This window comes from Acidimicrobiales bacterium (assembly GCA_041394265.1).
In the GTDB taxonomy this organism is placed as follows: domain Bacteria; phylum Actinomycetota; class Acidimicrobiia; order Acidimicrobiales; family SZUA-35; genus JBBQUN01.
This window is the reverse complement of the sequence record JAWKIO010000005.1, coordinates 4,016,695-4,074,365: the sequence shown is the minus strand read 5'-3', so window position 1 is coordinate 4,074,365 and position 57,671 is coordinate 4,016,695. Positions and strand designations below refer to the sequence as shown.

General features: G+C 67.0%; 50 protein-coding genes (2 of these 50 only partly in view). 25 read left to right on the top strand and 25 right to left on the bottom strand.

Annotated features, from left to right (window positions below; translation table 11 throughout):
* The 3 genes in view from R2733_19660 to R2733_19650 are tightly spaced (at most 51 nt apart) and all read left to right on the top strand, a layout consistent with a single transcriptional unit that may run on beyond the window.
* A protein-coding gene (locus R2733_19660) for a hypothetical protein (protein MEZ5378728.1) crosses the window boundary here: on the top strand, positions 1 to 636 show its end. It extends 942 nt beyond the left edge of the window; 636 of the gene's 1,578 nt are visible here — the last part of the coding sequence; the start codon falls outside the window, past its left edge; it ends in the stop codon at positions 634 to 636.
* Positions 543 to 1,739 (top strand): bifunctional diguanylate cyclase/phosphodiesterase, encoded by a 1,197-nt coding sequence (locus tag R2733_19655; GenBank protein ID MEZ5378727.1) that lies wholly within the window; start codon positions 543 to 545, stop codon positions 1,737 to 1,739. Before R2733_19660 ends, R2733_19655 begins: the two co-directional genes overlap by 94 nt.
* Before the next feature lie 51 nt (positions 1,740 to 1,790).
* Positions 1,791 to 2,765, top strand: coding sequence for a formylglycine-generating enzyme family protein (locus R2733_19650; protein MEZ5378726.1), 975 nt, complete (start codon positions 1,791 to 1,793; stop codon positions 2,763 to 2,765).
* Between the two features lie 23 nt (positions 2,766 to 2,788).
* Here R2733_19650 and R2733_19645 read toward each other — a convergent pair whose 3' ends face one another.
* The 3 genes from R2733_19645 to R2733_19635 all read right to left on the bottom strand — a co-directional run bounded on the left by R2733_19645 (position 2,789) and on the right by R2733_19635 (position 6,923).
* Positions 2,789 to 5,083 carry an arylsulfatase gene (locus R2733_19645; GenBank protein MEZ5378725.1) on the bottom strand — a complete coding sequence of 765 codons (2,295 nt, stop codon included), beginning with the start codon at positions 5,081 to 5,083 and terminating at the stop codon, positions 2,789 to 2,791.
* 70 nt (positions 5,084 to 5,153) lie between these two features.
* Positions 5,154 to 5,759 carry a TetR/AcrR family transcriptional regulator gene (locus R2733_19640; GenBank protein ID MEZ5378724.1) on the bottom strand — a complete coding sequence of 202 codons (606 nt, stop codon included), beginning with the start codon at positions 5,757 to 5,759 and terminating at the stop codon, positions 5,154 to 5,156.
* 6 nt (positions 5,760 to 5,765) lie between these two features.
* Entirely contained in the window at positions 5,766 to 6,923 is a 1,158-nt protein-coding gene (locus tag R2733_19635; protein ID MEZ5378723.1) for an amidohydrolase family protein, read from the bottom strand.
* Between the two features lie 263 nt (positions 6,924 to 7,186).
* Here R2733_19635 and R2733_19630 point away from each other — a divergent pair, with 263 nt between their 5' ends.
* Complete coding sequence (locus tag R2733_19630) at positions 7,187 to 8,110, top strand: TIGR03564 family F420-dependent LLM class oxidoreductase (protein ID MEZ5378722.1); 924 nt, start codon at positions 7,187 to 7,189, stop codon at positions 8,108 to 8,110.
* A gap of 210 nt (positions 8,111 to 8,320) precedes the next feature.
* Here the strand turns inward: R2733_19630 and R2733_19625 are convergent, their stop codons facing one another.
* On the bottom strand, positions 8,321 to 8,644 hold the full coding sequence (locus R2733_19625; protein ID MEZ5378721.1) for a hypothetical protein: 324 nt from the start codon (positions 8,642 to 8,644) through the stop codon (positions 8,321 to 8,323).
* Between the two features lie 187 nt (positions 8,645 to 8,831).
* On the opposite strand from R2733_19625, the gene R2733_19620 reads away from it, so the two are divergent.
* A complete protein-coding gene (locus tag R2733_19620; protein MEZ5378720.1) occupies positions 8,832 to 9,479 on the top strand; it encodes a hypothetical protein in 648 nt (215 codons plus the stop codon).
* A gap of 137 nt (positions 9,480 to 9,616) precedes the next feature.
* Here the strand turns inward: R2733_19620 and R2733_19615 are convergent, their stop codons facing one another.
* Entirely contained in the window at positions 9,617 to 10,228 is a 612-nt protein-coding gene (locus R2733_19615; protein MEZ5378719.1) for a hypothetical protein, read from the bottom strand.
* 163 nt (positions 10,229 to 10,391) lie between these two features.
* Here R2733_19615 and ppdK (R2733_19610) point away from each other — a divergent pair, with 163 nt between their 5' ends.
* The 7 genes from ppdK (R2733_19610) to R2733_19580 all read left to right on the top strand — a co-directional run bounded on the left by ppdK (R2733_19610) (position 10,392) and on the right by R2733_19580 (position 21,274).
* Positions 10,392 to 13,064 carry a pyruvate, phosphate dikinase gene (gene ppdK, locus R2733_19610; protein MEZ5378718.1) on the top strand — a complete coding sequence of 891 codons (2,673 nt, stop codon included), beginning with the start codon at positions 10,392 to 10,394 and terminating at the stop codon, positions 13,062 to 13,064.
* A 244-nt stretch (positions 13,065 to 13,308) separates the two neighbouring features.
* A complete protein-coding gene (locus R2733_19605) occupies positions 13,309 to 14,244 on the top strand; it encodes an NAD(P)-dependent oxidoreductase (protein MEZ5378717.1) in 936 nt (311 codons plus the stop codon).
* Positions 14,241 to 15,044: an N-acyl homoserine lactonase family protein gene (locus R2733_19600; GenBank protein ID MEZ5378716.1), complete on the top strand. Its 804-nt coding sequence runs from the start codon at positions 14,241 to 14,243 to the stop codon at positions 15,042 to 15,044. The genes R2733_19605 and R2733_19600 overlap by 4 nt, the downstream gene beginning before the upstream one ends.
* Positions 15,041 to 16,519, top strand: coding sequence for an FAD-dependent tricarballylate dehydrogenase TcuA (gene tcuA, locus R2733_19595; protein ID MEZ5378715.1), 1,479 nt, complete (start codon positions 15,041 to 15,043; stop codon positions 16,517 to 16,519). The genes R2733_19600 and tcuA overlap by 4 nt, the downstream gene beginning before the upstream one ends.
* Before the next feature lie 54 nt (positions 16,520 to 16,573).
* Positions 16,574 to 17,929: a sensor domain-containing diguanylate cyclase gene (locus R2733_19590; GenBank protein ID MEZ5378714.1), complete on the top strand. Its 1,356-nt coding sequence runs from the start codon at positions 16,574 to 16,576 to the stop codon at positions 17,927 to 17,929.
* A gap of 102 nt (positions 17,930 to 18,031) precedes the next feature.
* Positions 18,032 to 19,048, top strand: coding sequence for a branched-chain-amino-acid transaminase (gene ilvE, locus R2733_19585; protein MEZ5378713.1), 1,017 nt, complete (start codon positions 18,032 to 18,034; stop codon positions 19,046 to 19,048).
* A 27-nt stretch (positions 19,049 to 19,075) separates the two neighbouring features.
* A complete protein-coding gene (locus R2733_19580) occupies positions 19,076 to 21,274 on the top strand; it encodes a CHAT domain-containing protein (protein ID MEZ5378712.1) in 2,199 nt (732 codons plus the stop codon).
* Between the two features lie 27 nt (positions 21,275 to 21,301).
* On the opposite strand, the gene R2733_19575 is transcribed toward R2733_19580, so the two are convergent.
* The 8 genes from R2733_19575 to R2733_19540 all read right to left on the bottom strand — a co-directional run bounded on the left by R2733_19575 (position 21,302) and on the right by R2733_19540 (position 28,798).
* Positions 21,302 to 22,711 carry an MBL fold metallo-hydrolase gene (locus R2733_19575; GenBank protein ID MEZ5378711.1) on the bottom strand — a complete coding sequence of 470 codons (1,410 nt, stop codon included), beginning with the start codon at positions 22,709 to 22,711 and terminating at the stop codon, positions 21,302 to 21,304.
* A 51-nt stretch (positions 22,712 to 22,762) separates the two neighbouring features.
* Positions 22,763 to 23,023, bottom strand: coding sequence for a phosphopantetheine-binding protein (locus tag R2733_19570; protein MEZ5378710.1), 261 nt, complete (start codon positions 23,021 to 23,023; stop codon positions 22,763 to 22,765).
* Positions 23,020 to 24,237 carry a dihydrolipoamide acetyltransferase family protein gene (locus R2733_19565; GenBank protein MEZ5378709.1) on the bottom strand — a complete coding sequence of 406 codons (1,218 nt, stop codon included), beginning with the start codon at positions 24,235 to 24,237 and terminating at the stop codon, positions 23,020 to 23,022. The genes R2733_19570 and R2733_19565 overlap by 4 nt, the downstream gene beginning before the upstream one ends.
* Positions 24,230 to 25,219, bottom strand: a complete 990-nt coding sequence (locus R2733_19560; protein MEZ5378708.1) for an alpha-ketoacid dehydrogenase subunit beta — start codon at positions 25,217 to 25,219, stop codon at positions 24,230 to 24,232. Before R2733_19560 ends, R2733_19565 begins: the two co-directional genes overlap by 8 nt.
* Positions 25,216 to 26,181, bottom strand: coding sequence for a pyruvate dehydrogenase (acetyl-transferring) E1 component subunit alpha (pdhA, locus tag R2733_19555; protein ID MEZ5378707.1), 966 nt, complete (start codon positions 26,179 to 26,181; stop codon positions 25,216 to 25,218). The genes R2733_19560 and pdhA overlap by 4 nt, the downstream gene beginning before the upstream one ends.
* Positions 26,178 to 27,914: an acetate--CoA ligase gene (gene acsA / locus R2733_19550; protein ID MEZ5378706.1), complete on the bottom strand. Its 1,737-nt coding sequence runs from the start codon at positions 27,912 to 27,914 to the stop codon at positions 26,178 to 26,180. Before acsA ends, pdhA begins: the two co-directional genes overlap by 4 nt.
* Positions 27,904 to 28,269 carry a carboxymuconolactone decarboxylase family protein gene (locus tag R2733_19545; GenBank protein ID MEZ5378705.1) on the bottom strand — a complete coding sequence of 122 codons (366 nt, stop codon included), beginning with the start codon at positions 28,267 to 28,269 and terminating at the stop codon, positions 27,904 to 27,906. Before R2733_19545 ends, acsA begins: the two co-directional genes overlap by 11 nt.
* A gap of 91 nt (positions 28,270 to 28,360) precedes the next feature.
* Positions 28,361 to 28,798: a cyclic nucleotide-binding domain-containing protein gene (locus R2733_19540; protein MEZ5378704.1), complete on the bottom strand. Its 438-nt coding sequence runs from the start codon at positions 28,796 to 28,798 to the stop codon at positions 28,361 to 28,363.
* A 144-nt stretch (positions 28,799 to 28,942) separates the two neighbouring features.
* Between R2733_19540 and ppdK (R2733_19535) the strand changes: the two genes are divergently transcribed.
* The 4 genes from ppdK (R2733_19535) to R2733_19520 all read left to right on the top strand — a co-directional run bounded on the left by ppdK (R2733_19535) (position 28,943) and on the right by R2733_19520 (position 34,971).
* Positions 28,943 to 31,660, top strand: a complete 2,718-nt coding sequence (gene ppdK / locus R2733_19535) for a pyruvate, phosphate dikinase (protein MEZ5378703.1) — start codon at positions 28,943 to 28,945, stop codon at positions 31,658 to 31,660.
* Positions 31,661 to 31,757: 97 nt separating this feature from the next.
* Positions 31,758 to 32,369: a CDP-alcohol phosphatidyltransferase family protein gene (locus R2733_19530; GenBank protein MEZ5378702.1), complete on the top strand. Its 612-nt coding sequence runs from the start codon at positions 31,758 to 31,760 to the stop codon at positions 32,367 to 32,369.
* 45 nt (positions 32,370 to 32,414) lie between these two features.
* Positions 32,415 to 33,365: an ABC transporter ATP-binding protein gene (locus R2733_19525; GenBank protein ID MEZ5378701.1), complete on the top strand. Its 951-nt coding sequence runs from the start codon at positions 32,415 to 32,417 to the stop codon at positions 33,363 to 33,365.
* Positions 33,352 to 34,971 carry an ABC transporter permease subunit gene (locus R2733_19520; GenBank protein MEZ5378700.1) on the top strand — a complete coding sequence of 540 codons (1,620 nt, stop codon included), beginning with the start codon at positions 33,352 to 33,354 and terminating at the stop codon, positions 34,969 to 34,971. The genes R2733_19525 and R2733_19520 overlap by 14 nt, the downstream gene beginning before the upstream one ends.
* Before the next feature lie 39 nt (positions 34,972 to 35,010).
* Here R2733_19520 and R2733_19515 read toward each other — a convergent pair whose 3' ends face one another.
* Positions 35,011 to 35,811, bottom strand: coding sequence for an SDR family oxidoreductase (locus R2733_19515; GenBank protein ID MEZ5378699.1), 801 nt, complete (start codon positions 35,809 to 35,811; stop codon positions 35,011 to 35,013).
* A 139-nt stretch (positions 35,812 to 35,950) separates the two neighbouring features.
* Here R2733_19515 and R2733_19510 point away from each other — a divergent pair, with 139 nt between their 5' ends.
* The 3 genes from R2733_19510 to R2733_19500 all read left to right on the top strand — a co-directional run bounded on the left by R2733_19510 (position 35,951) and on the right by R2733_19500 (position 38,578).
* Positions 35,951 to 37,660, top strand: a complete 1,710-nt coding sequence (locus R2733_19510; GenBank protein ID MEZ5378698.1) for a wax ester/triacylglycerol synthase family O-acyltransferase — start codon at positions 35,951 to 35,953, stop codon at positions 37,658 to 37,660.
* Positions 37,661 to 37,731: 71 nt separating this feature from the next.
* Positions 37,732 to 38,208 (top strand): pyridoxamine 5'-phosphate oxidase family protein, encoded by a 477-nt coding sequence (locus tag R2733_19505; GenBank protein MEZ5378697.1) that lies wholly within the window; start codon positions 37,732 to 37,734, stop codon positions 38,206 to 38,208.
* A gap of 55 nt (positions 38,209 to 38,263) precedes the next feature.
* The gene (locus R2733_19500; protein ID MEZ5378696.1) at positions 38,264 to 38,578 is read left to right on the top strand and encodes a hypothetical protein; all 315 of its coding nucleotides are present in this window, start codon (positions 38,264 to 38,266) and stop codon (positions 38,576 to 38,578) included.
* A gap of 96 nt (positions 38,579 to 38,674) precedes the next feature.
* Here R2733_19500 and R2733_19495 read toward each other — a convergent pair whose 3' ends face one another.
* From R2733_19495 to R2733_19480, 4 genes are all read right to left on the bottom strand, one after another.
* Complete coding sequence (locus R2733_19495; protein MEZ5378695.1) at positions 38,675 to 38,830, bottom strand: hypothetical protein; 156 nt, start codon at positions 38,828 to 38,830, stop codon at positions 38,675 to 38,677.
* Positions 38,831 to 38,837: 7 nt separating this feature from the next.
* The gene (locus R2733_19490) at positions 38,838 to 40,304 is read right to left on the bottom strand and encodes an FAD-dependent oxidoreductase (GenBank protein MEZ5378694.1); all 1,467 of its coding nucleotides are present in this window, start codon (positions 40,302 to 40,304) and stop codon (positions 38,838 to 38,840) included.
* 99 nt (positions 40,305 to 40,403) lie between these two features.
* Positions 40,404 to 42,506 carry an MMPL family transporter gene (locus tag R2733_19485; protein MEZ5378693.1) on the bottom strand — a complete coding sequence of 701 codons (2,103 nt, stop codon included), beginning with the start codon at positions 42,504 to 42,506 and terminating at the stop codon, positions 40,404 to 40,406.
* Between the two features lie 114 nt (positions 42,507 to 42,620).
* Positions 42,621 to 42,950 (bottom strand): metalloregulator ArsR/SmtB family transcription factor, encoded by a 330-nt coding sequence (locus tag R2733_19480; protein MEZ5378692.1) that lies wholly within the window; start codon positions 42,948 to 42,950, stop codon positions 42,621 to 42,623.
* 99 nt (positions 42,951 to 43,049) lie between these two features.
* Here R2733_19480 and R2733_19475 point away from each other — a divergent pair, with 99 nt between their 5' ends.
* On the top strand, positions 43,050 to 43,406 hold the full coding sequence (locus R2733_19475; protein ID MEZ5378691.1) for a hypothetical protein: 357 nt from the start codon (positions 43,050 to 43,052) through the stop codon (positions 43,404 to 43,406).
* A 44-nt stretch (positions 43,407 to 43,450) separates the two neighbouring features.
* On the opposite strand, the gene R2733_19470 is transcribed toward R2733_19475, so the two are convergent.
* The 3 genes from R2733_19470 to R2733_19460 all read right to left on the bottom strand — a co-directional run bounded on the left by R2733_19470 (position 43,451) and on the right by R2733_19460 (position 46,602).
* Positions 43,451 to 44,077, bottom strand: a complete 627-nt coding sequence (locus R2733_19470; protein MEZ5378690.1) for a TetR family transcriptional regulator — start codon at positions 44,075 to 44,077, stop codon at positions 43,451 to 43,453.
* Between the two features lie 3 nt (positions 44,078 to 44,080).
* Positions 44,081 to 45,298, bottom strand: coding sequence for a cytochrome P450 (locus R2733_19465; protein ID MEZ5378689.1), 1,218 nt, complete (start codon positions 45,296 to 45,298; stop codon positions 44,081 to 44,083).
* Positions 45,299 to 45,432: 134 nt separating this feature from the next.
* Entirely contained in the window at positions 45,433 to 46,602 is a 1,170-nt protein-coding gene (locus R2733_19460; GenBank protein MEZ5378688.1) for a D-arabinono-1,4-lactone oxidase, read from the bottom strand.
* Between the two features lie 59 nt (positions 46,603 to 46,661).
* Between R2733_19460 and R2733_19455 the strand changes: the two genes are divergently transcribed.
* Together R2733_19455 and R2733_19450 are read left to right on the top strand one after the other, a co-directional pair.
* A complete protein-coding gene (locus R2733_19455; protein MEZ5378687.1) occupies positions 46,662 to 47,984 on the top strand; it encodes an MFS transporter in 1,323 nt (440 codons plus the stop codon).
* The gene (locus R2733_19450; GenBank protein ID MEZ5378686.1) at positions 47,977 to 48,492 is read left to right on the top strand and encodes an isoprenylcysteine carboxylmethyltransferase family protein; all 516 of its coding nucleotides are present in this window, start codon (positions 47,977 to 47,979) and stop codon (positions 48,490 to 48,492) included. The genes R2733_19455 and R2733_19450 overlap by 8 nt, the downstream gene beginning before the upstream one ends.
* A gap of 44 nt (positions 48,493 to 48,536) precedes the next feature.
* Here the strand turns inward: R2733_19450 and R2733_19445 are convergent, their stop codons facing one another.
* Positions 48,537 to 49,739, bottom strand: a complete 1,203-nt coding sequence (locus R2733_19445) for an FAD/NAD(P)-binding oxidoreductase (protein ID MEZ5378685.1) — start codon at positions 49,737 to 49,739, stop codon at positions 48,537 to 48,539.
* Between the two features lie 181 nt (positions 49,740 to 49,920).
* Here R2733_19445 and R2733_19440 point away from each other — a divergent pair, with 181 nt between their 5' ends.
* Positions 49,921 to 50,778 (top strand): sulfite exporter TauE/SafE family protein, encoded by an 858-nt coding sequence (locus R2733_19440; GenBank protein MEZ5378684.1) that lies wholly within the window; start codon positions 49,921 to 49,923, stop codon positions 50,776 to 50,778.
* A 144-nt stretch (positions 50,779 to 50,922) separates the two neighbouring features.
* Here the strand turns inward: R2733_19440 and R2733_19435 are convergent, their stop codons facing one another.
* A complete protein-coding gene (locus R2733_19435) occupies positions 50,923 to 51,624 on the bottom strand; it encodes an SDR family oxidoreductase (protein MEZ5378683.1) in 702 nt (233 codons plus the stop codon).
* Positions 51,625 to 51,864: 240 nt separating this feature from the next.
* Here R2733_19435 and R2733_19430 point away from each other — a divergent pair, with 240 nt between their 5' ends.
* Complete coding sequence (locus R2733_19430) at positions 51,865 to 54,438, top strand: CHAT domain-containing protein (GenBank protein MEZ5378682.1); 2,574 nt, start codon at positions 51,865 to 51,867, stop codon at positions 54,436 to 54,438.
* An 87-nt stretch (positions 54,439 to 54,525) separates the two neighbouring features.
* Positions 54,526 to 55,473 carry a DMT family transporter gene (locus R2733_19425; GenBank protein ID MEZ5378681.1) on the top strand — a complete coding sequence of 316 codons (948 nt, stop codon included), beginning with the start codon at positions 54,526 to 54,528 and terminating at the stop codon, positions 55,471 to 55,473.
* A 195-nt stretch (positions 55,474 to 55,668) separates the two neighbouring features.
* On the opposite strand, the gene R2733_19420 is transcribed toward R2733_19425, so the two are convergent.
* Both R2733_19420 and R2733_19415 read right to left on the bottom strand, forming a co-directional pair.
* Positions 55,669 to 56,505, bottom strand: coding sequence for a hypothetical protein (locus R2733_19420; protein ID MEZ5378680.1), 837 nt, complete (start codon positions 56,503 to 56,505; stop codon positions 55,669 to 55,671).
* On the bottom strand, positions 56,486 to 57,671 hold the 3' portion of the coding sequence (locus R2733_19415; GenBank protein MEZ5378679.1) for a sulfatase-like hydrolase/transferase. The gene runs 386 nt beyond the window's last position; 1,186 of the gene's 1,572 nt are visible here — the last part of the coding sequence; the start codon falls outside the window, past its right edge; it ends in the stop codon at positions 56,486 to 56,488. The genes R2733_19420 and R2733_19415 overlap by 20 nt, the downstream gene beginning before the upstream one ends.

Genomic DNA, 57,671 nt, shown 5'->3' with positions numbered 1-57,671 from the left:
CTGGTCGAGGCAGCGGGCGATGATGCCACGTCGGCTGCAGCTGCGTTCGGCGAGGGCGCCGCCGTCGACTACCGAAACTCGTTGCTGGCCCTCGGCACGCTTGCATTCGTGTCGCTCGTGCTGCTCGTCGCCGCCCACCACGCAACGACGAAGCCGATCTCGGCACTGGCCAACAAGGCCCGAGCAATCCGCGACGGCACCCGCTACCGCGACGCGGATCTTGGCCTGATGCCCGACGAGATCCGTGAATCGTCATCGGCGCTCGACGAAGCGGCCGAACATCTCCAACTCGCCGAACGCCAAGCCCGCGCCATCGCCGCCGGCAACCTGGACGACCCGTCGCTGACCCAGTCGGCCACCGGACAGCTCGGAGCGTCGCTGCAGCACGCGGTCAAGACCCTCACGGCGTCAATGGCGAACGCCGTCGAACTGCGACATCAGATCGCCCATGAAGCCACCCACGATCCGCTCACCGGGTGCGCAAACCGGCGAGCGATCCTGTCCACGCTGGCCAATGAGTTGGCCCATCCCCGAGTCGAACAGTGCTTGGCCCTGCTGTTCTTCGATCTCGACGGTTCAAGGCGGTCAACGATCACCACGGACACGCCATTGGCGACGCCGTTCTTGGCATCGTGAGCCGGCGCCTGGCAGAGGTCGTGCGGCCGGGCGACGTCGTCGGGCGGCTCGGTGGCGACGAATTCGTGATCATCGCTCCCGGTGTCACCTCACCCGACCGAGCCATCGAGATTGCCGAGCGCGCCCGTCGGTCGTTTGCCCTTCCGATGGACGTCGACGGACTCACGCTCACGCTCGGGAGCAGCATCGGCATCGCCACCACTTCCTCTGGAGACACGTCGGTGTCGACCATGCTCAGCGAGGCAGACCTCGCCGTATACGAGGCGAAGGCCAAGGGTCGCGGCGAGATCGTGCTGTGCACCGATGAGCTGTTGATGACCGCGGCCCGGCTCGACCAACTCGAACACGAGCTTCGCTCGGCCCTCGGCGCAGGTGAGCTCGCCCTGCACTACCAACCGATCATCCAGGTCCGTACTGGTGCGGTGCTCGCTTTCGAGGCACTGATCAGGTGGGAGCGTCCCGGCGAGCCTCCCGTCGACCCGTCGGTGTTCCTCCCCGTCGCAGCGCGCAGCGAGCTCATCGTCGCCATCGACGCCTCGGTCCTCGATCAGGTGGCCGCCCAACTGGTCCGATGGGACGAGGATGACGTGCACCGCGGTGTCCGCGTCGGCGTCAACCTGTCACCCCGCTCGCTGATGTCGCCCGACCTCGAGCAGATGGTCCTCGAACCCATGCGAGCCCACGCCGTCGATCCGGCGCGCCTTGGCATCGAGGTCAGCGAGAACTCCATCATTCGTGGCTCGGGTGACGTCATCGAGAAGCTGGACCGCCTGCGTGCCTCAGGCATCCGCATCATCGTCGAGGACTTCGGGACGGCGTACTCGATGCTGGCCCGGCTCGAGGATCTGCCGATCGACGTGTTGAAGATCGATCGAGCGACCGTTGAGAACCCTGGGGCCACGCCGCTGATGCAGATGGTGATGGCGACTGGCCAGCACCTCGGGGTGAAGGTCGTTGCCGAGGGTGTCGAAACGTCGGAACAAGCCGACCGTGTCGCCGCCATCGGGATCGAGGCCGCGCAGGGCTTTCTCTACGCCTCCCCTGCCCCACCCGATCGTTTGCTGGCCACACACCCTTCGTCCGCCTCGCCGACGTCGGACTGACCATCATCGATCGAGGTTGAGGAGTCTCCCTCGACCGGGCACAGTGAGGCCATGAGCAGCTGCTGTGGGCCGTCAGCCGACGATCGCTCCGAGGCGAGCGTCCTCGACGCCACACGCACGCCGAGCCCAGCCCCACCAGCCCCGTCTTCGCCCCGCCCCACCAGCGGCGAGTGGTCGACCGATCTGATCACCATCGATGCCACCGGATTCTCGATGGGTGCCCGCTCCCCCGGCTACCACGCCGACGGCGAAGGGCCAGTACATCCCGTCCGACTATCGACGTACCGCATCGCCACCCACACGGTCACAAACGATGACTTCGTTCGGTTCGTCGACGACACCGGCTACGTCACCGAAGCGGAGCGATTCGGGAGTTCGTTCGTCTTCGGTGGGCTCCTGCCCCACGACTTCCCTGCAACACGGGGTGTCGCTGCCGCTCCGTGGTGGCGAGAGGTGATCGGCGCCGACTGGCGGTATCCCGAGGGTCCGCACAGCTCGATCGATGCCCGACTCGACCACCCCGTCGTCCATATCAGCTGGAATGATGCGCTCGCGTTCTGCGAATGGGCAGGTGGCCGCCTTCCCACCGAAGCCGAATGGGAATACGCCGCCCGTGGCGGAAGGGTGGGGTCGAGCTTCCCCTGGGGCGACGAACTCGAACCCGACGGCGAGCACATGATGAACGTGTTCCAGGGCGACTTCCCCGGGAACAACACTGCTGCCGACGGCTGGGGCGGCACCAGTCCCGTCGGGTCGTATCCGCCGAACGGGTTCGGGCTCTACGACGTCACGGGCAACGTGTGGGAGTGGTGCAGCGATTGGTTCTCCGCGGACTGGTACCAACAATCCCCTGTCGACGATCCGCAGGGCCCGGCGACCGGCCAGGCGAAGGTCATGCGCGGTGGTTCGTACCTGTGCCACGCCAGCTACTGCCGGCGCTACCGGGTCGACGCCCGCAGCTCGAACACCCCCGACAGCTCGACCGGCAACATCGGGTTCCGCATCGCCTTCGACGCCGCCGTCTGATCGGACCCCGCTCCCCGACGCCGCTACTGCGAGCCGAGGGCCGTGCGGATCTCGGCCGCGAGTTCGTCATCGCTGCTGTAGGCCCGACGCGTGTCGAAGCGCATCGACACGATCGTGCCTTCGAAGTCCGCCGGCGCCGTGGTGTGGTCGCTGACGCCCGCGGTGGCCCGGCCGATGTCGAGGCCGACCGACGAGATCATCATCGACACCTCGGGCACGATGCCGTTGCCGACCGGCTCGTCGTCGACCGACAGCACCACCCGGGCCGGACCGCTGCGCACCCGTTCGAAGTCGATGCCGAGCGTGCAACTGCCCGCCGGCACCGGTGCGTCGCTGCGCACGAACGTGCGGTGTTGGAAGAAGTTGTGTTCGTAGACCAGGTGGCCGTCGTCGAGGTAGGCCGTGAGCCCGTTGTTGACGGTGCCATAGGCGAAGAGCGCTCCGCCGGCATCGGCCGAGGCCCGATCCACCGAGGCCCGCATCGACCACGCCCGTGAGCCGAGCGCCGGTGCGCCGTCAGAGGGGATCCGGACGATCGGCGGGTAGTACACGAACGAATCGCGGGCTCGAGGGGTACCCGGCACCGGATGTCCGGCGAACGCGCCGCCGAAGCGGCCCCGCTCATCGATCGGGAAGACCCCGTACTTCTCGGCATCCGACCAGAAGATGGTCTGGAGTTCGGCCAGCTTCTCGGGCTGGCTTGCGGCCAGATCGTGACACTCGGAGAAGTCTTCGTCGAGGTGGTAGAGCTCCCACGTGTCGTCGTCGAGGGTCCCGCCAGGATGGTGGAAGGTGACCGCCTTCCAGCCTCCCGACCAGATGGCGAGGTGGCCGCGCATCTCGAAGTACTGGCTCGACTTCGGCGTCGGATGGGCGTCGGGGTCGGCCGCTTCGGCGGCGAACGTGTAGCGCATCGACACGCCTTCGACCGGTTGTTGCTCGATCCCACCCAGCGTGGCGGGCGGATCGATGCCGATGGCCTCGAAGAGCGTGGGTGCCAGATCGATCACATGGTGGAACTGGCGGCGGATCCCGCCCTGGCTCGCCTCGGGGATGCCACTCGGCCACGAGATGATCAGCGGATCTCGGACCCCACCGCCGTGCGTGTTCTGCTTGTAGCGCTTGCCCGGGCAGTTGCCGACCTGGGCCCACCCCCACGGGTAGTTGGTGAAGCTGCGACGGGTGCCGATGTCGTCGAGGCGCGCGTAGGCAGCCGGCAGGTCCTCGGCGAGATTGTTGAAGTAGCGGAACTCGTCCATCACTCCCGAGGCCTGACCCTCCTGTGAGGCGCCGTTGTCGGAAGCGACGACGACCATGGTGTTGTCGGCGATGCCGAGTTGCTCCAACCGGTCCAGGAGCCGACCGATCTGGGCATCGGTGTGATCGAGGAAGGCGGCGAACGCCTCCTGGAGACGGCAAGCGAAGCGCTGCTCGTCGTCGCTGAGGTCATCCCACGCCTCGACGCCCGGGTTGCGAGGAACGAGATCGGTGCCGGGAGGGATGATGCCGAGCTCGAGCTGGCGTTCGAACACCCGCTGACGCCAGACGTCCCAGCCCTCGTCGAACCGACCCCGATATTTGGCGAGGTAGTCGGCGGGCGCCTGGTGCGGCGCATGGGTGGCACCGAACGCGAGATAGGTGAACCACGGACGCTCCGGCACGAGCGAGTGCTGGTTCTGGATCATCGTGATCGCCTGATCGACGAGGTCTTCCGACAGGTGGTAGCCGTCGTCGGGACCGCCGGGTGCGTCGATCAGATGGTTGTCGGCGTACAGCTCGGGGTGGAACTGATCGGTCTCGCCCTGCATGAAGCCGTAGAACCGGTCGAAGCCCTTGCCCAACGGCCAGTTGCGGAATGGACCGGCGGCCGAGGCCTCTCGCATCGGGGCGAGGTGCCACTTGCCGAGACAGAAGGTCGCGTAGCCGGCATCGCCCAGCACCTCGGCCAACGTGCCCGCCGACGGAGCGATGTGGCCCCGCATGTTGGGGAACCCGGTGTCGAAGTTCGACAGCGCCTGCATGCCGACCGAGTGGTGGTTGCGGCCGGTCAGCAGCGCGGCCCGCGTCGGTGAGCAGAGCGCCGTGGTGTGGAAGTTGGCGTAGCGAAGGCCTCGCTCGGCCAGGCGGTCGAGGTTCGGCGTGTCGATCGGGCCGCCGTAGCACCCGAAGTGGCTGAAGCCAGTGTCGTCGAGCAACACCACGATGACATTCGGCGACCCCTCAGGCGGCAGCACCGGTTCGGGCCACCACGGCGTCGACTCCCCGATCGTGCGATTGATGGTGCCCTCGAAGGATGCGTGCGACGGATGCGGCGACATGCAAGGAAGCTAGGGATCGCCCCCGAGCGGCGCAAGCGCAACCGGCCGCGTGGTTGGCCGACCGTGGCGATCAGGTGGACCCTGCCGGTGGCCGGATCATGGCGGCGATGGCAGCAACCAGGTCATCTTCGAGCTGCCCCCGCTCACCATGGCCGCTCCGCAATGTGGCGGCGGCGCCAACCACCGCGCCCTGCACCATGCCGGCCACGGCCTTTGCCCGCTCCCGGCTCAAGCCATGAAAGCGACTCAGGAGATCGACCTCGAAGATCACGCCGCGCTGGTCGGGGTCGGCCACGGCGGCGATGGTCGATCCGGGCCGAGAGAGGGCATCCATCACCGGTCCCCGCTCGATGATCTCGTCGAGGAAGACCCCGATCCCGACCCGCAACAAGTCGCTCCCTGGCGGCGCGTCACTCAGCGCCTGCCAGACGTGTCGACCGAGTTCGGAGGTCTCGCGGCGATACAGCGCCGCCAGCACCGCCTCGGCGTTGTCGAAGTGTTTGTAGGGCAACGCCTTCGACACGTCCGCCTCGGCCGCGAGGCGTTCCATGCTGACGGCCGCCGCACCGTCAGCAACGATGATGGCAGCCGCAACTTCGAGCAGTTGGCGGCGCCGATCATCGGCCCGCATGCGACGACGCCCCGGAGGGTCAGGCGTGCCGGTGCGGGCGGTCAAGGCCGCTCAGGCACCGAGCAGGGTGCGGAAGTTGTCCTCGTAGAACAGCTGACGAGCGGCGGCATCGATGCCTCTGTTGTCGAACGAATGCTCGAACTTGCCGATCGGGTCCTTCGTGCCCTCGGGGTGTGGGTAGTCACTCGAGAAAAGGTACAACTCGGGACTGGAGTGGGCGATCATCTCGGCCACGTCTTCCCCGGCGAACGGCGTGAAACGGACCTGACGACGCAGGAAGTCCGACGGCTTCATCGACAGCTCGGCGATCATCGGTTCGGTGCGAGCGAAGCTCTTGGCGGCGTAGTCGAGGCGGCTGAGCAACGACGGGACCCACGAGGCGGCCATCTCGATGACCCCGCAGCGCAGGCCGGGGAACCGGTCGAACACACCGTCGAGCACCATCGCGCTCAGGTAGGTCTCGGCCGCATGGTGCACCGAGGGAAGGTCCTTGCCCCGCAGGTTCTCGCCGCCGCCGTGCAGATCGACCGGGCGGGGCCGACCGTTGTTGTGCCACGCCTTCGACACCGAGTTCTTGCCGGCGCCGATGTGCATCACGATCGGGATGCCGGCGTCTTGCACCGCTGCCCACACCGGATCGTTGTCGAGGTGTGACGGCGACTTTCCCGACGACGTGGCGTGCGCCACCCACATTGCGCCACAACCCAGTTCGAGCGCCTCGTCGAGCGCAGCAAGCGATCGTTGGGTGTCGTTGAGCGGCAGGAATCCGACGCCGACGAGCCGGTCGTCGTCGCCACAGAAGTCGGCGATCATGCGGTTGTGGGCGCTTGCGCCGCCATACACCGCCTGCGGATCGTCGGAGAACGCGAACAGTCCGACCGAGAAGGTGGAGAACACCAGCTGCGACTCGAAGCCCAGCAGGTCGAGGGCGCGGGTGCGCTCGGCCGTGTCCATCGCACCGAGCGCCATCCAACCCTTGGCCGACGCGATCACGTTCTCCTCGAGTGCGGCGGTCTTCTCGGGGTCGTTGATCCGCGCCTCGCCCAGCTGGATCGCCTTCCCCGCGCCCTTGCCACCCTTGTCGAGCGCCGGGGTGAGGTCGGGCAGAAGGTCACGAGTGGCCGCGTCGGCTGCGTCTCGCAGCCAGGTGAGCCCCTCCATCAGGTGGCTGTCGGCGTCGTGGATGTTGGGGCGGTGGGCGTAGGTCACGGGCGGTCTCCGATCGAGCGACTTCTGCGTAAGTTACGGTTTCTCACCAATCCACGCAAGCCGTGACGCGCCTCGCCCCAGCCGCAACCTCCGGGCCTGCGTCCAATCTCGCTCAACCTCCGGGGCTGCGCGCCGCCGAGCGTACGCCCACCCGAAGGTTCGCCAAGCCCCAACGAAGCTCCGGGGCTGCGCGCCGCTGAGCGTACGCCCACCCGAAGGTTCGCAAGGATTGGACGGAGACCCGAGACTATGGTCGACGAGCGATGGGACGACTCGGGGTCAGGTGGGGGTACGGGGCAGGCACGCAGGTGTCGAGCCTGGCTGACTTGCGGGAGCAGGCTCGCTGGGCCGAAGCCGCCGGGTTCGACAGTTTCTGGCTGTCGCAGATCTTCGGACTGGATCCGCTCGTCGCGCTCTCAGCCATTGCCGACGAGGTGCCCGGGCTCGCCGAGCTCGGCACGTCGGTGGTGCCGCTCACCGGACGGCACCCGATGAGCCTGGCACCGGCGGCGCTCACGGCCCAGGCCGCCTGCGACGGTCGATTCACCCTCGGCATCGGCCCGTCACACCAGATGGTCGCCGAGGGCTTCTTCGGCGAGTCCTACGCCCGGCCATTTACCCGCACCCGCGAGTTCGTCGAGGCACTCGCCGAACTGTTCGAGTCTGGCTCGGCAACCGTGAAGGGCGAGGAGCTGTTCTCGAGCGGCTGGCTCACGATCGAGGCACCGCCAGTGCCGATCCTGCTGGCCGCACTCGGCCCCCGCATGCTCCGGCTGGCCGGCGAACGAACCGCCGGCACCTCACTCGGTTCGTGCGGACCGAAGACGATCGCCGAACACATCGCACCGATCATCAACGATGCCGCCGAACGGGTAGGGCGGCCCGAGCCCCGGATCGTGGCGTTGGTCGGCGTGGCGATCACCGACCAACCCGAGGAACGGCGGGCAGCCAATCGTGACGCCGGCGCGCTCTACGACAACCTTCCGAGCTACCGGGCCGTGCTCGACCGTGAGGGCGTGGAAGGCGGTGCCGATCTCCTGCTGCTCGGCTCTGCCGACCGGATCGAGGAAGGCCTTGCTCGCTATGTGGATGCCGGTGTCACCGACTTCCGCATCGGCATCGTCGCCAACGACGACGAGGCCCGCGGCGCCACCCGAGCCTTCCTCACCTCGCTGCTGTCGAGCTGACCGAGCCACCGTTCGACCGATGGCGTACTGTCGGACTAACGGCCGTGCTGTCGGACTAACGGCCGTGCTGTCGGACTAACGGCCGTGCTGCCGGACTAACGGCCGTGCTGCCGGACTGACGGCGATGCTGCCGGACTGACGGCCGTGCATTCGCTCCGCCGCCGCCGCATCTGCACCGCCCGAACGGCGACGCAGATGAGCGTCGTGCGGTCAGCTCTGGAACGACGGCCGGTTGATCCCGATTGGCTCACCGAGCGTCGGCAACGGTCGGCGCCGCTCCCGTTCCCCTCGACGATCGCTCGTCGATGTTTCGGACTGTGACCCGAGCGAGTGGCTCCCGATCTGCGGGGCAGCACGACGCTCCGCTGTTGCCACCTCCGGCAGAGGATGCTCACGACGGTGAGTATCGAGTTCCACCTGCAGCTCGGCTCGTACGCGCTCGAGCTCGCCGATCACGCTCGTCACCATCGCCAGCGGCGCAGCGATGGCGTCGTCGATTCTCTGGTGGAGGCGCGTCAGCTCGTCGTCATTCACGCCAACAGTTGTCGACTGACGGCCTCTGAGTGTGAGCCTCGTCACGCATTCCGGACAATCCGGCGGCATTGCCAGGAGTCCCAGACAAATACGGACCTTTGGCCCTGCTTCGAATTCGAACCACGTCATACCTTCAACGGTGACCGGCGACGGACGCCGGCCAGGTTCTGAAGTGTTGGAGACTCCCATGACTGCCACCGCCCTCAACGTTCCTGCGGCCGTTGCCACGACCGCCCCGGTCGTGAAGATCGGCCGGAAGACGCTCGATCGAATTCTCGTCTGGCTCGGCGCCGTGATCGCCGTCGTGCTGTTCATCGCCGCCGCCCTCCTCTACTGGGGCAGCTCCTTCGCCGGTGACTACGTCAGCGACGAATTGTCCGCCCAGAACATCTCCTTCCCCGATGCCGACTCGCTCACCGGCCAGGGCCGAGATGATCTGGTGAAGTTCGCCGGCCAGCAGGTCACCACCGGTGAGCAGGCCGAGGCGTATGCCGGCTACATCGGCGGCCACATCGAAGGCATCGCCGACGGCATGACCTACGCCGAACTCGGCGGACCGGAGCGGGCAGCCAATGCTGCTGTCACCGCTGCGGTGGCTGATGGCGCCGACGCCGCAACGATCGCCGCCCTCGAGGAAGAGGCCAACGCCATCAGCGAACAGCGGGAGTCCATCTTCCGCGGTGAGATGCTGCGGGGCACGCTGCTGAACACCTTCGCCTGGAGCACCATCGGCACCATCGCCGGCTACGCCGCCTGGGCCGCCATCGCTGCCGGCGTCGTGATGACGCTGCTGGTGTTCGCCGGCCTCGGCCACCTGCGCAAGCTCAGCCACTGAGCCGACGCCGGGAGCCATCCTCCCGGCCAACGTTCGATCACACGGCCCCGGCACTCGAGCCGGGGTCGTGTCGCGTTCTGCCTGCCACACTCGCGACGTTGGCCGGCGTCAACGTTCGACCGCGGGAAGAGCGCCCGTCACGACGCCGTGGTGAAGTCGACCGTCGTCGTTGCGGTTCGCCCGCTGGCGTCGATCACGGTGATGATGACCTCGTAGTCGCTGCCAGGTACGAGTGCATCGGTCCACTCGCCGAGCTTGGCCAGGTGCTCGGTCCAGCACGACGTGGTGTCGGGATACCCCTCTCCCTCGTGGCGGCCCGAGGTCGGGCCCGAGTAGTCGTAGCGAGCGTTCACACATGTCGACGTCGTGAACGAGACGTCGGCGGTCGTCGATCCTTCGTCCATCGCAAGATCGAGAATCGCTGGTGCCTCGTCGTCCACCTCGGCCGGCGGAGGAGGGGACGTGGTCGATGTCTCAAGGGCGGTGGAGGTCGACGTGGGGGTGGTGACGGTCACCGACGATGTCGTCGCCGGCTCGCTCGTGACGCTCGTTGCGACCTCGGTCATCGAGGCAGACGAGGTCGGAGCGATGGCCTCATCGTCGGTGCTCGACGGGAACAAACGCACGAGGATGACCCCCAGCGCCACCAGTGAGAGCAGGATCCCCACCAACGTGGCGAGCATCGGACGAGCGCCCGACGGCTCACCACCATCGGGGCCGGGATCGAGTTCGGGAGAGGCGAAGTTCACGGCGGCCATTGTGGCATCGACGATCCGAGCGTCCCGATCAGGCCCGATGGCCGACCCACGTGTGCCCTCTGGGGCGCCGGTGAGGCGTGCGGGCACCGCAACCTATTCACAGAGTGACTCTCAAGAAACTACCTTCTGGGCACATCTTCTCGAAGGAGTGCCCATGTCTGCCGATGTCGTCCAAGTCGTCGCGTTCACCGATGCCGATCCGTCCGACCGGGCGCTCCTCGGCGGCAAGGGCGCCGGCCTGGCGGCGATGACGAAGAACGAGCTTCCCGTGCCTCCGGGGTTCATCGTCACCACGGCAGCGTGCGCCGGCTACTACCGCAACGACGCCACGATCTCGCCCGAGCTGTGGTCACAGGTCGAGACCGCGCTCGCCCACCTCGAGTCCTCCACCCTCAAACGCTTCGACGACGCCAGCCAGCCGTTGCTGGTCTCGGTGCGTTCGGGAGCCGCCATCTCGATGCCCGGCATGATGGACACCGTCCTCAACCTCGGCCTGAACATCACCACCACGGCCGCACTCGCCAAACTCACCGGCGACGAAGACTTCGCCTGGGACTGCTACCGCCGATTCGTGCAGATGTACGGCGAGATCGTGCTCGGAGTCGAGGGCTCGATCCTGCGGGGCGGCAAGATCGGCGAGGCCACGAAGGCCGGTCGGCCAACAGCAGCCACATCGAAGGAACTCGTCCGCCAGCTCCAAGACATCGTCCTCACCCACAGCGGGCTCACGGTGCCGACCAACCCGCATGACCAGTTGCGGCAGGCGATCGCGGCCGTGTTCGGGTCATGGATGAACCGGCGAGCGATCGACTACCGCCAGCTCGAAGGCATCCCCGACGACATCTACACCGCCGTCAACGTCCAGGCCATGGTGTTCGGCAACACCGGGCCGACCTCGGGCACCGGCGTCGTCTTCACTCGCAATCCGACCACCGGCGAGCCGGGCCTTTGGGGCGAGTACCTGCCCGACGCCCAGGGCGAAGACGTCGTTGCCGGCATTCGTACGCCGCTGCCGATCGGCTCGCTGGCCGACACCGATCCGAACTCGTTCGCCAAGCTCACCGAGCTGGCGACCCGCCTCGAACAGCAGAACCGCGACATGCAGGACATCGAGTTCACGATCGAACGGGGTGAGCTGTGGCTGTTGCAGACGCGCAACGCCAAGCGCACCGGTCGGGCCGCGGTTCGGGTGGCCGTCGACATGGCGAACGAGGGTGTGCTCTCGAGCGACGAAGCCGTTCTGCGGGTGAGTCCGTCCCGCCTCGATGAACTGCTACACCCGATCGTGCAACCCGACGACGACACTGTCGAGCTGGTGCACGGGCTCCCGGCCTCACCGGGTGGCGCCACGGGCGTCGTGTGCTTCACCGCCGACGCCGCCGTCGCCCTCGTCGAACAAGGTGCCGACGTCATCCTCGTGCGCAACGAGACCAGCCCCGACGACTTTCATGGCATGGTCGCCGCCCAGGCGATCGTGACGGCTCGCGGCGGCGTCACCTCACACGCCGCCGTCGTCGCCCGGGGCATGGGCAAGTGTTGTGTCGTCGGGTGCGAAGACCTGATCGTCGACCTGGACAAGCAGTTGTTGATCACGCCGAATGGCGTGGTGTCGGCCGGCGAGCGGATCACCGTCGATGGCACCACCGGCATCGTCTACCGGGGCTTGGTTCCCACGGTCGATCCGGTGCTCGACGATGACTTCGAGACGTTGATGAACTGGGCCGACCAGGCTCGCCGGCTGGGTGTGCGGGCCAATGCCGACAACGGCCACGACGCTGCCGTCGCCCGCTCGCTCGGTGCCGAGGGCATCGGGCTGTGTCGAACCGAGCACATGTTCTTCGAGGGCGAACGCATCGACGCCATGCGCAAGATGATCATGGCCCCCAACGCCGTCTCCCGAACCGAAGCCCTGGCCCTCATCGAGCCGCTGCAGACCAAGGACTTCGAAGAACTGTTCGAAGCCATGGACGGCCTACCGGTCACCATCCGACTCCTCGACCCGCCGCTGCACGAGTTCCTCCCCCACCGACACGAGATCGTCGACCAGGTCACCGATCTCAAGCTCCAGCTGACCGGCGTCAACCGTCTCGCCGACGTCAATCGGATCCTCGGCGAGATCAACGAGCTCGAGAGCACGCTCACCCAGATCGAGCGTCTTTCCGAGGCGAACCCGATGCTCGGTCACCGTGGCTGCCGGCTCGGGGTGTCGTACCCCGAGATCACGGCCATGCAGGCTCGGGCCATCATCACCGCCGCACTGAGGTGCCAGGCCCGTGGCATCACGGTGCTGCCCGAGATCATGGTGCCGTTGGTGGCGTTCGCCGCCGAGCTCGAGAATCAGAAGGAGACCATCGACGCCTCGATCAAGGAGGTGTTCGAGAAGGAAGGCGCTTCGATCGAGTACCACGTCGGCACGATGATCGAGCTGCCTCGGGCGGCGCTCACCGCCGACCAGATTGCGGTCCACGCCGACTTCGTCAGCTTCGGCACGAACGACCTCACCCAGACCACGCTGGGCCTGAGCCGCGACGATTCGTCCCGCTTCCTGCCCGGCTACGTACGCCGCCAGATCCTGGCCTCTGACCCGTTCCAGACCATCGACGTCAACGGTGTGGGCTCGCTCGTGTCGCGGGGCGCCTACGGCGCACGATCGGCCAAGCCCGGCCTGAAGACCGGGATCTGCGGCGAACACGGAGGCGATCCGGCCTCGATCCGGTTCTTCGACAGCAGCGACATCGACTATGTCTCGTGCTCGCCCTACCGAGTCCCAATCGCTCGCCTGGCTGCGGCCCACGCCACCCTCGGCGACACCACCCCCGCCGACTGACCACACACTGACGGACCACCCCCGCCACCGCGGGTAGACCCGAACTCTCGGCTCCCGAGCCCACTCCTGACGAACTCTCGGCCCTCGAGCCCACTTCTGGGCTCCACAGCCGAGAGTTGGCTGGGGGTGAGCCTCACAGCCGAGAGTTGGCGCGACGCGCAGCCCCCCGGCCGGCGCAGCGCGAGCGACACCGCGGGCCGAGCTTGCGATTGCGGGCGGTCAAGGGGCGACCTACGTTCGGGGCATGAGCGCCGATACCGAATCTCATGACCGTCCGGTGATCGGCTTGTGCGGCCTCGGGCAGATGGGGCTGGCGGTCGCCGAGCGGCTGGCCAGCACGTTCGATGTCGTGGCGTACGATCCCGATCCCGACCGTCGTTCGCTTGCGTCATGGCTGGCGGGGGTCCGACCCGTGCAGGCGCTGCATGAAATCTCCGGCTTGTCGACGGTCGTGTTGTCGCTCCCCACGCCGGCCATCAGCCACAGCACGTGCGCCCGTCTCGGTGAGCTGTTGAGCGAGGGGTCGCTCGTGATCGAGACCTCCACCGTGCTGCCGACCGATGTCATCGCCTGCGCCGAAACGCTGCAGATGGACGGGATCGAGCTCATCGACGCGGCGATCCTCTCTGGCGTCGGCCAGATGCAGAACGCGGTTGCCACCCTCCTCGTCGGCGGTGACGATGCGATCGTCGATCGAGCGATGCCGGTGCTCGACGTTCTCGGGCACAACGTCAAGCGCTTCGGTGGCCTGGGCACCGGCATGGCGGCCAAGGTGGTCAACAACGGGGTCGCTCATGCGGTCATGGTCGTGCTGATCGAGGGGTTCGCCATGGCCAAGGCGAGCGGCGTCGACCCCGCCGAGATCGCGGACATGCTCACCGCCGGTGACGGTGGGCTGATCCGACCGCTCACCCACCGCATGATGGAGCGAGTGGCCGATGCCCACTACGACGGCGGCATGCCGCTCGACGCCGCTCGCAAGGACTCGACGCTCGCCCTGGCCATGGCGCAGGCGAGCGGCGTTCCCCTCTTCGCCACTCAGGCAGCACAGAGTGTCTACGACATCGCCGTGGCCCGAGGTCTCGGCCGTTCCGACTACGCCGTGATCGCCACCCTGTGGGAGCAGTGGTGCGGAGCGTCGCTCACCATGGAACGCCCGACAGCGGAGGACGCCCGATGAGTCGGGTGGACCACGGTGTCTACGCCCTGCAATACGCCCGACGGACAGCATCGACCCGAGGCGAGCACTTCTACGGACACGATGCCGACTGTGGCGGGCCGTACCCCATCGACTATTTCGTCTGGGCGATCTGCCGACCTGACGACGTCGTGTTCGTCGACGGTGGTTTCACCCGTGAGGTCGCTGCCCAACGGGGTAACCGTGACTACCTCGCCGACCCGGTCAACCTGCTGGGCCTGCTCGGCCGCGGGCCCGACGAGGTGTCACACCTCGTGCTCTCCCACCTTCACTACGACCACACCGGGCACGTCGACGCGTTCCCCAACGCCACCATCCACCTGCAGCAGCGCGAGCTCGACTTCTGGACCGGCCCGCTCGCCCACCGGGGTGTCCATTCCCACCTCCACGAATCGAGCGACGTCGCCGCGGTCACCCGGCTCGCCGCCGAGGGCCGAGTGACGATCCACGACGGCGACGCCGTCATCGACAGTGGTGTTTCGCTGCACCTGGTCGGAGGCCACACCGCCGGCCTCCAAGTCGTTGCCGTGTACACCATCGATGGCCCCGTCGTGCTGGCCTCGGACGCCACCCACTTCTACGAGAACATCGAGCACGACAAGCCCTACGCGATCGTCACCGACCTGCCGGCCATGTACACCGCGTTCGATCGGCTTCGTGAACTCGCCGGCGACGACGGTGTGGTCGTGCCCGGCCACGATCCTCGTATCCGTGACCGCCACCCGACCATGATTGGCACCGGCGGCCTCGTCACGATCCTCAGCGAAAGCAGTTGCCGGTGAACGACACGCCAACCACCCACCATGCCGATGTGATCGTCGTCGGTGGCGGCAACGCCGGCTTCAGTGCCGCCCACGCCGCCGCCGAGCGGGGCCGCACCACGGTGCTGCTCGAGAAGGGCGCGTTCGACATGTCGGGCGGGAACAGCTTCTACACCGCCGGCGCCACCCGGATCGACCACGACGGTCTCGACGATCTGATCGACTTCATCGAACCCGACGATCGACACGCCGTCACGGAGGTTCCGCCCTACTCGTCGGACGAGTTTGCTGCCGACCTGGCCAAGGTCACCGAGGGCCGCAACGATGCGGCGATGACCGAAGTGCTCGTCACCCAGGCCCAGGCCACGATGCGCTGGCTCCACGGACTCGGGCTGAAGTACCGACTCATGTACGAGCGGCAGGCCTACGAGCGGCCCGACGGCACCTACCTGTTCTGGGGCGGGCTGCATGTCGGCAACGTCGACGGTGGTCAGGGTCTGATGGCCGACCACACTCGGGTTGCCGAGCGACTCGGCACCCAGATCCGCTACGGCACCGCCGCCACCAATCTGGTCGTCGAGGACGGGCGAGTGGTCGGTGTCGAGACCACCTCGCCCGATGGCCCCGAGGTCTGGCGAGCCGAGTCGGTGGTCCTCGCCGCCGGCGGCTTCGAGGCCAATCCCGTGTGGCGCAAGGAGCACCTCGGCGATGGCTGGGAGCGGGCGAAAGTTCGCGGCACGCCCTACAACACCGGCGACATGCTCGCGGCGGCGCTGGCGATCGGGGCGGCAAAGGCCGGCGATTGGTCGACGGCGCACAGCGTCCAGTGGGATGCCCTGTGCCCCGACAACGAGAGCAATCGCGAGCTCACCAACCGCCTCACGCGCCAGAGCTATCCGCTCGGCATCATCGTGAATGCCGAGGGCGATCGATTCGTCGACGAGGGCGCGGACTTCCGCAACTACACCTACGCCAAGTACGGCCGGCACATCCTCGAACAACCGGATTCGATCGCCTACCAGCTCTTCGATGCGACGCTGCGACCCATGCTGCGCACCGAGGAGTACGACATGCCGGGCATCTCGGTCGAGGTCGCCGACACGATCGAAGGACTCTCCGAGCGGATCGGCGTGCCGGCACATGCGCTCCACACGACGGTCGAGCAGTTCAACGCCTCGATCGATCGGGCCCGGCCACTCGACCCCACCATCAAGGACGGTCGGCGGGCCGACGTCGTGCCGCCCAAGAGCCACTGGTCGACCCCGATCGAGGTCCCTCCGTTCTATGCCTACCCCGTCACGTGTGCCATCACGTTCACCTTCGGTGGACTTCGGGGTGACACCGATGGGCGGGTGCTCGACGAAGCAGGTCAGCCCATCGCGGGCCTCTTCGCCTGTGGCGAAATGCTGGGCGGTCTCTTCAGTGGCAACTATCCGGGCGGTTCGGGTCTCACCGCAGGGATGGTGTTCGGCCGTCGTGCCGGCTCGATCGCCTGACGCCGCGTTCGAGCGAATCCTCACGTCCCCGGGCTCGCGACCGATGGAGCTGCGATGTTCGACGCGGCACCGAGAGCGAGTTCCGATCGGCTGATCAGCGAATCGGCCATCCTCGACGCGCTCCCGCTGACGTTGATCGTGTTCGACGAAGCCGGCACGATCACCTACGCCACGCCCCGCATGGCGAACTTGTTGAACCCATCGGGTCTCGTCGACGACGTCGACGTCGAGCGTGATGTCCTCGGTCGCAACATCCTCGAATTCGTCCACCCCGCCGACGCCGAGTTCGCAGCTCAGCTGATCACCTTTGGCACCGCTCTCGACCGCCAACTCCTCGGCCCGATGCGTTTGCGCTACCTGACGGCCTGGGGCCAGGAGCGCTACAGCGAACTCTGGGCCGAGAACCGCCTCGATCACCCAGGCATCCGCGGCCACATGGTCATCGTGACCGAGGAGACCAGCCACCATCACTTCACCGAGGCCGTCACCCAGGTCGCCGAACAGGGTGACCTCCGGGTTGTGATCGACTCGGTCGTCAATGCGATGGCCGGGCATCCGATGGAGGGCCGCGGCCTACTGCTCGAGCGAGCGTCGAACGGCACGATCTCGGCGCTTTCCACCACCGACCTTCCGTCATCCGCCTTGAGCACGCTCGCACCGCTGTGGACCGAATCGGTCGATCGAGTGCACGGCATCGCCCACATCGAGGAACACGACTTCGGACCGGAGATCGCATCAGCATGGCGCGGCCTCGGTGTCCGGGGCGCGTGGGCGGTCGCCGCTCGGCACGATGACCGGGACCTCCTACTGGTGTGTCTGCGATCCCGCCCCGGGGTGGCGAGTCCCAACCAGATCCTGCACCTTCGACAGGCGATCTCCGTGTTCCGTCTCGCGTTCACCCAGGAGTCCCAGCGCCGCCAGCTCGAGCACCTGGCCTATCACGACGCCCTCACCGGTCTGTTCAACCGGGCCTTCCTCTACGGCGAGGTCGCCAACCATTCACTCGACGACGCGGCCGTGCTGTTCGTCGACCTCGACGGATTCAAGGCCATCAACGACCGCCATGGCCACGATGTTGGGGACCAGCTCCTGCGGCGAGTCGCCGAGGTGATCATGGCGAACGTGCGCACCGACGACACCGTCGCCCGCATTGGTGGCGACGAGTTCGTCGTGGTCTGCCCCCACACCACGGATCCCGAGGCGATGCAGGCGTTGGCCGACCGACTGATCAGCGAGATCGCAGCCATCGACCGCATCGGCAACAGCCGCCTCACGATCGGCGCCAGCGTCGGCATCGTGTATCACCGTCGCCACATCGATTTCGACGCCCTGATCAGCGAGGCGGACGCGGCGCTGTATCTGGCCAAGGCCAAGGGTCGGGGCCGCTGGTGGATGGCCCCGGTCGAGTAGCCACCGCCGTCAATCGGCCTTGCTCGCACTCATCCAATCCGACAGGCGGCTTCGCGCGGCATAGTCTTTGGCAGACCGCCGAACGACTGGACTGCAACGACGATGACCCAGAACTCCGATCCCGCCACCGCACCCTTTGGATCGCTCTTCGGCGACTTCTTCACGGTGGCCGTCGACGACGGCGACGGCTACGTGTACGGCGGGTCGGCCGAGCCGATGCGACCGTTCCAACTCCATCCCGGGTCGCACGTCCTCCACTATGCCTCCGAGTGTTTCGAGGGGCTCAAGGCCCACCGGCAGATCGATGGTTCGCTCGCCATCTTCCGCCTCGATGACCATGTCGACCGCTTCACCCAATCGGTCGAGCGGCTGATGATGCGGGTGCCCGACAGCGACATGGTCCGCCAGATGATCATCGATGCCTGCGAGGCCAACGGCTCAGCCACGCCAGCTCCCCCGGGCTCGCTCTACATCCGCCCCACGCTGATCGGCACGCAAGAGAACATCGGCGCTGCGGCATCGCCCAGCACCACCGGCATCTTCTACGTGATCAACTCGCCAGTCGGCGACTACTTCGCTGGCGGTGTACGCCCGCTCAGCATCTATGTCGAGACGGAAACACCTCGAACCACTCCCCAGTTCGGCAAGGTCAAGTCGGGTGCCAACTACGTGATGGCGCTCGGGCCGACCCTCGACGCCAAGGCGAAGTACGGCATCGACCAGGTCCTCTTCGCCACCGGCGGCGATACCACCGAGACCGGTGCCTCCAACTTCTTCCTCGTTGACGACAACCGTCTGGTGACCCGCCACCTCGACGAGTCGTTCCTGCACGGCGTCACCCGAAAGTCGGTCATCCAGATCGGCCACGACCTCGGGTACGAGGTCGAGGAGCGGTCGATCTCGCTCGACGAGCTGTTCTCGTGGCCCGGCGAGCTGTTCCTGTCCGGTACCGCGGCAGTGATCGCTCCGGTCGGCACGCTCGTCGGCAAGGACCGCAAGGTCACGATCGGTGACGGCCAACCCGGACCCAACACCTTGCGCCTGCGAGATGCGCTGACCGATATCCAGATCGGCAAGTCGCCCGACACCCACGGCTGGCTCACCCCGATCAAGGGCTGAAACCCGGCCACGGAGGGAGTCGTGCCGATGTCCGACCTCACGGCGGGATTGACGGCGCCCGAGTGGCGGGCGCTCGTCTACTTCAACCGCGTCGACGAGCTGGGCCAATCGGCGCCGAGCACCGACATCCGCGCCGCCGTCGCACAATTCGAGCAGTGCGACGATCCCACAGTTCGGGCGGCGATCGCATGCCTTGTCGGTTCCTTGCACGCAACGGCGGGCTCGTTCGCGGAAGCTGAGCACTGGTTCCAGATCTCGACGGGCATGGCGCCCGAGTCCACGTGGGTGGCAGCCCGCGCCGCTGCGTACCACGCCAACCATCTATTGTGGAACGGCGACGTCGGACTCGCTCGTGCGGTGTTCGCCGAGGTCGATCCCATCGACCATCCGATGTCGAACTTCGGCGTTCGCATCGTCCGGGCTCGTATCGTGCACGGCGAAGGCGACGACGATGCCGCACAGGCAATTCTCGACACGGTCGTTCCCGAGGAATGCCACGACCCACTCGGCATCGCCGAACCGGTGCTGGCGATCTTCGGGGCCAACCTGGCGCTCACGCAGGACCGCGTGGCCGAGGCCGAGGTCATCATTCGCCGTTCGCTGCTGCGGAACCCGGATGGGACTCGGGCCCACGCGCTCCTCGTCGATCGGCTCGGTCAGGTGATGGCCCGCTGCGGACTCGTCCGCGAGACCGACGCCTGCCGACGAATGGCCCAGTCAGAGCTGGGCCGCTGGCCGAGCGAAGCACGAGGCAGCAACCGAGGCTTCGAGCGGCTGCTGGTGGCGCTCGGCCTTCGAGCACCATCCGATGGCGAGGACCGCCGCTGGCCTGCGTCGGCCGGTGCGACAGGACGGGCGATCGTCGAACGACAAGCGGAGGTCGAGCGACACATCGAGTGCGGAGACCGAGCCGCAGCTCGCCGGTCGACGGCGGCCTTGGTGCGGGCGCTCGTCGAGCACACCCGCCCGCTCGAGTCGATCGAGGCTCGCTCGACGGCGGTGCGAACACTTGCGGATCCAGCGAGGGTCGCCATCGGACTCGGTCGGCTCGGTGATCCTGCCGACGCGCTCCGGGTTGCCATGGCGACCATGCGCATCGTCGTGGCCGACCAGACCCGCGGGGAACCGGCGGCCCGCGCCGCCGACGCGTTGCGCGATCTGGCGGCGTGGTCCTCGTCGCTCGATCCCGAGTCGCTCAATCATGCGGAGCTCGCCGACCTCGATCAGCGGATCTCGCGCCTCGACGGGCGCCGACGAACACCGGGTGTTGCCCTCCCGGTGGCCGACTGGCTCGACCGGCCGATGCCGCAACGAGCGCTCGTGCTCTTCGAGGAAACCGGCGGCCGGCTGTGGCGAGTGACCGCTCGTGGTGACGACGCGGCGATCACCGATCTTGGGGACTGCCGCGACATCGAACGGTCGGTCCGGGCGTTCCGTCTTGCGGCGGCGGCCCTCGGGTTCGATCGCCCGGATGGCGAGCAGCGACTCCGCATCGCAGCGGAAACGCTCGATCGGCTGCTGTTCACCGGCTGTTCGTGGGACGACGCCGAGCCGCTCACCATGGTGCCGTCGACGGCGCTCAGCGGGCTTCCCTGGCGCCTCCTTCCCTCGATGCGACGGCTGCACCTCGGTATGGCGATCGGCGACCCAGCGAGCGTACGAACCAGCGACCCCCGACGCGGCCGGGTCACCACGATTCGCGGCCCGGGCCTCGGCAACCACACCCGAACTGAACTCGATGCCATCGGTCGGTGTTACCCGGAGTCGGCCGATGCCGATGAGCCCCTGCTCACCCCCAGCCGCCTCAACGAGCTCATCGCGAACACCGACGTCGTGCATCTGGCCTGCCACGGGCGCCTCGACCGAACGCAGTTCCGATTGCACCGCCTCGACCGCGCCTCATCCCCCGCCGCGGTCCGACCGATCCCGTCCGACGGCCCCGTGGCCGACACGGTGGTGTGCAGTTCATGTGATTTGACGCTGAACGCCGAGCTCGGTCGGCTCGGGCTGGCATGGCAGCTCATCGACAACGGCGTCTCCCACGTCGTGGCATCGACGCTCGACCTCGACGACAACGAGACCGCGATCGTCATGCCGGCGCTCCACCGCCTCCTGGCCCAAGGCTGTGATCCGCTCGACGCGTTGGCGGCGCTGCAGTTCGACGACCTGCGACTCCAGTCGGCCGCTGACTCGTTGCTGTGCGTGTGCGTTGGCCCGCCGCACTGACCAGCCCGCCACCCTAATGGTGCAAGCTCAGTCGAGTCGGACCCGTTCCATCGGTCTCGCCACCACCGCCGCCACGTCGAGGTCATCTCGGATCGATGTCTTGAGCGCCTCCGCCCCGTCCGATTCGCCGTGGACGAGGAACACCGTCTCGGGTGGCGGCTCGGCGGCGCCGAGCCACTGCATGAGTTCGCCATGGTCGGCGTGGACGGAGAACGACCCGATCGACACCACTTCGGCCCGCACCCGTAGGTAGCGGCCGAACATCTTGATCTCGGTCTCCCCTTCGGCGAGCCGACGGCCCCGGGTCCCAGCGGCCTGGAAGCCGACCAGCACGACGGCGTTGCGTCGATCGGGCAGCAGTCGAGCAAGGTGGTGCAGGACGCGTCCGCCGGTCGCCATCCCCGAAGCCGACACGATGATCGAGGGATAGGTGATGTCGGCCAGCGCCTTCGACTCTTCGACCGAGCGGACCTCATGGAGCTGACCGGTGTCGAACGGATCGGGCCCGCCGCGGAGTTCGGACCGGACTTCGGCACTGCCGTTCCCGATCGCTCGCCGGTAGACCCCGAGGGCTCGCAGGGCCATGGGACTGTCGACGTACACCGGGAGCTGCGGTACGCGCTCCGTCGCCATCAGCTCCCGCAGCCAGTGGAGCACCACCTCGGTTCGGTCGACGGCAAAGGCGGGGATGACAATGCTGCCACCACGCCTCGCCGTTCGGGTGATCACCGAGGCGAACTCATCGATCGCTCCTTCGTCGTCGTGTTGGCGACCACCGTACGTCGACTCCATCACCACCATGTCGGCATCCGACGGGGACTCCGGCGGCACGAGCAGCGGGTGCGACGGTCGACCGAGATCACCCGAGAAGACGATCCGGCGCCCGGACGGCGCCAGCTCGACGGTTGCCGTCGAGGCGCCGAGGATGTGCCCGGCGGGGCGGAGGGTGACGGTGACGTCCGCGGTGACCAACGTCGGCGCTCCGAAGTCGACCGCCCGGAGTTGACGCAACGACGCCTTCGCCTCGTCCTCGGTGTACAACGCGAGCGCTGGCTGGTGCTTGGAGTAGCCGGTGCGGTTGGCGAACGCGGCTTCTTCCTCCTGCAGGTGACCGCTGTCGGGGAGCACGATGGCAGCCAGGTCGGCGGTCGCCTGCGTGCAATAGACCTTGCCGCGGAATCCGAGTTGGACGAGCTTGGGGAGGTAGCCGATGTGATCGATGTGGGCATGGGTGATCACGACGGCGTCGATCGCCTTCGGGTCGTACGGAAAGGGTTGCCAGTTCCGAAGTCGAAGGTCCTTCAAGCCCTGGAACAGGCCGCAATCGACGAGGACGGTCGAGACGGGCGTCTCGATCAGGAACCGGCTGCCGGTGACGGTCCCGGCGCCACCGAGAAACGTGAGCATGGGGTGTTCGGGTCGACTGTTCCTGGCCATGGTCGGCGCTCCTTGTGCAGCTTCGATGACGATCGCGCCCGCCGGGTTCGATCAGGTGGAGTGGGCGGCGAGGTGCGAAGCGATCGCATCGAGCGATCGCAGGCTCGCATAGTCGCGTTCCTCGATCGTCACACCCGTACGGTCGGCGAGGGCCGTCATCACGTTGAGATGGTCCATCGAGTCGAGCTGCAACTCTTCCCAGAAGTCGATGGAGCGATCCAGCGTCGGCAGCTCCTCGGCGACGTCGGGGGCGACACTCGAGACAGCGTCGATCGTGATGGCGAGCGCTTGGTCGGCGGTGAGTATGGTCATGACAACTCCGGATGTTCGAGACGGTGGGCGATCGTGGCGAGGAAGCGGCTCCCGACGAGGCCGTCGGTGGCACGATGGTCGGCGGCGAGCGAGACGGTGACGACCGGGCGATCCACCACGGTGCCATCGACCACCCATGGCCGGCGCACGATGCTGCCGAATCCGACGAGAGCGACCTGAGGCGGGAAGATCACGCCGTGCACCCGGTCGGCACCGTTGTCGCCGAGGTTGGTCACGGTGATCGATCCGTCGACCATCCAGCTGCTGCGGAGCGAGCCCGATCGGGCCGCCGTGACCAGTTCCTTGAGTCGCAGCATGATCTCGGTCGTCGTCAGCTCGACGGCGTCGCTGATGACCGGTGTGACGAGGCCGCCGGTGCGAAGCGAGATGGCGACGGCGAGGTCGACCGTCGCCGAGGGGTCGAAGCCATCATCACCCCACGTCCCGTTCAGCTCGGGGTGCTTGGCCGAGGCGTGTGCCACGGCTTCGAGGAACACGGCGGCCGGCAACACACGTTCGGCGACCGGTAGGGCGGCGTTGTGCGCTTCGAGAGCGGCCAGCATCGGCCCGAGGTCGACGCCGAGATCGAGGTGGTAGTGCGGAATGTCGCGGTTGGCCTTGGCCATGCGCTCGGCGATGGCATGACGCATGCCGGCCGACCGAGCCGCGGCCCGGTCCCGCTCGGCGACGGTCACGACCGAGGGCGTGGCGACCGGAACGATGGGAGCGATCGCTTCGACATCGGCCGCGAGCACCGCCCCCTGCGGACCGGTGCCAACGACAGCGGACAACTCGACTCCACGCTCGGCGGCCAGCTGTCGAGCCAACGGCGAGGCCAGCGCGCCGGACGGTGCTGGCTCGATCGGCAGCGCCATGGCAGGCGTTGGGATGGGTGTCGACTCGGTCGCCGCGACGACCGCCGGAGGGGTGTCCACGACCGACGGCCCAAGATCGTGCACCTCGAAGCGGAGCATTGGTGTGCCGACCGGTACCTCGCGACCAACATCGAGCAGCAGTTCGGCCACCACGCCGGGCTGCCAGATCTCGACGTCGATGTCGGCCTTCTCGGTGGCGACGACCGCAATCACATCGCCCCGCTCCACACGGTCGCCCGGCGCGACTCGCCACTCGAGCACACTGCCCCAGTCCATGTCGGCGCCGAGCGACGGCAGCGCGAAGATGTCGGTGCGAGCATCGGTGACGGCGTCAGGCATGGAGCACCTCGCCCTTCCGCACCCGGTGCGCGGCCGCGACGATGTCGGCGACCTGCGGGATGGCGGCCTCCTCCAGGTGCTTGGCGTACGGGAGCGGGACCTCGGCACCGGCCAAGCGGCCCACCGGAGCATCGAGGGAGTAGAAGCACGACTCGGTGATCGAGGCCGCCACTTCGGCCGACAGTCCGACGCTGCGCCACCCCTCGTCGATCACCAGCGCACGGTGGGTGCGCTGGACCGATCGTTGCAGCGCGCCCCGATCGAGCGGACGAAGCGACCGAAGATCGATCACCTCGGTCGCCACGCCGTCCATCTCCAACTGGTCCGCAGCAGCCAGCGCCTTCGGGACCATTCCTGCCGACGCCACCAACGTGAGGTCGGTGCCGGCTCGGCGGACGGCCGCCGACACGAGGTCGACCGGTCCGTTGCTTGCATCCCCCTTGGTGTTGTAGAGACCGCTGTGCTCGAAGATGACCACCGGATCGGGATCGTCCAGCGCGGCAGCGAGCATCCAGCGGGCGTCTTCGACGGTGGCCGGTGCCACCACCTTGAGTCCGGGAACATGAGCGAACCAGCCTTCAAGGCTGTGTGAATGCTGGGCGGCAAGCTGGCGACCGGCGCCTGTCGTCATCCGGATGACGAGGGGCACCGAGAGTTGGCCACCGGACATGTGGCGCAACGTGGCTGCCGTGTTCACGATCTGGTCGAGTGCCAGCAGGCTGAAGTTGACGGTCATGATCTCGACGATCGGGCGGAGGCCACCGAGTGCGGCACCGATGCCTGCACCGACGAAGCCCGATTCCGACAGCGGCGTGTTGCGGATCCGCTCGGGTCCGAACTCCTCGAGGAGGCCCATCGTGACGGCGTAGGTGCCGCCGTAGTCGGCGACGTCCTCACCCATCACGAACACCCGCTCGTCGTTGGTCATGGCCTCGCGGATGGCAAGGCGCATCGCCTCTCGATAGGTCAGGGTCTCGGTCATGACGTCACCTCCGCCGTCACGTGGGCGAGGAGCTGTTCGATCGGTTCCAGCGGCGCCTCGTCGGCCTCCGCGACAGCGGCCTCGACCTCGGCCCGGGCCTCGTCCCACATCGCCTCGACAGCCACTTCGTCGACCACTCCCTCGGCCACGAGCCTCGTGGCGAAGCCCTCGATCGGATCGTGCCGCTTCCACTCCTCGACCTCGTCGGCCGGCCGGTAGAGGTCGGGGTCGAACATCGAGTGCGGCCGGAACCGGTAGGTCTGGAACTCGAGGAACACCGGGCCACCGCCGCCCCGGATCGACGTGAGTGCGTTGTCGGTCGCAGCGGCGACGGCGTCGGGATCCATCCCATCGACCGCCCAGGCCGTGAGCCCGTAGGCACTGGCCTTCAATGCCAGATCGGTCTGCGATTCGCTGCTGACGAGTGAGGTGCCCATGGCGTACCGGTTGTTCTCGCAGCAGAACAACACCGGCAGGTCCCACAGCGCCGCCAGGTTGATGCTCTCGTGGAACTCGCCCTCGGCCATCGCTCCCTCACCGAAGAAGCACGCCGTCACGACCTCACGGCGACCGGCCATCTTGTCGGCCAGCGCCAGACCGACGGCGAGCGGCAGGTGACCACCCACGATGGCGTTGCCTCCGTAGAAACGACGCTCGGCGTCGAAGAGGTGCATCGAGCCACCGCGCCCGCCGGAACATCCGGTCGCCTTGCCAAACATCTCGGCCATGATGCTCTCGGCCGGCACGCCGCGAATCAGCGCGTGCCCGTGCTCGCGGTACGTGCCGAGGAATGCATCGGTCGGCCGGAGCTGTGGCAGCACGCCGGCGGCGATTGCCTCCTCACCGATGTAGAGATGGAGGAAGCCGCGGATCTTCGATTGGCCGTACAACTCGGCACACCGCTCCTCGAACACTCGGATGCGGATCATGTCGGCCAGCATCTGGCGACGGTCGATGCTCATGGCGTTGCCACCTCCCTCGCCGTCGGCACCTCGAGCGTCGAGGTGTCGCCTTCATCGAGGCCCAGGTCGCGCGCCTTCAGGAGCCGACGCATGATCTTGCCGCTGCGAGTGTGGGGCAGGTCGGCGGCGAACTCGATGGACCGGGGCGCCACCGCCGCTCCCAAGCCCTTGCGAGCGTGGGCCATGAGCTCGTTGCGAAGCTCGTCGCTCGGAGCGGCGTCGTCGCTGAGCACCACGAAGGCCTTGACGATCTCGCCGACCGTCGGATCGGGCAGACCGATCACACCCGATTCGACGACCGCCGGGTGTTCGTTCATCACCGACTCGACCTCGAATGGACCGATCAAGTGACCGGCAGATTTGATCAGATCGTTGTTGCGCCCGACGAACCAGTACGAACCCGATGCATCGCGTCGGGCAAGGTCACCCGAGTGATACCACCGGCCGACGAAGCAACGTCGGTAGCGCTCGTCTTCGCCGAGGTAGCCGCGGAACATCGACGGCCAACCGGCGACCAACGCCAGCTCACCGATCTCGTCGGGATCGTCGACCTCGATCGGCGCGCCGTCGGCGTCGACCACGACTTCGCCATCAGTCCCCACCCGAAGCAGCCCGGCCTCGATGCCCGGAACGGGTCGGCCCATCGATCCCGGCTTGACCGTTTGATCGACCAGGTTGGCGATCATGATGCCGCCGGTCTCGGTCTGCCACCAGGTGTCGAGCACGGGAACGGCGAACACCGATCGTGCCCAGCCGACCAGCTCGGCATCGAGCGGCTCGCCGACGCTCGCGACCAGCCGAAGTGCCGACAGGTCGAAACCTCGAACCAGCTCGCCTCCGGCCCGCTGCAGCATTCGCAGCGCGGTCGGCGCGGTGTAGAAGACGTCGACCTGCTCGTCCTGCAGGAGCCGGTACCACCGTTCCGCATCGAAGTCGGCTTCATCGACCACGCTGGTCACACCGTTGACGAGCGGGGCGATGATCCCGTACGAGGTGCCGGTGACCCAACCAGGGTCGGCGGTGCACCAGAACGTCGTGCCCGGCTCAAGTCGAAGGACCACGCGCCCAGTCGAGGCGTGCGCCACCACGGCTTCGTGCACGTGGATCGCTCCCTTCGGGCGCCCGGTCGTGCCGCTGGTGAAGTGCAGCAGCGCCGGGTCCTCGACATCGGTCGGGCCGATCTCGTACCGATCGGGAGCAGCAGCGAGCAGTGCCTCGAGATCGATCACGGTCGGGTCGTCGATGTCCTCTGCTCCCCCGCCCACGATCAGCACGTGCTGCAGGCTGGCGAGCCGACTCCGGATGGCTGCGACCTTGCGTCGGTAGAACAACGCCGAGGTGACCAACACCTGGATCTGGCCGATCTCCACGCGAACCGCAATCGGCTCGGGGCCGAACGCCGAGAACAGTGGAGTGAAGACGCCACGATGCTTCAGCGTGCCGAGCGCTGCGACGTACAGCTCCGGAATCCGCCCGAGCAAGGTCGCCACGCCGACGCCCTGGGGGTAGCCAAGTTGACTCAGCACTCCGGCAAAACGATCGGTCCTGCGCTTCAGCTCGCCGTAGGTCAGGTCGAGGTGCTCGTCGTGACGGCCGCGCCACCGCAGCGCCACCCGATCGCCCTGACCGTGCGCGACGTGACGGTCGACGGCCTCGTAGGCGATGTTGAGGCCGTTGCCGCCGGGCAGGCCGTCGAGTGACTTCCGAGCGTCGCGCCAGCGATCAGACCGCATCGGAACCCACCCCCGCTGCCACGAACTGGTCGAGCGCCTCGGCCGCCGTTGCGCCGTAGACCGCTGCCGGTCCTCCGCCCATCATGATCGCCACGCCGATGGTCTCCTCGATCTGACCTCGGCTGGCACCAGCGCGGAGGGCATCATGCACGTGAAAGGCGATGCAGCCCTCACAGTGCGTCACGATCGAGATGGCGAGCGCCATCATCTCCTTGGTCGCACCCGGCAGCTCACCGTCGGCGACGGCGGCACGGTGCATGGAGGTGAAGCCCGCCATGACCTCGCTCTGGACTCGGCTCAGCTGACGGAACCCGCGGCGAAGCTCGCCGTGGCGTTCGACATGATTGGCAGACACCGGGATGACCCCTTTCCCCAAACGGCTGTCGACTCGATTGTCCGACCGCGGGCGCCGCCGAGGCAGAGGCCTTCGACTCTCGCCCCGGCGATCAGCTGGTCCGGTAGAGGACGTCCATCGCCCGGAGGCGGTGCGCCAGCTGCGTGGCGATGGCTCGAACCAACGCCGGGTTGTCGTCGAGGATCTGGTCGAAACGGTTGTACGGAATCACCAGCAGATCGGCGTCGGTCTTCGCGACGACGGTCGCGCTCGACACCACATCGTGGGTGAGCAGCGCCAGTTCGCCAATCAGCTCGCCCGGGCCGATCTCGGCCACCTCGTCACCGCCGACCCTCACGCCGATCGTTCCGCTCACCACCACGTAGGCCTCGCCGTAGTGGTGTCCCTCGTCGATCAGATCGTGGCCTGCTTTCACCCGCACCTCATCTGCCGCCGAGAGCAGATGTTGCAGGGCCTGATCATCCGCATCGGCGAAGAACGGGATGGCCCGCAGCCGCTCGACCTTCGGGTCTTGATGTCGTAGCACCATGATGCCACCAACCTCTCATTGCTGTACCTCTCCATCCTCCGACTGCGTCCGTGGACCGACAAGGGGCGAACGTCATGAAAGTGACGGAAGGCCCTCCCGACCCCGCGTCGAGCGTTCGATGCTCGGTGTCAGGAGGCAACAGCCATGACCAAACGATGGGTATACGGATTCGACCAGATCGCCGAGGCGAGGTTGGCCGTGAACGACGACTGGGACGCCGTGCGAGGCCTGCTCGGTGGCAAGGGCGCCAACCTGGCGGAGATGACTCGCCTGGGCATCCCGGTGCCGCCGGGCTTCACCATCACCGCCGCCGCCTGCAACGAATACCTCCACCGGCACGGAACGTTTCCTGATGACCTCTGGCCACAGGCGCTCGCCGCGCTGCGTGCGATCGAGACCCAAACGGGCAAGGTGCTCGGCGACCCCGAACGGCCGCTGTTGCTGGCTTGCCGCTCGGGCGCCAAGTTCTCGATGCCGGGGATGATGGACACCGTGCTCGACATCGGGCTGAACGACGATGTCGTGAAAGGCATGGTGGCAAAGACCGGCAACGAGCACTTCGTCCTCGACTCGTACCGTCGCCTGATCCAGATGTTCGGCTCGGTGGTGTTGGGCGTCGCCGACGAGTACTTCGAGACCGTCCTGACCGATGCCCGACTCGCTGCCGGCGTCGAGACCGACGCCGAGCTCGGTGTCGACGCGCTGAGCGAGGTGATCGAAGGGTTCAAGCGGGTCGTGGCTCGCCGAGCCTCCATTGCGTTCCCCACCGATCCGATCGAGCAGCTCCGCATGGCGGTCGAGGCCGTGTTCAACAGCTGGGATGGCAAGCGAGCCCGCGACTATCGACGCGCCGCACACATCCCCGAAGATCTCGGCACCGCGGTCAACGTGGTGTCGATGGTGTTCGGCAACACCGGCGACAACTCGGCGACCGGCGTGGCCATGTCGCGCAACGCCACCACCGGCGAGCCGAAACTCGAAGGAGACTTCCTCGTCAACGCACAAGGGGAAGACGTGGTGGCCGGCATCCGCCCGACCCGACCGATCGAGGAGCTGGCCGAGGTCATGCCCGAGCTGCATCGCCAGTTCGCCGAGACGGCCAAGCGCCTGGAGCAGCACTACCGCGACATGCAGGACATGGAGTTCACCATCGAGGACGGCACGCTGTGGCTGCTCCAAACCCGCGACGGCAAACGAACGGCGCAGGCGGCCGTGCGGATCGCGGTCGATCTGGCCAAGGAAGGACTCATCACCCGCGAAGAGGCCGTGCAGCGGATCACGCCCGAACAGGTCGAGTACTTCCTCCATCCTCGGTTCGACCCGGCCGCACTCGCTGCGGCCCAGCCGATCACGATCGGGCTGAACGTCTCGCCGGGCGCCGCCACCGGTGTCGCCGCACTCGACCCCGACCTCGCCGTGCGCTGGGCCGAGGAAGGCCGTGACGTCATCCTCGTCCGCCCCGAGACCAAGCCGGATGACGTGCACGGCATGCTGGCAGCGCAGGGCATCTTGACCTCGAGCGGCGGCCGTACGAGCCACGCCGCCCTGGTGGCCCGCCAGTTCGGCCGCCCCGCCGTGGTCGGCGCCACCGACCTCGACATCGACATCGCCACTCGAACCGTCTCGTTCGACGGCTGGTCGATCACCGAGGGCGACTGGATCTCGATCGACGGCACGACCGGCGACGTCTACCCCGGCCAGATGCAGCGCATCGACGCGGACCTCGACGACCCGCACCTCACCGAACTGCTGGGATGGGCCGACGACATCGCATCGATGACCGTGCGAGCCAATGCCGACAACGGACGAGACGCCGAGCGGGCAGCTCGCTTCGGTGCGACCGGCATCGGCCTGTGCCGAACCGAGCACATGTTCTTCGAGAGCGAGCGGTTGCCGATCGTGCAGCGGATGATCATGGCCTCCACGATCACCGAACGTGACGAAGCCATCGCCTCCCTGCTGCCGTTCCAGCGAGCCGACTTCACCGACTTGTTCCGTGCCATGCACGACCGGCCGGTCATCATCCGGCTACTCGATCCGCCGCTGCACGAGTTCCTGCCCGATCGCGACGGTGTCCTGCGCGACATCGCCGACCTCCAGATCCGGCTGCTGCGAGCCTCGGGCCTCGACGAGGTCGAGACGCTGTTGGCGGATATCGAGGAGGCGAACAAGCTCCTCGACCAGATCAACGACCACCGTGAGGCCAACCCGATGCTCGGCACACGTGGCGTTCGCCTCGGTCTCATGATCCCGGAGATCACGGCCATGCAGGCCCGTGCCATCTTCGAAGCGGCGGCCGACGTGGCGGCCGAAGGCATCAACGTCAAACCCGAGGTGATGATCCCGCTCGTCAGTGACGTCGAGGAGTTCATCCGCCAGCGGATCGTGATCCAGGCCGTGGCCAAGGCCGTCCACGACGAGCGAGGGACCGACATGCCGACGGTCGTCGGCACGATGATCGAGCTCCCGCGAGCCGCGCTCACGTCTCACGACATCGCCGAGTACGCCGACTTCTTCTCGTTCGGCACCAACGACCTCACCCAGACCACGTTCGGCATGAGCCGCGACGATGCCGAAGCCGGTTTCCTGATCGAGTACGTCGAAACGGGCGTCTTCGCCCAGAACCCGTTCGCCAACCTCGACGAGAAGGGCGTCGGCCGGCTGGTCAAGCTGGCCATCGACGGGGCTCGCGAAGTCAAACCCGATCTGCACGCCGGCATCTGCGGTGAGCACGGCGGCGACCCGGCCTCGATCAAACTCGCTCGCAAGCTCGGCGTGACCTACGTCAGCTGCTCGCCCTACCGGGTCCCGGTGGCCCGCCTCGCCGCCGCCCACGCCGAACTGGCGCTGGCGGCAGACTGAGGCGACGGCCGTCACCGAAGTTGGTCCGGTCCTGTCAGATCCTCGATGAACGTGCCAACATCGTGGCTCTGACGACGACCGCCGAGGAGGCGTCCCTGTGTTCGATGGCTACTGGCGATCACCCGTCGAACGGGTGGTCGATCCCCTCGGGGCGACGCTTCACCGGTGGGGTGTCACGGCCAACCTCTTGACGGTGATCGGTGTCCTCACCGCCGCCATCGCTGCGGTCGCCATCGGCTCGGGCCGACTCCAGCTGGGGTTCCTCCTCCTCGTGGTGGCGGCGCTCCCCGACCTATTGGACGGGCCGGTGGCCAAGGCCGCCGGCCCACCATCGAGGCGCGGCGCGTTCTTCGATTCGACGGCCGACCGCGTCACCGACACCCTGCTGCTCGCCGGCGTCGTCTGGTATCTCGAAGAGGGCGGTGGCCACCTCGGCATGCTCGGTGTGGCGATCATGGGCGTGTCGTGGCTCATCTCGTACCAGCGAGCCAAGGCCGAGTCGCTGGGGTTCGACGCCAAGGGCGGGATCATGGAGCGGGCCGAGCGGATCATTGCGCTCGGGATCGGTCTCGCGATCCCGCCGCTGTTCGAACCGATGCTGTGGATCATGCTCGTGCTCTCGACGGCAACCGCCGTCCAGCGCTTCGCCAAGGTGTGGAAGCAGGCGACGATCCAGCTGACCGCGACCGACATGGACCGAAGCCACTAGCGCCAGTTGCCCTCGGCGACCATGCTGACAACGAGGAGGAGTCCCATGTCAGCGGCCATCGTCACGCACCAACTCACCAAACGCTACGGCGACGTCCTCGCGGTCGATGCCCTCGACCTCGAGGTGCATCGGGGCGAGGTCTTCGGATTCCTCGGTCCGAACGGCGCCGGAAAGTCAACGACGATTCGGTGCCTGCTCGACCTGGCCCGCCCCACCAGCGGCCGAGCCGAGATCCTGGGATTCGACAGCCGGACCGACGCCATCGATGTCCACCGGAACGTCGGCTACCTGCCAGGTGACTTGGCGCTCTACGACAAGCTCACTGGCGGTGAGGTGCTGGAGTACCTCGCCAATCTCCGCGGCGGCGTCGATCCGGCGAAAGTGGTCGAGCTTGCGAAGCGTTTCGACGCCGACCTGTCCCGCCGCTGTGGCACCTACTCGTCGGGCAACCGCCAGAAGATCGGTCTCATCCAGGCGTTCATGCACGAACCGCCCGTGGTCATCCTCGATGAGCCGACCACCGGACTCGATCCTCTGGTCCAGCAGTCGCTGCACGAACTGATCGAGTCGGTGCGAGACGAGGGCCGCACGGTGTTCCTTTCGAGCCACACGCTTTCGGAGGTCGAGCGAGTCGCCGATCGGGTCGCGATCATTCGCCACGGCGCGCTGGTCGTGGTCAGCTCGATCAGCGAACTCAAGGCCCGCGCCGTGCGTCGTCTCGATTTCGAGTTCGCCAGACCCCTCGACCCCGAGCTCCTTCGGCGCGTCGACGGTGTGCGTGAGGTCACCGGCGGTGGGCTCCGCTGGAGCGTCGCCTACGAAGGATCCGTCGGTGCGGTCCTCGCCGTCGCCACCTCGGTCGGCGTCGTGAGCCTGCGCAGCCGTGACGCCGATCTCGAGGAGATCTTCCTCGACTACTACCGCGACACCCCGGCCACCGGCGCCGACCACACCCGCCGGGACCATGAAGAGGAGCACGCCGATGCTGCTCACTGACGTCACCGCCAAGACGGTTCGGGATCGCACCCCGCTCGCCGTCTACGTCGGGCTCGGTATCGCCGCGGCCGCGTTCTGCATGGTGATGCTGGCAGAGCAACTCGGCAACGACATGGCGGCGATGATCGCCGATCTGCCCGAAGCGCTGACCGGCATCATGGGAGGGATCGGCAGCAACTACGTGGTCACCGAGCTCTTCGGCTTGATCGGACCCATCACGGTGCTCACGATCGCCATCGGCGGCGGGGTCAACGTGTTGGCGGGTGAAGAGCGCCGCCACACCGCCGAGCTCCTGCTCACCCAACCGGTGAGCCGCCGTTCGGTCGTGCGATCCAAGTTCGCCGTGCTGGTCGGCGACACCGCCATCGCCTGCCTCTTCTTGTTCCTCGGCAGCTCAGTCGGCGCCAGCTTGTTCACCGTCACCGGCTTCGGACCGGCGGACGCGCTCGCAGCAACGATCCACGTGTACTTCCTGGCCGTCGCCTTCGGTGCGTTCGCCCTGGCGGTCGCCAACGCCACGGGCTCGACGGCGGCAGGCACGGGTGCCGCCACCGGCTTGGCCGTGTTCTCCAACTTGGTCGCCGGCATGCTCCCCTTGGTCGAAGGAGCCGAAGGATGGGCGCGAGTTTCGCCCTGGTACTACTTCAACGGGTCGGAGCCGCTGTCCAATGGCCTCGATGTGACGCACCTCGGCGTATTGGCGACGATGGCGGCGGTCTGCTTCGGTGTCGCCTACTGGGTGGCCGATCATCGCGACATCGGCAGCGGCGGGAGCGGGCTCACGCTGAGACTGCCGGCGCTCGGGCGCATCACTCGACCGCGGCTCGGACGCATCGCAGCAAAGACCCTGTCCGAGCGAGTCACTTTCCTGGCCATCTTGTCAGGATCGATGGCTGCGATGTCGGTCCTCGTGGCCTTCATGTACGGCGGGATCAAGGACTCGCTGCTCGCGCTGAACGATGCATTCCCGAAGAGCATGCTCGAGCTGTTCGGCGCCACTGACCTGAGCACGCCGACCGGCTTCCTCCAGGTCGAGATGCTGTCGCTCATGACCCCACTGGCGCTGATTGCGGTCGGTGTCATCATGGGGCTCGACGCGGTCGCCGGCGAGGCGTCGCGCCGAACCCTCGGTCTGCTCGTCGCCGTCCCGCAGACGAGGGCTCGCATCCTGCTCGAGAAGGCCGGTGCCATGATGCTGGCGGTCGCGGTGACTGCGATCGGCCTGTGGCTCGGGCTCGTCCTGGCCGTCGTGCTCGCCGGACTCGACGTCTCGTTCGCCAAGCTGGCGGCGGCGCTCACGCACCAGATGCTGCTCGGGCTGTTCTTCGGAGCACTCGCGCTCGCGCTGGGTTCGTTCGCCGAACGGTCGACCGCCCTGCGGTGGACCATGGCGATCGTCGTCGTGACCTACTTCGGCGACTGGTTCCTGCGCCAGCGGCCATCGCTGGCCGATGCCGCGGTGATCTCACCGTGGTTCTACGCCACCGAGACCGAGCCGATGTTCAACGGCGTGAACCCCGCGCACCTCGTGGTGCTCGCGCTGGCGTCGGCCATCCTGGTCGGCGCCGCCCTGTGGGGGTTCGAACGACGTGATCTCGACGGATGAAGGGCCGGTGAGCACCGCCGATGGTGCTCACCAGGCCGGTCAGTCGACGAGAATGCCACCGTCGCAGCTGATGACCTCGCCGACGGTGTAGGCACCGGCGCGAGACGCGAGGAAGATGGCAATGCCGGCGATGTCCTGCGGTGTGCCGACTCGGCCACGAGGGTTGCCTCGGGCAATGGCATCCCAGTCGGTGTTGTCGACATCGCCACCGCCACCGACGCCGGTGCTCAGCATCCACGTGGGGAACGGGCCGGGGGCAATGGCGTTGACGATGATGTGGCGCCGTGCCAGGTGCGAGGCCAGCAACTTGGTGAGCGCATGCACGGCCGCCTTCGAGGGACCGTACGAGAAGGTCGAGAACGCTGCGGTCTGCAAGCCGTCGATCGAGCCGATGTTGATCACTCGCGACGGATCGTCGGCCGTTGCGCCGGCTTCGAGGAGCGGCAGCAACTTCTGGGTGAGGAAGAAGACACCCTTCACGTTGGTGTCCATGACCTTGTCCCATCCGATCTCGGGGAACTCGTCGAGCGGCGCGCCCCACGACACCCCGGCGTTGTTGACGAGGATGTCGACGTGGTCCTCTCGCTCCCCGATGGCGGCAGCGAGGGCCTCGACGCCGGGGAGTCCCGACAGGTCGGCAGGAACGGCGACGCACTCCCCGCCGTATTCGGCCATCAGCCGGGTGGCGGTGGCCTCACAGGCATCCGCCTTGCGGGAGCTGATGTAGACCTTGGCCCCATTGGCCAAGAAGCCGGCGGCGATCATCTCGCCGATGCCTCGTGACCCACCCGTCACCACGACGATCTTGCCTTCGACCGAGAACAGTTCGTTGAGTTGCATCGGACAAACGTAGCGGGCGAGCGCCGAATCGTTGAGTTGGCGGGGGACCCGCCGATGGGAGCGCTGCAACAAACCTGTCATCGGTCGAACACGGAGCGTGATTTTGCGCCATGATCAGAGGCAGTCGAAGGGAACGCAGATGAAACAGCTCACCGGTGTCGACCTCAGCTTCTTGTTGATGGAAACCGACAGCATCTACGGACACGTCAACGGTCTCAGCATCTACGAGCGACCATCCGATGACTTCGACCCGTTCACCGCGGTGCGTGAGCGGATGCGGATCATGGTGAGCCATCTCGAGCCGTTGCGACGCAAGGTCGTGAACGTGCCTCTCGATCTCGATCGGCCCTACTGGGTCGAGGATCCCGACTTCGACCTCGACTACCACGTGCGCCACATCGGCCTGGCGCCTCCCGGTGCCGCCGACCAGCTGGCCGAGCAGGTCGCCCGGATCGTCGGGCGCCGCATGGACCGTTCCCGCCCACTCTGGGAGGCCTACGTCATCGAGGGTCTTGCCGACGGGCGCTGGGCCTTGCTGCAGAAGACGCATCACGCCACGATCGACGGCGCTTCGGGCGTGATCATGCTCAAGATGTTCACCGAGGAATCGCCCGACGCCGAGTTCCCGCTCGAGGCCATCGACTGGTCCGGCGAGCAGCCCCCGTCGAACCTGGCGATGCTGCAGACCGCGGCGCTCAATCTTGCCGCCAATCCGGTGCGAGGCGCTCGACTGTCACTCGGCATCATGCGCGATCTCGCCGATGCGGCCGGCCTCACCACCGTGAGCGGTCTCGCCAACCAGACCCGCGACTCGATTGGTGCCATCGCCAAGCGGATGACCTCGTCGACCGACGCCAGCCCTCGGGTCAGCTTGCCGATCACGCCGGCACCGGCGACACCGTGGAACAAGACCGTCACACCCCATCGCCGGTTCGCCATGCGCTCCACCTCGCTGGAGAACCTCAAGCGGCTCAAGGACGCCACCGGCGGCACGCTCAACGACGTCGTCATGGCGATCTGCACCGGCGCCCTGCGCGCCTATCTGATCGAGAAAGACGCACTCCCCGACGAGCCGTTGCGGGCCATGGTGCCGGTGTCGATCCGGACCGGCAACGAAGCCGACCCCTGGACCAATCGGGTCTCGGCCCTCGTCGCCGATCTGCCGACCAACTGCGCCGACCCGATCGAGCGGGTGGCGCTGTGCCGCGAGGCGATGAACACCGGCAAGCACCAGTTCGACATGATGCCGGCCGAGGCCCTCGGGCAATCCGCCGACTACGCCTCTCCCCTGGTTGCCACGTCGGCACTCCGCCTGGTCTCGCGGCTCAAGCTGGCCGACCGGGTCAATTCACCGATCAACGTCGTCATCTCGAACGTTCCCGGACCGCGCTCCCCGCTGTACTTCTCCGGCGCCAAGCTCGATGCCTACATCCCGGTCTCCACCATCAGCGATGGGGTCGGCTTGAACATCACCGTGCACAGCTACGCCGACCGGATGGACTTCGGTCTGATCGCCGACCGTGACCTCGTGCCCGACTTGTGGCATCTCGTCGACCTCCACATCGCCGAACTCGAGCGGCTCTTCGAGGCCACCGGGGCGGAATGGGCCGTCCCCCAACCGCCTCCAGCCATGCGCAAGGGAGGCGACGGCGTCGATCCGGTGCCCGCCGCCACTGAGGCGACGCCGCCTACGTCCGAGTCGCCGGCAGCCACTCGCCCATCGGCTCGTTCATCGAAGTCCAAGACGTCGGCCAAGAAGCGCCCAGCCAAATCCAAGAAGGACGCAAAGGCGGCTGCCAAGGCCGACGACGACACCGATACCGACAGCGGCGAGTCGACCGACACCTGACCGGCCCCGAAGCACCGCCCGAAGCGAGAGGTCGTCGTTTGGCATGAGATGAGCGGGGTACTCCTCCGGCCATGACTTCGCACGACGACCTCACCATCCACGATGTCCGCACCGAGCTGGAGAAGGTTCGGACCGTCATGCTCACGAGCATCGATGAGGCGGGCACCCTGTCGTCCCGTCCGCTCACGCTCCTCGATCTCGACATCAACGGCGACCCGTGGTTCCTGGTCGACGCCCAGGCCACCTGGGTCGGTCCGATCGACGTCGCACCGGTGAACATCGCCGTTGCGACCGAAGACTTCTGGGTGTCATTTGCGGGTCGCGCCTCGATCGAACGTGACCCGGCCCGCATCGCCGACCTGCGCAACGCCGTCACCGACGCGTTCTTCGCCGAGGACGCCGAGCCTGTGGCGTTGCGGGTGGCGACCGAGCAGATCGAGTGGTGGGCGTCGGACGGTGCACTACGAACGGCGCTCCAGGTGGCCAAAGCTGCCGTGACCGGCGGCTCCCCCGATCTCGGTGCGAGTGGCACGATCGACGCCCGTTGATCGAGACGCCCGCCACTGAACGGATCCACACGTACATCGAAGCTAGGAGCATCACATGGCCGACGACACCTACATGGACACCTCGTCAGAGGCGATTGCTCGGCTGGAGACACTCGGCTACGTCGAGCAGTTCCGGTTGGATGATGACGGCATGATCGAAGCCGGCAACGAGCGATGGCCGGCAGAGTCGATCTCGGTCGATCAGAGTTTGCGGTTCGAGGGCATGAGCAATCCCGACGACGAGTCGATCGTGCTCGCCGTCTCCGGACCCGGCGACCGCAAGGGCGTGCTGACCTTGCCCTACGGCCCCGACCTCGCCGGTCCCGCCGCCGACACCGTCCGCCTCCTCGCCCAACAACGCCGCATCTGACCCCGATCACAACTCCGGTACCACGGTGCCGAACACGGCACTTTCCCATCGCAGTTGCTGCGCGGTCGCCGCTGATGCGAACCGTGGCGTCGAGGATCAGTGGTGCTGGCGGCTGAGCTTGAGGATCTTCAGGTTCAGCACGACGAAGCGAACCGCCTGAAAGGCCAGGTTCGACCGCTTGGCCAGCTGGGCCCTGCCGGGCAGTGGGGTGTTGCGGATCGCAGTGTTGACGTCGGGTCGTGACTCGGTCATGGCGTCCTCACTCGGGGATGAGCCACCAGCCCGGACGGGCCTTGGCCTTGTAGATGAACAGGGTGTGGAGCAGTCGCTTCATCCAGTGACCGGCCAACCCGATCTCGCCGAAGGTCTCGGCGGGATTGCGACCCGTGCCGGGAAATCTCGTCCGGTCGGGGACGATCGGTGACATCGTGATCGCGGCCGCCGCACCGTTGCGAAGACCGGCGCCGACCGAGGCGATACAGGCTGCGCCCATGTTCGCCATCGAGGCGGTTCGGGCCGGTGCTGCCGGATGATCCAGCCGGTCGGCGATGGTCTCTGCCACGGTCTTGCCCTGGATCCCCGAGGGCATGCCGGTCCTCGGCGGGGCCGGCGCCACCGGCGCACCCGCCGGTGTGGCATACGGCTTCGAAATGGCGTGGGGCGGGGCGAAGGCGATCCCGACGGCGAAGTGATTGGGGAAACCCGGCGCCTCGTAGGTCGAGGGCCAATCGGCCGCCGACCAGTTCTCGTAGGCACCGGCGTCGTACTTCGCGTCGACCTTCATGAACCCGCTCGGCGCGAACATCTCGCTGGTGATGTCGCTCGTGTCGCGATCGAACGCGGAGAGTCCGGCGCCGCCAAAGGGCGGGAGGAGCATGGCGAAGTCGAATGCCAACGAGCCCGACTCGCCGAACACGGTGTCGTAGGTGACCTCGCGTTCCTTCACCTCCGTCACGTGGGCGGCGAGAATCACTTCGATGCCACGCTCGTGGAACAGGCCCATCATCCAGGCTTCGCTGGTCATCTCATGACCTGAGTGTTCGAAGGTCATGCCTCCGACCCCGAAATCGCCGAGCTCGTGCTCGTTGGTCAGATAGACCACACGAGCGAGCTCGCGTACCCCGGCCTCACGAAGTACGTGGTCGACGTTGAACACGTACTCGAATGCGGCCCCTTCACATGTGCAACTGCCATGACCCATCCCGACGACGAGCGTCTGTGCGTCACCAGCTCGGAGCCGGTCGATCACACCGTCGAGTGCAGCGGCGGCCTGGGCCGCGTGGTCGGCCGTGCAGACCGACAGCGAGTGTCCGCTCGGGCCGAGACCCGGTGTCATCTCGAACTTGAGCTTCGGACCGGTGGCATTGACGAGGTAGTCGTAGTGCTGCGACAGGGTGCGGCCAACCTCACCGGCAGTCAGCTCGATCGTGACCGACGGCGTGGTGTCGTCGCCGCGACCTCGGGGCCAGATCTCGGTGGCCTTGCCCTGGACGAAGTCGATGCCCTGCTTGGCGTAGATGGGCGCCAGCGGGAAGACGACCTCGTCCTTCGACATCTTGTCGACCCCGACCCAGATGTTCGATGGGATCCAGTTCCACTTCGAGTTGGGCGACACCACGGTGATGTGATGCTTCTTCCCGACTCGTCGCCGAAGGTGGAGCGCAGCGGTGTGCCCGGAAACACCGGCACCGAGGATCACGATGTTCGCCACGATCTGGCCTCCCAATGGTCGAAGCGTCAACCGAAATTGTCCGTACAAAACGAGCGGAGGCCAAGGGACCTTGGTCCCTTGGCCTCCGTTGCCACCGGAACGAGCGGCCCTCGATCAGTGGGCGAACTTCACGTCGGGGAGCACCCGTCCGAGCGACTTCGGGAGCCACCACGCCGAATTGCCGATCATGTAGAGCACCGCCGGTACGAGGATCAGCCGGATGAGGAAGGCGTCCAGCAGCACCGCGGTACCGAGGATGAGGCCCATCTCCTTCATCGGCAGGGTGCCGGCGATGGCGAAGGTGTAGAAGACGCCGATCATCACACCGGCAGCGGCGACGATCGGTCGCCCGGTGTGAGCGATGGATCCTCGTACCGCTTCAGCTGCGTCGCCCGAGCGCTCGAAGTGCTCCCGGGTCGAGGCGAGCAGGAAGACCGTGTAGTCCATCGAGATGGCGAACACGAGCGTGAAGAAGAACAGTGGCGCCCACGAGGTCAGGTAGCCCTGGCTCTCGAACCCCATCGGCCCGGCCGCCCAGCCGTGCTGGAAGGCGAGCGCCCCCACGCCGAAGGCGGCGCCGACCGACAGCAGGTTGAAGATCACGCCGACCACGGCGACCAGCAACGCCTGGAGGGCGATGACCAGCAGCAGGAAGCCGAGCACCAGCACGACGCCGATGACGAGCGGCGCTTTCGCGCTCAACGTGGCGTCGAGGTCGACGTTCTCGGCCACCGGCCCTCCGACCAGCACGCCGGCGGGCAGCTCGTCTCGCAGTGCGGCCACGACATCGAGTGCCTCGGGCGACGACGGGTCATAGGCGGACACCGCGTTGATCATCGAGGCACCAGCGGCGCCAGGGGCCGGCGGGAACGCCATGGCGATCCCGGGTGTTGCGCCCACCTGCTCGGCAACGGCCGCAGCATCGGTGCCAGCGGGGACGATGATCTGCAGCGGACCGGGCCCGCCGGGGCCGAACGCCTGGGCGAGGAGGTCGTAGCCCTGGCGGGCTTGTTCGTCCTTGGGGAGCACGGTCACGCTCGGCATGCCGGTCTTCAGCCCGAGCAGCGGGCCGGCGAGGCCCAGGAGCATGACGACGGCGGTACCTGCCGCCAACACCCGCTTGCCTTCGATCTTTCGGGCCATGTTCTCGAACCATGGACTGCGGTGATCGCTGACGGCGTGCCACGGCAAGGCGAATCGGTCGATGCCCGGGCCGAGCAACGCAGGCAGCAGGGTGAGCGCCGCCAACATGACGAACCCGACTGACAACATCATCCCGGCCGCCATCGACTGGAAGGCGGGGATCGGCACGAGCAGGACGGCCGACAGGCTGATCATGACCGTCAGGCCGGAGAAGAGCACCGCCTTGCCTGCGGTGTCCATGGTGATCCCGACAGCGTGCTCGACCTGGTCGGGCTGTGCATGCAGGGCCGCGCGGAACCGGGTGACGATGAACAGCGCGTAGTCGATCCCCAGCGCGAGGGCGAACATCATGGCGAAGTTGAGGGTCCAGATCGACAGGTCGGTGAACTGGGTGATCCCGAACAGCACGCCCATCGACGCGGCGAGACCTGCGGCCGTCAGCAGCAGCGGGAGTCCAGCGGCAGCGAGCGTCCCGAAGGCAAGGACGAGAATCACGGCCGTGACCGGCCAGGTCAGGATCTCGGCCTTCATCATGCCCTCTCGGTTCACGGCGTTGAAGTCGCCCCAGAACGCCGGCGATCCGGTGAGCGCCACGGTGAGGTCGCCTCCGTCGTCGACGGTCGACAATTCACCGACGGCGTCATGGATTCGTTCTGCCGCCTTCACCGCCTCTGTCGGATCGACCACGGCGCCGGCCTGGATCATGACCGTGTGGCCGTCCATCCCCGGCATCGCGGGCATCGCCGGACCGAAGGCCTCCTCGGTCTCGAGCACGGCGTTGGCATCCGCGATCGCCTCTTGGAACGCCGGGGCCTCGACCGCAAGCGTGTCGCTGTGGATCACGATGACCGCAGACTGCGACGACAACCCACCAAATTGCTCGTCGATGATGTTGCGAGCAGCAAGCGAGTCGCTGCCCTTGACCTCCCACATGGCGCCGGAGAGTGCGTGCTCGAGACTCGGGGCGAACACACCGAGGCCCAGTGCCAGCACGAGCCAGGTGATCATCACCGCCTTGCGAGAACGGTGCGACCATCGGCCCAAGCGGGCCAACGGTGTTTCGTCGATGGTCATTCGATAACTCCTTGACTAATCAGTGATAGATGCGAGGTGAGAAGGCCAACGAGGACCGAAGGGGATCGAGTGCGGAACGCCCGACGGCGACCGACCCGACGATGGTTGGCGGGTTCAGAGCGAGAACGTGCGGGCTTCCTGCTCGACTTGCTCCCGAAGGCGTTGACACACGATCGAACACAGCGACATCAGGCTCGGATCGGTCGCCGAGTAGTAGACCGATGTTCCTTCGGGTCGACGACTCACGATGCCGGCGTCATGCAGGACCCGCAGATGCTTCGACACGTTGGCCTGCCCTGCACCGAGCAGGTCGACCAACTCGCCGACACTCGACTCGCCGTGATCGACCAGGGCACTCACGATCGACAACCGGGTGACGTCGCCGAGCACCTTGAAGCGCTCAGCCACGTGTTCGAGGAGTTCGGCGGGAAGGGCCTCGGGCATGTCCATCACTCTATGACTGTTCAGCAATATTTGCACCACGTGCCGACGGGTGCGAGCGATCGCCACACGATCGACCGTCGTCGGTGCCAGACTGATCTGGTGATGACGACGACCGAGCAACGCAGCCACGGCATCCGCCAGAACGGACAGTGGGTGCTCACCCTCAACCAGTTGACGGTGGCTGCGGTGGTCGTGGTCGTGGCGATCCTGCTCCTCGTTGCTGCGCTCATGGCCGGGCCGGCGCAGACCGCCGCCCCGCTCGGTTCCGCTCCCGGCGACACCACCTCTGCGCACGAACTCGGCGAGAAGTACTCCAACAGCACGGCCACCAAGCAGGTGCTGGCCGGCTTCGGCCTGTTCAGCTTCTGGGTGATCGCCGGCGCGTTCTCGATCGCCCGCTCGCGGGGCTCGAAGGAGTTCCGGTTCGGCACCCCACGCGAGACGATCCCGAGCTGAGTCGCCCCCCGTCGGGGCGACAGAACCACCGAGCAGCTCGACGATCAGCGCACCTCGGGGCTTGGCCAGGGCAACCCGCCGAGCTGTGCGATGACCGACGACACGTGTGTGTCGAGCGCGAGCCGCTGCTCGGTGTCGACACCCAGGAGATCCGACAGGTGATCGGCGAAGAGCGCCCACCCCAGGCCGAGCGCCGATGCGGTCGCGACCATGGTGTCGATCTCGGTGCTGGTCAGATCGGGTCGAGACGAGGCGAGCGCCGCCCGCCAGGCCGATGAGATCGGGTTGGACGAGCCGAGGTCCTTGCCCTGATCGAGCTGGATCCGGGCGACGGCCCGCGCCAGCTCACCACCACGACGCGAGGCAAGATCCGGCGGAGGGAACCCGTCGTCGTCGACCTCGAGACTGGCCCGCTGATTGATGGCGTCGACGGCCGCCGACAACAGGCCCTGCTTGTTCTCGAAGTACGCATGGACCAGACCGTGGTTGACGCCGGCACGGGCGGCGATTCGGCGGATCGAGACGTCGAGACCCTCCTCCATGATGAACGCGATCGTGGCGTCGATCAGCGCATCGCACACCGCATCACGACCGAACGGACGAGCATCGATGTGCTCGCCCGCCCGTGGTTCGATCAGTCCGCCGGCATCGGCGTCGTCGGCCTCGGCCACGAATCAGCGACCGAGCAGCACCGGGATGCTCCGCGGCCCCCGCACCTGCCCGTTGGCCCAGGTGGTTTCCTTCGACGAGTCGAGCGAGTAGCCGGGGAACGCCCGCAGCCATTCCTGGAGACCGACCAGCAGCTCGAGCCGAGCAAGGTTCGAGCCGAGGCAGCGGTGGATTCCGAGCCCGAAGGCGACGTGCCGGTTCTTGGCCCGGTCGATCTGGAACTGCTCGGGGTTCTCGAACGCCGCCGGGTCGTGGTTGGCCGCCGGGAAGGTCAGCAGGGTCTGGTCGCCGGCATGGATCGGGCAACCGGCGACCTCGGTGTCGGCGATGACCTTGCGACCCATGGTGACGGGTGCGTAGTACCGCAGCACTTCCTCGCTGGCGGTCATCCACAGCGGATCGTCGTTGTCGACCGCCACGAGCGCTTCGACCTCTTCGGGGTGCTGGGCGAAGTGCCACAGGCCCGACGCCAACGCACTCCACGTGGTGTCGATGCCGGCGATGATCATGAGCTTGACGTAGCCCAGCTTGAGCTCGAGCGCTGCGGGCACCCCGTCGAACTCGGCGTTGGTGATGAGCGTGAGGAGGTCGTCCTTGGGTTCGGCCGCCCGCAGCTCGAGCATCTTGCCCATGTAGTCGTCCATCTCGATCCGCAACTGCTCACGAACGGCGTTGTCGCGGGGTGCGAGCTGGAAGTTGCGGAAGATCCAGTCACGGAACATGTCGGCGTCGGACTCGGGCACGCCGAGCAGGGCGCAGATGCCGTGTACCGGGATGTGTTGCGCGTATTGCACCGCAGCATCGGCGGACTCGGCGTCGCCGATGTCGCTGATCAGCTTGCGACAGAAGTCGCGCATGTCCTTTTCCATGGGCTCGATCACCTTGGGGCTGAACGAGGGAAGCAGGAGCCGGCGATGGTCGTGGTGATCGGGCGGATCGGAGGTGATGGGCGGGGCCGGGGTGCGAGGAGCGTCGGGGCGGGCGACGCTCACCCACACCGACGAGAAGTGTTCGGTGTCGTGAGCGATGGCAGCAACGGCGTCCATCGTGACCGGCATGTGGGCCCGCCCGTAGCGCTCGGTGGTCGCCATCGGCCCCTGCTCGCGCACCTGATTCCAGATGTCGATGGCATTGGGGCCCCACTGGTCATCGAGCCAGTCCCAGTCGTGCACCCAGTCGGTGACCGGGGAGAGTTCTTGGCTGCCGGTTTCGTAGATGGACATCGGGTCTCCTGAGAGGTGGACGGAGGATGCGAACGGACAGCGACCGTGACGATTGCAGACCGTCGACGTGACGCGAGACACATCCTAGTCACGCGACTAACCCGTGGGAAGGGGTGTCTCGAGAGCCACCACGATCAGCTGCGCCAGCTCCGCAGACGATCGTTGAGGAAGACCCCGTCGGGGTCGACTGCGTCGCGGGCTCGCCACCAGTCGTCCCACCGCGGATGCCGCTCGGCGAGGCGAGCGCCATCGAGGTAATGAACCTTGCCCCAGTGGGGGCGGCCGTCGTAGCGAAGGAAGATCTGTTCGCAGGCTCGGAAGAACGGTTCTGCCGGCAGGCCGATGCCCTGGTGCACCGAGATCGTGGCCACCGTGCGGCCGTAGGCCTGCGACAACCACACGTCGTCGGCTGCGACCCGTCGGTACTCGACGGGCCACCGCACCTCGCTGAACTCGCCGCGCATCAGCGAACGGATCTCGTCGAGGCACTCGAGCGAGGTCTCGACCGGCACGGCGTACTCCATCTCGGTGTGGAGATGTGGCCGGTGATTGGGCAACACTTCGTAGCTCCAATTGCATCGCTCGCCTTCACCCGCCACCGGATACACCGCCCGCCGTTCGGTGATGTCCATTGACTTGGCGTGCGCAAGGTCGGTGTCGGCGTACCAGAAGAACTCGAAGTGCCGATGCGCCTCGCTCAGGTCGTCGATCTGCGGTCGTAGGTCGTCGTAGCTCGCGCGCCAACTGGTCTCGGCCAACCGGTAGGCCGGTTCGAGGTCGAGTTCAAGCTCGGTCACGACGCCGAACGCGCCGAGTCCCAGTCGGGCAGCGTGGAAGAGTTCGGCGTGTTCGGTCGAGCTGCAGCGAACGACCCCACCACCGGCTGTCACCAAGGTCATCCCCACGACGGCCGAGGTCAGGTTCGACAGCCGGAGGCCGGTGCCGTGCGTGCCGGTGCCGATCGCACCGGCGATGGCCTGGCGGTCGATGTCGCCCTGATTGCGCAACGCCAGCCCGGCGTCGTGCAACGGCCGACCGAGGGCGTAGATGGTCGTGCCGGCCCACACCCGGGCCCGCCCCTGCTCGCGATCCGCCGAGATGACGCCCGTGAGTCCGGACAGATCGAGGACCACGCCATCGGTCGGCACGAGGCGGTAGTGACTGTGCCCAGAACCGGCGACGCGGACCGGCATCGCAGCATCGGCGGCCTCGGCAACCACGGCCGAGATGTCATCGACGCTACGGGCGAAGTGCAGTTGCGCCGGCGAGCACGTCTCGCTCTGTGACCAGTTGGACCATGACACCATTCCTCAGCTCCCCCATGACTCGTTCACCACGTTAGTGTCACCCTCGTGATCCGCCCGTGAGCAATCAGCACACCGAGAGCGACGACCCACTGCCGATACGCAACACCGGCGGCCCCGAGGGAACCGGGCCCTCGACTGCACACCCCGGCGGCTTCAAACACGGCATGCGAGCGCTGCGACACCGCGACTTCCGCGTCTTCCTCATCGGCGCCGTCGCCTCCAACACCGGCAGCTGGCTCCAGAACCTTGCCGTGCCGTTTGTCCTGTTCGAGATCACCAACAAGTCGATCTACGTCGGACTCGCCGGGTTCGCCCAGTTCATCCCGTCCTTCGCGCTCGGGCCGCTCGGTGGATCGCTCGCTGATCGCCTCGATCGGAAGAAGGTCCTCATCGCCGCCCAGATCCTGATGGCGGTCGCTGCCTTCCTCCTGTGGGCGGCGTGGGCACTCGACGTCCGCGATCCGTGGGTGATCCTCGCCATCACGGCACTCACCGGCGTGTTCAACGGGATCATGATCCCGAGCTGGCAGGCCTTCGTGCCCTCGCTCGTCCCCAAGTCCGACCTCTCGTCGGCCATCACGCTGAACTCGACCCAGTTCAACGCTTCACGTGCGATCGGCCCGGCGCTGGCCGGCCTACTCCTCGCCACGGTTGGGCCGGCATGGGCCTTCTTCCTGAACGGCGTGTCGTTCCTGGCGGTGATCGGCGCCCTGCTGATGGTGCACCCGTCGCAGACCAACTTCGCCTCGGGCGCCAAGGCCAGCGTGGTCGCGGAGTTCCGATCGGCGCTGTCCTACATCCGTCAGCGCACCGGCATCCTCGTCAGCATCGTGTGCGCCATGCTGGTCGCCTTCTTCGGCAACCCGGTCACCCAGTTCACGGTCGTCTTCGCGAAGCAGGTGTACGGCGCCGGACCGAACGTGCTCGGCGTGTTGGCCGCCGCCGTGGGCATCGGCGCCGTCATGGCCGCCCCGGCACTGTCGACCTGGGACACCCGCGTGTCGAGATCCGACGTCGTTCGCTACGGGCTCCCGCTCTACGGCATCGCCGTGATCTCCTTCGGCCTGGCCCCGAACTGGCCCCTCGGACTCATCTCGTTGCTCTTCGTCGGCGCCGGGTTCCTCGCCGTGATTGCCACCACCAACACCGCCGTGCAGATGATCGTGACCGACTCGATGCGAGGGCGGGTCATGTCGGCGAGGGTCATGGGGTTCACCCTGTCGTTCCCGCTGGGTTCGCTGGTACAGGGCATCCTCGCCGACACCATCGGCCCGCAGGCAACCGTCGTCATGTCGGGAGGCGTGCTGCTGATCTTCGCCCTGTTCTTGGCCAGCCGACCTCGACTGCTCGAGACGCTGAACGCGAATTCGGATGACTGAGATGAACCAAGCGAGCAACCGCTCGACACCGCAATCGGGCGGCCCCACGGGAGCCACGATCCTCGGCTGGGCCTTCGTTGCAATCCAGGCCATCCTCCTGGTGGCGTTGGTCGTCTTGCCTTCGTCGGATCACTGGCCGACGCCGTCGTGGCTCCGGACGGCGGGGACCGTGTTGGTCGGCGTCGGCCTTCTCGAGACCGTCGTGGCCTCGCTCCGCCTCGGCCGGTCGCTCACACCGACGCCGGTGCCCAGGGAAAGGGGGTCGCTCGCCACCGACGGCCTCTATCGATACGTTCGCCACCCGATCTACACCGGTGTGCTGTGCATCGTCGCCGGGCTGGTCGCTGCATCAGGCAACGTGTCCACCCTGGCGGTCGGTGCGGTGACCGTGGGGTTCTTCCACCTGAAGGCTCGATGGGAGGAACACCGCCTCGCCGAGCACTATCCCGACTACGAGGCGTACGCCGCAGTGACACCGCGGTTCATTCCGAGACCGCGGCGCCACTGAGCATCGAGCACCGGGCCGTCTGGCCCCGCCCTCGAGCATCGGCGTCAGGCCCGACCCTTGAGCATCGCGTTCCAGTAGAGCATGGGGAGGCCGTGCTTCTTGACGAGCCACATGTCGCGACGAGGCTTCTGCAGATCGATGATCGGGAACGACGGCGCCGGCTGGAGGTCGTAGTCGAACTCGGCGAGGAGCATGCGCGATCGCGACGTGGTGAGCGGACACGAGGCGTAGCCGTCGTACTTCTTGCCGTCGAGCGCCTGACCGGCCAGCTGCTTCACGACGTTCGCCGCCACCACCGGCGCCTGCTTGCGAACAGCGGCCCCCGTCTTGGAGTTGGGCGTCGAGCCGGCGTCGCCGAGAGCGAAGATGTTCGGGTAGCGAACGTGCTGCAGCGTGTGCTTGTCGACATCGACGTAGCCCGCAGGAGTGTCGTTTGCGAGCGGGCTGTGCTTGACCCAGTCCGGTGCCGACTGATGCGGCACGACGTGCATCATGTCGTACGGAAGGGTGAAGCCGGGGCCGTCGGGCTCCATCGACTTGAACACGGCCTTGCGTGCGTCGACCTCGACCGACTCGAGTTCGGCGAGCAGGTGAAGGTTGATGCCGTAGTCCTCGACCACCTTGTCGAGTGCGTCGGCGAACTGGGGAACGCCGAAGGTGCGTGGCGTCGGAAGGATCAGGTGCACGTCGATGTTGTCGAGCACTCCCTGTTGCCGCCAGTAGTCACAGGCGAGGTAGGCGATCTTCTGTGGCGCACCAGCGCACTTGATCGGCCCGCTCGGCATGGTGAACACCGCCGTTCCCGAGGTGGTGTTGCGAATGAACTCCCACGTCTTCGGGGCGAGATCGAACGTGTAGTTCGATGACACACCGTTGCGGCCGATCGTGTCGGTCACACCAGGAATCTTGTCCCAGTCGAGCTGGATCCCGGGACAGACCACCAGCGCGTCGTAGCTGTACGTCTTGCCGCTCGCCGTCTCGACGGTGTTGTTGTCGGGATCGAAGGCACTAGCGGCGTCCTTGATCCACTTCACCCCCTTCGGGATGACCGAGGCCTCGTCGCGCTCTGTGTCCTCTCGCTTGGCGACGCCTCCGCCGACCAAGGTCCACATGGGCTGGTAGTGGTGTTTGTCGGACGGTTCGATGATGGCGATGTCGTCGATCTCACGCTTGAGTCGGGCGGCGACCGAGATGCCGGCGGCGCCGCCGCCGATGATGACGACTCGGTGGTGTGCTGTCGTGGCCATGAAAATTGTCTCCTCGTTCGTTGTCGCCCGATATGTGACCGGAGGCACAAACGTGCGGGCTCAGGAAAAGTACGGTCATTCGGACTGCCAGTCAAGCAATTGTCTGCTATTCTCTCAAAAGTCCGTACAAAGGAGGGGCCATGCGCCACCACAGCTCGATCGCCACTCTCGGCAGCGCCTCATGATCGGCGAGATCATCGCCATCGTCCTCGGCCTCGGCGTCGGCCTGTCACTCGGCGCACTCGGCGGCGGTGGCTCCACCCTGGCGGTACCGATCCTGGTCTTCATCGCCGGCATGGCCACCAAGGACGCCACCTCGGCATCCCTTCTGGTCGTCGGCGTCGCCTCGGCCATCGGCGCCTGGGGCCACTACCGCAACGGCTACGTCAAGCTCCAAGCCGGCCTGGCATTCGGCGCCGCCGGCATCGTGGGTTCCCGCATCGGCACCACCATCAACCGATCACTCCCCGAGAAGGCGCTCCTGCTGGCGTTCTCGGGGCTCATCCTCTTTGTCGCCGTCCGCATGCTCCGCAGCGCCAAACGGGCCGAGGCCGCCCACGCAGCGGGGACGACACCTCCCTCCAGCCCGACACCGTCATCGAGCACGTCCGGAGGGGTCGCCACACAGACCAAGGTGCTGCCAACCTCGACCCCCGCGCTCGACCTGTCACCCCGTTCGGTGGCAAAGCTCGTGGCGGCCGCCAGCGGTGTCGGTCTCCTCACCGGCCTGTTCGGCGTGGGCGGCGGCTTCGCCGTGGTCCCGGCGCTGACCCTCCTCCTCGGCTTCTCCACCAAGGACGCCATCGGCACGTCGTTGGTGGTGATCTCGATCAACACGGCCATCGCCCTGGCGCTCCGGTCGGGGCATCTCGACTTCGACTGGGGACTCGTGCTGCCGTTCCTGGCCACCGTCACCTTCGGCGTGCTCGTCGGTTCTCGCCTCGCCAACAAGATCGACGCAGCCCGCCTCACCAAGAGCTTTGCCATCATGCTCGCCCTGGTGGCGGTCTACACCGCCGGCGGCGCCGTCCTCTCGTGACCCGTTCCTGACCGAGTCCAGGCCGAGGCCCACCAACCGTCGGCCCTCCAGTCCACCCCTCCCGTTCTGTGCGTCAGAGTTCTCGCTGGCGGGAAGTTTGACGCACAGAACGGGGTCTGGCGGTGGGTTTGACGCACAGAACGGTCACGCCAGCAGCCAACCTCCGTCGACGTCGACCGTGGTACCGGTCACGAAATCGTTCTCGAGGCAGAACAGAATGGCGGCGGCGACCTCGTCGGCCGTCCCCGCCCGGGGAATCAGGTGCGAGGCGGTGGCCCGACGGAACGCTTCCGCTCGAGCGTCGCCCTCGAGCGGGTTGATGGGCGTGTCGATCGTGCCCGGTGCCACCACGTTGATGCGACGGGGGACGAGCTCTGGCGCCACCGACCGAGCGAGCGATTCGACGGCGGCACCCGCAGCACCCAGCGCGACCAGACCCGGCTTGATGCGCCGGGCCGGTGTCCCGCTGACCAGGACGATCGAGCCGCTCTCGCGGAGATGCTTCGCTCCGAACCGCACCACATTTGCGTAGCCCCACACCTTGTCGAAGGACTTACGAAAGCCCGCAGGGTCCATCTCGAGGAACGGGCCCATCGCTCGCTCCCCTCCCGTGGCAGCGCTGACGAGCGAGTCGTAGGGCCCACACTCCTCGAGAACGGCGGCGACAGCCGCTTCGTCGAGCACGTCACATGATCGAGTCTCGACACCGTCGGGGAGCGTTGCCCGCTCCGGATGGCGGCTGATCGCAACCACCTGTGCACCACGCGCAGCCAACTGCTCGACCGTCGCGAGCCCGATGCCCGACGTGCCTCCGAACACCACTGCCTTGGTTCCTGCCAGTTGCATCGCTTCGTCCCCTCTTCGTGCCGAGTGCCTGGAGCAGTTCCTAGCAGCGCCTCGACGAGGTGGCGAACGACCAGCGCCCGATGCGAGGTTCGGCCGCTCGGCTGTGGCATGCTCGCATCTGGCAGTGCTGCGGACCGCAGCGGCCGCGGCATCACGTCGCACGCAGGGCGAGCGACGATCCGGATCAACTCCGGTCAGCAAGGACAATCAGTGGCAGACGAGCCGCAACCGGCTTCGCCGGTGAGCGAACGATCAACCTATGAGGCGCTGTTCGACCTCGCCGAACGTCGGCGCGCCGTGGATCGCTCGGGCACCACCGACCTCGCCGAATACACGCTCGCCACCACCGACGACCCCAGCGAGCTCGCGGCAGCGCAGGTCGTGATCGCCCTCGAGCAGCGCGAGGCCGGCAACCTCGCCGAGGCCGAGCTCCTCCTGGAGTCGAGCATCGAGCAGCGCAACGCTGATCCTGCGATCGCCACCTTCGCCCGCTTGCGATTGGTGAACCTCCTCGCCTCGACCGGCCGACTCGACGACGCCGAGCGGCTGTTGACCACCATCGAACAGCCCGACGCCGACACCACCACGGTCGAGGTCCTCATCGAGCAGGCGAATCTCGCCAGCAAGCGTGAACGCCATGTGCTCGCCATCACCCGATGGCGCCGAGCCATCGACCGAGCATCGGCGCTGGGCGACGAACGCGGCGAGCTCGAGGCTCGGTGTGGCTACGCCGCCGACCTCCTCGACACCAACTGCATGAACGATGCCGAGATCCAGTGCCGCCTCGTTCTGCTTGCCCAGCCGACGAGCCGGCGGATTCGACTCGAGGCGAGTCGGCTCCTCGCACGCGTGCTCGCCGCCAAGGGCGAGATCGCCGAAGCGCTCCAGCGCATCGAACACACCGCCGATCTCGGTGACGACCAGCCGTGGGAAGCGGCACGAATCGCCGTCGCCCGGACTGAAGCGTTGCTCAGCTGCCGCCTCATCGACGAGGCGGAACATTCGGCAGCCGAGGCCATCGAGCTGACCGAGGCGACCCACGGAATCCACGCCCGCGGCGAGGCGCTCGTACTCCGGGCGCGGGTGGCCATCGCAGCCCGCCAGCTCGTTCCGGCGCTGCGCGACATCACCGCTGCCCTGGAACTCTTCGAGGAGGAAGGACGCACCCGCAGCGCCGAGCGAACCGAACGACTCCTGCAGGCGCTGGATCCGACCCAACCGCCGGTGTTCCCAATCGACGCGATCCTCGTCGACACCTCGTTGGTCGAGGCGCTCTACCTCACGATCAATCGTTGCGAGGATTCTCGTGACACCGTCCCATACTTCCGAGCGATTGCACCGGCGATCCATGCCGACAGCCTCCGACAGCGAGTACTCGGCCTGTCCGCTGCCGTGCAGCTCCATCTCATCTCCGGCAAGGTCGAGCGGGCGCATCGACTCATCGCCGACCTCCTCGACGCCGGCGAGGCCATGTGCCACGGCATCGGATCCATCGAGATGCGTTCGAAGATCTTCCTCGATCTCGGCGGCATCGAGCACATCGCGCTTGCGCTGGGGCGCCACGACCACCCGAGAGCGGCGTTCCGACTGTTCGACGCCGTCGCCGCCCGCGTCCATCACGACAGTGTTGCGACCGCGCGTGACTCGGAGTTCCTTCACCAACTCGAGGCGCTCCGTGAGGCGCATCGCCCCACGATCGACCTACGAACAGCGCCCGGCGAGGTCGCAGCAGCGGGCTCGCCTGGCGAGGTGGAGGCCAACGAGTTCGCTGCGCTCGAACAGCGAATTCGGTTCCTCTCGCGCCGCGCCGAAGCGTCACCGTCGCCACCAACGCCACACGATGATTGGCTGACGACCGCGTCACCGAACTCCCCCTCCGTCTGCTTCCTCGTTGCGTCCGAGCAGGTGTGGCGGTGCTACAGCGACGGTGAGCTCGATCAGCTCGAACTCGTCGGGCCCCTCGCCCAGATCGACCAGGCCATTCGCCGATTCCGTTTCACATTCGACCTTGCAGTGAACGGCCTCCGACCTCGGGTCGAGGTCGATGCGGTGCGTGTTGCCGGTTCTGCCCTCCACGATCTCCTGCTCACTGGCCTTCCCAACGAGCACAACGAGCACAACGATCTGAACATGCGACTCCAGCGGTTCCTCACCGACGTGCCGTGGCGACTGCTCGATCCCGAACGCTTTGCACGTAGCTGGGTCAATCCCGGTGTTCCCTACCGCAACGAGCCGGTTTCGATGCCGCCGCTCGACCGGGTCTCGATCATCATCGGACCCGACCTCGGCCATCCGGCGACCGAGGAGGCCGAGGCGATCGCCGCCATCCACCCCAACGCACGAGTGCTTCGCGACGCCACCGTGCAACAAGCGCTCGAGGCGTTCGAGCACTCCGACCTCGTCCATCTGGTGGGACACGGGCTTCCGCACCCCAATGACCCACTCCTCACGAGTGTCCAGCTCCAGGATGGACCGCTCACCGCCTACGACCTCGAGACGATCGACCAGGCGCCGGCCGTCGTCGTGCTGGCCGCCTGTGGCCTCGGCGCGTCGTGTGCCACCGGAAATGGCTCGGCCTATGGCCTCCCCGGAGTGCTGCTGCGCCTTGGCTCTCTTGCTGTCATCGGGTCCCCGCTGTGGATCGACAACACGCTGACGTCGCTGATCATGCCGGATCTTCACCGGTCGTTGGCCGACGGCATGCCGCCCGCCGAAGCACTCGCGCTCGTGCCGAATGGGGACCACAAGCGTGACCTGACCGCGCAGTCCGTGATGTCGATGCAATCCGGACCGCTCGTTGCCCGCAGGCCGTAGCGGTCGTCGACCATCCTCGGCCGGCAGGCCCACCGGGCAATCCGCCGCCGGTTCGAACGAAGCGCCACAGGGTGAGAGGATGCCCCGGTGGCCACCACCAGCACCCGTCAGTCGGCCGTCGCACCGGCACCGTTCGTCGATCCCTTGATCGCCATGGCCTTCGTGGTGGTGCTGTGGGGTATCGGCCCGCCCATCACGAAGCTCGTCACGGCGCCACCGCTCGTCGGCACCATGGTGCGCTTCGGCATCTCGTTCCCGCTGCTCTTCGCCATCGTGCTGCTGCGCGGACAGCGCATCTCGTGGTCGCTCCTGCGCTCGACGATGCTGCCGGGGCTCGCCTTCGGCACCAATCTGGTCTTCGTCTTCGCCACACTCCAAGAGGCGTCGGTGGCCGTGTTGTCCACCACCGTCGCCATCCAGCCGGCACTCCTCCTGATCATTGCCGGGCCGCTGTTCGGCGAGTGGCCGTCGGCTCGCCACGTGGCCTGGAGCGCCGTCGGGATCCTCGGTGCGGCCATCGTCATCCTCGGGGCCGGTGCAGGTGTGCGAGCATCACCGCTCGGCATCCTGCTCGCTGTCACCGCTCTCCTCACCTTCTCGGTGTACTTCGTGCTCACTCGCGTTGCCCGGTCCGGGTCCGATGTCGATCCGATCCAATGGATGGCGGGCATCAACCTGTGGGCATTCGTCGCCGCCATCCCGCCGTCGCTGTTCCTCGTCCGAGGGGACGAGCTCCGTCAGTTCGGCGGAATGGACTGGCTGTGGATCGTGATCATTGCGTATCTCACCGGCGTCACGGGCCACGTGGCGATGAGTTGGCTCCATGCCTACCTCGAGGCGGCTCGCTCGTCGCTCTATCTGCTCGCCATGCACCTGGTGGCCGTCGGCCTCGCCTGGCCGATCCACGACGAACCGGTGACGCTGATGCAAGTCGTCGGCGGCATCGTGCTGCTCGGATCGGTGACCGCCGTGATCCGACTGCCCACCCGCATCAGCACTCCTGCCACGCAGGGGACGGCGACGTCGTCACGTTGAGTCGGCGCCTCGGAGCCAGGACTTCGAGGCGTCGGTGCGTGGTGCCATCGGAGGGAGTCGAACCCATTCACCGGCCCCGAAGAACCGGTCCGCAACGCCGTACCGCGGCTGGCACCTACCACGCTACCCGCTGATTCGATCGTCAAACCTTTCGTTCGCCGGGCGGCTGGCGGCATGTCGACGGGCGGTCGGCCGTCACGCTTCGACGGCGACCATGGCCCACCCGACAAGTGCGCCATCAGCGGCGTCGACCACCTCGACACGAACCACGGCCCCGCCGCCATACCGGCGCACGATCTCGCCTCGGGTCTCGGCCGGCCCCTCTCCCGTCTGGGCGAGGAAGCGGAAGGCGAGGTCGACCACCCGCGCGTTCGACCCCACCATCGCACACGCACCGACATCGGCGAGCAGCGCTGCTGCGCCGCCTTGGATCGTGCCGATGCTGTTCGACACGAACGGGCCGTGCGGCAGTCGAGCGATGCCTCGACCGGCGTCGACCACCTCGATGCCGCAAGCCTCCTCGAGCGGTCGGTCGAGGACCGGTCCATTGCCGAAACGCCGCCATGCCCCGTCATCGTTGGCCGCCGGAATGTCATGACGCGACGCCTCTCGACGAATTCGAGCGAACTCCACCGTCGACGTCGCCACCGGCCGGTCGCCCTGCGACACCTCACAGGCAACGACGATCAGCCGCTTGCCCGCCCGCAGCAGCCGATTGCTGATCTCGATCGGCCCGCCATCCGGGGCAATGGGAGCTCGCTCGCTGATCCACAGGTTGGAGGTTGCCATCCAATCCCCGGCGGCGTGCCGGGAGGCAACGCTTCCGCCCACCATGTCGACGACCGGCACCAGCGAACCGAGCGAGGGTCGCACCGGATGGAGATCGACGAGGCACCGTCCGTCGAGGCTCGTCGGGGTCCGACGAACATCGATCGCGAGTGACGTGATGATGTGATGCGATGGCGGATAGACCGCCATCAGGAGCAGGCCCAGATCTTCTGCAACACCGGCATCAGTGATTGATCGGCGCACCGCGCGCGTCGTCGTCGACCGCCATCAACGCATCGGCCAGATGTTCGATCAGGTGCCCACGCATGCTCGTCTCCCTCGAGCTGAGATCGTCGAGTTCGAGCGGGTCGTTGCCGAGATCGAACAGCAAATCCTCGCCCGAGCTGAAACGGGTGTACTTGTGCTGTGCGGTGACGAGGGTTCGACTCTTGGCCGGTATCGGCGCCAGGGCGGCGAGTCCCGCCGGCAGATCGTCCTCGATCAGGATGTGATCTCGAACCGTTGCCGCCGGATCATCGAGGATTGGCACCAGGCTCGAGCCCTGGATCCCGACGTAGCCCTCGAGCCCGGCGAGATCGAGCAGGGTCGAGCCCAGGTCGATGCTGCCGGCGAGCGACGTGGTGCGGGCCGGCGCCCGGTCGGGGTCGACGATGACCAGCGGCACCTGGAGCGTGCCGCGATAGGGCATGTAGCCCTTCAGCATCAGACCGTGATCACCCATCATGTCGCCATGGTCGGAGGTGAACACCACGATCGTGTCGTCGGTCTGGCCCAGCCGATCGATGGTCGCCAGGATGCGGCCGACCGCGTCGTCGATCATCTCGATCGAGCCGTAGGTGGCGGCGAGGCACTCTCGCATGAGCTCGTGATCGGTCGCGCCACACATGCCGACCCACCCCCGCTGCTTCGTCGGCGGTGTGCGCTGGAACCGACGGAGGTAGTCGGGCGCCGTGGCCAGGTCGTCGGCAATCGACGGCGAGAGCGGCATGTCGGCCGGGTCGTGGCGGTCGAACCATTCGCCGGGTGGGGTCATCGGATGGTGCGGATCGGGGAACGAGGCCATCACCAGCCACGGTGATCCACCCGCTGCCGCTTCCTCGATGAACGCCGAGGTCTGCTCGGCGACGAACGTGGTCGAATGGAGCTCGGGCCCATACGGCGGTTCGTACACCTGCCACCACCGATCGGAGCGCCGCTTCGCCGGCGCTTCGTCGGTCATCGGAACGACGAGCTGCTCGTACACCCCGCCTCGATCGAGGGCCCACTGCAAATGATGGCCGGTGATCCGTGAGCCGTGGTCGATCGACAGCTCGACGTGTTCGAAGCCGTAGAACGAGGGCGGGAAGTCGGGCGGCCCGTCGGCGAAGCTCTCGTGATCTTCGAGGGTGTTCCAGCCCGGTGGCCATGGA

Bases quoted from the DNA above. Each gene is read 5' to 3' on its own strand.
- R2733_19650 (MEZ5378726.1), top strand. From the start codon at position 1,791: ATGAGCAGCTGCTGTGGGCCGTCAGCCGACGATCGCTCCGAGGCGAGC.
- R2733_19645 (MEZ5378725.1), bottom strand. From the start codon at position 5,083: ATGTCGCCGCATCCGTCGCACGCATCCTTCGAGGGCACCATCAATCGC.
- R2733_19630 (MEZ5378722.1), top strand. From the start codon at position 7,187: ATGGGACGACTCGGGGTCAGGTGGGGGTACGGGGCAGGCACGCAGGTG.
- R2733_19620 (MEZ5378720.1), top strand. From the start codon at position 8,832: ATGACTGCCACCGCCCTCAACGTTCCTGCGGCCGTTGCCACGACCGCC.
- ppdK (MEZ5378718.1), top strand. From the start codon at position 10,392: ATGTCTGCCGATGTCGTCCAAGTCGTCGCGTTCACCGATGCCGATCCG.
- R2733_19605 (MEZ5378717.1), top strand. From the start codon at position 13,309: ATGAGCGCCGATACCGAATCTCATGACCGTCCGGTGATCGGCTTGTGC.
- R2733_19600 (MEZ5378716.1), top strand. From the start codon at position 14,241: ATGAGTCGGGTGGACCACGGTGTCTACGCCCTGCAATACGCCCGACGG.
- R2733_19590 (MEZ5378714.1), top strand. From the start codon at position 16,574: ATGTTCGACGCGGCACCGAGAGCGAGTTCCGATCGGCTGATCAGCGAA.
- ilvE (MEZ5378713.1), top strand. From the start codon at position 18,032: ATGACCCAGAACTCCGATCCCGCCACCGCACCCTTTGGATCGCTCTTC.
- R2733_19580 (MEZ5378712.1), top strand. From the start codon at position 19,076: ATGTCCGACCTCACGGCGGGATTGACGGCGCCCGAGTGGCGGGCGCTC.
- R2733_19575 (MEZ5378711.1), bottom strand. From the start codon at position 22,711: ATGGCCAGGAACAGTCGACCCGAACACCCCATGCTCACGTTTCTCGGT.
- R2733_19570 (MEZ5378710.1), bottom strand. From the start codon at position 23,023: ATGACCATACTCACCGCCGACCAAGCGCTCGCCATCACGATCGACGCT.
- R2733_19565 (MEZ5378709.1), bottom strand. From the start codon at position 24,237: ATGCCTGACGCCGTCACCGATGCTCGCACCGACATCTTCGCGCTGCCG.
- R2733_19560 (MEZ5378708.1), bottom strand. From the start codon at position 25,219: ATGACCGAGACCCTGACCTATCGAGAGGCGATGCGCCTTGCCATCCGC.
- pdhA (MEZ5378707.1), bottom strand. From the start codon at position 26,181: ATGAGCATCGACCGTCGCCAGATGCTGGCCGACATGATCCGCATCCGA.
- acsA (MEZ5378706.1), bottom strand. From the start codon at position 27,914: ATGCGGTCTGATCGCTGGCGCGACGCTCGGAAGTCACTCGACGGCCTG.
- R2733_19540 (MEZ5378704.1), bottom strand. From the start codon at position 28,798: ATGGTGCTACGACATCAAGACCCGAAGGTCGAGCGGCTGCGGGCCATC.
- ppdK (MEZ5378703.1), top strand. From the start codon at position 28,943: ATGACCAAACGATGGGTATACGGATTCGACCAGATCGCCGAGGCGAGG.
- R2733_19525 (MEZ5378701.1), top strand. From the start codon at position 32,415: ATGTCAGCGGCCATCGTCACGCACCAACTCACCAAACGCTACGGCGAC.
- R2733_19520 (MEZ5378700.1), top strand. From the start codon at position 33,352: ATGCTGCTCACTGACGTCACCGCCAAGACGGTTCGGGATCGCACCCCG.
- R2733_19515 (MEZ5378699.1), bottom strand. From the start codon at position 35,811: ATGCAACTCAACGAACTGTTCTCGGTCGAAGGCAAGATCGTCGTGGTG.
- R2733_19510 (MEZ5378698.1), top strand. From the start codon at position 35,951: ATGAAACAGCTCACCGGTGTCGACCTCAGCTTCTTGTTGATGGAAACC.
- R2733_19505 (MEZ5378697.1), top strand. From the start codon at position 37,732: ATGACTTCGCACGACGACCTCACCATCCACGATGTCCGCACCGAGCTG.
- R2733_19500 (MEZ5378696.1), top strand. From the start codon at position 38,264: ATGGCCGACGACACCTACATGGACACCTCGTCAGAGGCGATTGCTCGG.
- R2733_19495 (MEZ5378695.1), bottom strand. From the start codon at position 38,830: ATGACCGAGTCACGACCCGACGTCAACACTGCGATCCGCAACACCCCA.
- R2733_19485 (MEZ5378693.1), bottom strand. From the start codon at position 42,506: ATGACCATCGACGAAACACCGTTGGCCCGCTTGGGCCGATGGTCGCAC.
- R2733_19480 (MEZ5378692.1), bottom strand. From the start codon at position 42,950: ATGCCCGAGGCCCTTCCCGCCGAACTCCTCGAACACGTGGCTGAGCGC.
- R2733_19465 (MEZ5378689.1), bottom strand. From the start codon at position 45,298: ATGTCCATCTACGAAACCGGCAGCCAAGAACTCTCCCCGGTCACCGAC.
- R2733_19450 (MEZ5378686.1), top strand. From the start codon at position 47,977: ATGACTGAGATGAACCAAGCGAGCAACCGCTCGACACCGCAATCGGGC.
- R2733_19445 (MEZ5378685.1), bottom strand. From the start codon at position 49,739: ATGGCCACGACAGCACACCACCGAGTCGTCATCATCGGCGGCGGCGCC.
- R2733_19440 (MEZ5378684.1), top strand. From the start codon at position 49,921: ATGATCGGCGAGATCATCGCCATCGTCCTCGGCCTCGGCGTCGGCCTG.
- R2733_19435 (MEZ5378683.1), bottom strand. From the start codon at position 51,624: ATGCAACTGGCAGGAACCAAGGCAGTGGTGTTCGGAGGCACGTCGGGC.